Origin of the sequence: Micromonospora sp. WMMD1219, from assembly GCF_049315215.1 — a bacterium.
Lineage (GTDB): Bacteria > Actinomycetota > Actinomycetes > Mycobacteriales > Micromonosporaceae > Micromonospora > Micromonospora tulbaghiae.
This window is the reverse complement of the sequence record NZ_CP186057.1, coordinates 1,924,902-1,975,000: the sequence shown is the minus strand read 5'-3', so window position 1 is coordinate 1,975,000 and position 50,099 is coordinate 1,924,902. Positions and strand designations below refer to the sequence as shown.

General features: G+C 71.1%; 39 protein-coding genes, 2 tRNA genes and 1 pseudogene (2 of these 42 cut by a window edge). 26 read left to right on the top strand and 16 right to left on the bottom strand.

Annotation, left to right across the window (positions count from 1 at the left end):
- Positions 1-132: the 5' portion of an SCO4848 family membrane protein gene (locus tag ACN27C_RS09505; RefSeq protein ID WP_120572650.1), read on the bottom strand. It extends 120 nt beyond the left edge of the window; the window shows 132 of its 252 coding nt (coding positions 1-132); its start codon is at positions 130-132; its stop codon lies beyond the left edge, outside the window.
- Positions 133-254: 122 nt separating this feature from the next.
- Here ACN27C_RS09505 and ACN27C_RS09500 point away from each other — a divergent pair, with 122 nt between their 5' ends.
- From ACN27C_RS09500 to ACN27C_RS09485, 4 genes are all read left to right on the top strand, one after another.
- On the top strand, positions 255-698 hold the full coding sequence (locus tag ACN27C_RS09500; protein WP_357898665.1) for a PRC-barrel domain-containing protein: 444 nt from the start codon (positions 255-257) through the stop codon (positions 696-698).
- Positions 699-975: 277 nt separating this feature from the next.
- Complete coding sequence (gene trpS / locus ACN27C_RS09495; RefSeq protein WP_357898662.1) at positions 976-2,034, top strand: tryptophan--tRNA ligase; 1,059 nt, start codon at positions 976-978, stop codon at positions 2,032-2,034.
- A 271-nt stretch (positions 2,035-2,305) separates the two neighbouring features.
- A complete protein-coding gene (gene argS / locus ACN27C_RS09490; RefSeq protein ID WP_422750959.1) occupies positions 2,306-4,024 on the top strand; it encodes an arginine--tRNA ligase in 1,719 nt (572 codons plus the stop codon).
- Between the two features lie 70 nt (positions 4,025-4,094).
- On the top strand, positions 4,095-4,616 hold the full coding sequence (locus ACN27C_RS09485; protein ID WP_120574091.1) for an alpha/beta hydrolase: 522 nt from the start codon (positions 4,095-4,097) through the stop codon (positions 4,614-4,616).
- Positions 4,617-4,761: 145 nt separating this feature from the next.
- Here the strand turns inward: ACN27C_RS09485 and ACN27C_RS09480 are convergent, their stop codons facing one another.
- Complete coding sequence (locus ACN27C_RS09480) at positions 4,762-5,055, bottom strand: DUF4287 domain-containing protein (RefSeq protein WP_121684376.1); 294 nt, start codon at positions 5,053-5,055, stop codon at positions 4,762-4,764.
- 178 nt (positions 5,056-5,233) lie between these two features.
- Complete coding sequence (locus ACN27C_RS09475) at positions 5,234-6,772, bottom strand: non-reducing end alpha-L-arabinofuranosidase family hydrolase (protein ID WP_358191596.1); 1,539 nt, start codon at positions 6,770-6,772, stop codon at positions 5,234-5,236.
- 311 nt (positions 6,773-7,083) lie between these two features.
- Here ACN27C_RS09475 and ACN27C_RS09470 point away from each other — a divergent pair, with 311 nt between their 5' ends.
- From ACN27C_RS09470 to fxsT, 8 genes are all read left to right on the top strand, one after another.
- Positions 7,084-9,129 carry a hypothetical protein gene (locus ACN27C_RS09470; RefSeq protein WP_422750958.1) on the top strand — a complete coding sequence of 682 codons (2,046 nt, stop codon included), beginning with the start codon at positions 7,084-7,086 and terminating at the stop codon, positions 9,127-9,129.
- 10 nt (positions 9,130-9,139) lie between these two features.
- A complete protein-coding gene (locus tag ACN27C_RS09465) occupies positions 9,140-9,628 on the top strand; it encodes a hypothetical protein (RefSeq protein WP_422750957.1) in 489 nt (162 codons plus the stop codon).
- A 72-nt stretch (positions 9,629-9,700) separates the two neighbouring features.
- Positions 9,701-11,401, top strand: coding sequence for a hypothetical protein (locus ACN27C_RS09460; RefSeq protein ID WP_422750956.1), 1,701 nt, complete (start codon positions 9,701-9,703; stop codon positions 11,399-11,401).
- A gap of 274 nt (positions 11,402-11,675) precedes the next feature.
- Positions 11,676-11,849, top strand: coding sequence for a hypothetical protein (locus ACN27C_RS09455; RefSeq protein WP_013289092.1), 174 nt, complete (start codon positions 11,676-11,678; stop codon positions 11,847-11,849).
- Positions 11,850-11,855: 6 nt separating this feature from the next.
- Positions 11,856-14,162 (top strand): FxsB family cyclophane-forming radical SAM/SPASM peptide maturase, encoded by a 2,307-nt coding sequence (locus tag ACN27C_RS09450; RefSeq protein WP_422750955.1) that lies wholly within the window; start codon positions 11,856-11,858, stop codon positions 14,160-14,162.
- A complete protein-coding gene (locus ACN27C_RS09445) occupies positions 14,159-14,962 on the top strand; it encodes an aminoglycoside N(3)-acetyltransferase (protein ID WP_422750954.1) in 804 nt (267 codons plus the stop codon). The genes ACN27C_RS09450 and ACN27C_RS09445 overlap by 4 nt, the downstream gene beginning before the upstream one ends.
- A 129-nt stretch (positions 14,963-15,091) precedes the next feature.
- Positions 15,092-16,282, top strand: a complete 1,191-nt coding sequence (locus ACN27C_RS09440; protein ID WP_422750953.1) for a TIR-like protein FxsC — start codon at positions 15,092-15,094, stop codon at positions 16,280-16,282.
- Positions 16,279-20,214: an FxSxx-COOH system tetratricopeptide repeat protein gene (fxsT, locus tag ACN27C_RS09435; RefSeq protein WP_120572640.1), complete on the top strand. Its 3,936-nt coding sequence runs from the start codon at positions 16,279-16,281 to the stop codon at positions 20,212-20,214. Before ACN27C_RS09440 ends, fxsT begins: the two co-directional genes overlap by 4 nt.
- Here fxsT and ACN27C_RS09430 read toward each other — a convergent pair.
- Both ACN27C_RS09430 and ACN27C_RS09425 read right to left on the bottom strand, forming a co-directional pair.
- Positions 20,192-21,112 (bottom strand): alpha/beta fold hydrolase, encoded by a 921-nt coding sequence (locus tag ACN27C_RS09430; protein WP_121684372.1) that lies wholly within the window; start codon positions 21,110-21,112, stop codon positions 20,192-20,194. The genes fxsT and ACN27C_RS09430 overlap by 23 nt on opposite strands.
- Positions 21,113-21,153: 41 nt before the next feature.
- Positions 21,154-24,657, bottom strand: coding sequence for an NACHT domain-containing protein (locus ACN27C_RS09425; RefSeq protein ID WP_422750952.1), 3,504 nt, complete (start codon positions 24,655-24,657; stop codon positions 21,154-21,156).
- 131 nt (positions 24,658-24,788) lie between these two features.
- On the opposite strand from ACN27C_RS09425, the gene ACN27C_RS09420 reads away from it, so the two are divergent.
- The 4 genes from ACN27C_RS09420 (at position 24,789) to ACN27C_RS09405 (ending at position 27,792) form a co-directional block, all read left to right on the top strand.
- Positions 24,789-25,430, top strand: a complete 642-nt coding sequence (locus ACN27C_RS09420) for a class I SAM-dependent DNA methyltransferase (protein WP_422750951.1) — start codon at positions 24,789-24,791, stop codon at positions 25,428-25,430.
- Positions 25,431-25,512: 82 nt separating this feature from the next.
- On the top strand, positions 25,513-25,860 hold the full coding sequence (locus ACN27C_RS09415) for a DUF1330 domain-containing protein (protein ID WP_422750950.1): 348 nt from the start codon (positions 25,513-25,515) through the stop codon (positions 25,858-25,860).
- A complete protein-coding gene (locus ACN27C_RS09410; protein WP_422750949.1) occupies positions 25,857-26,900 on the top strand; it encodes a P1 family peptidase in 1,044 nt (347 codons plus the stop codon). Before ACN27C_RS09415 ends, ACN27C_RS09410 begins: the two co-directional genes overlap by 4 nt.
- Before the next feature lie 175 nt (positions 26,901-27,075).
- The gene (locus ACN27C_RS09405) at positions 27,076-27,792 is read left to right on the top strand and encodes an excalibur calcium-binding domain-containing protein (protein WP_422750948.1); all 717 of its coding nucleotides are present in this window, start codon (positions 27,076-27,078) and stop codon (positions 27,790-27,792) included.
- Positions 27,793-27,833: 41 nt separating this feature from the next.
- Here ACN27C_RS09405 and ACN27C_RS09400 read toward each other — a convergent pair whose 3' ends face one another.
- Complete coding sequence (locus ACN27C_RS09400; RefSeq protein WP_120572635.1) at positions 27,834-28,211, bottom strand: winged helix-turn-helix transcriptional regulator; 378 nt, start codon at positions 28,209-28,211, stop codon at positions 27,834-27,836.
- A gap of 78 nt (positions 28,212-28,289) precedes the next feature.
- Here ACN27C_RS09400 and ACN27C_RS09395 point away from each other — a divergent pair, with 78 nt between their 5' ends.
- A complete protein-coding gene (locus ACN27C_RS09395) occupies positions 28,290-28,700 on the top strand; it encodes a RidA family protein (protein ID WP_120572634.1) in 411 nt (136 codons plus the stop codon).
- Positions 28,701-28,847: 147 nt separating this feature from the next.
- Here the strand turns inward: ACN27C_RS09395 and ACN27C_RS09390 are convergent, their stop codons facing one another.
- The 5 genes from ACN27C_RS09390 to ACN27C_RS09370 are packed head-to-tail and all read right to left on the bottom strand — an operon-like array spanning position 28,848 to position 33,639.
- Complete coding sequence (locus tag ACN27C_RS09390) at positions 28,848-29,876, bottom strand: aldo/keto reductase family protein (protein WP_120572633.1); 1,029 nt, start codon at positions 29,874-29,876, stop codon at positions 28,848-28,850.
- A 24-nt stretch (positions 29,877-29,900) separates the two neighbouring features.
- On the bottom strand, positions 29,901-30,407 hold the full coding sequence (locus tag ACN27C_RS09385) for a flavin reductase family protein (RefSeq protein WP_350816480.1): 507 nt from the start codon (positions 30,405-30,407) through the stop codon (positions 29,901-29,903).
- Between the two features lie 10 nt (positions 30,408-30,417).
- Positions 30,418-31,125 carry an SRPBCC domain-containing protein gene (locus ACN27C_RS09380; protein WP_422750947.1) on the bottom strand — a complete coding sequence of 236 codons (708 nt, stop codon included), beginning with the start codon at positions 31,123-31,125 and terminating at the stop codon, positions 30,418-30,420.
- 22 nt (positions 31,126-31,147) lie between these two features.
- A complete protein-coding gene (locus tag ACN27C_RS09375) occupies positions 31,148-32,422 on the bottom strand; it encodes an MFS transporter (protein WP_252454752.1) in 1,275 nt (424 codons plus the stop codon).
- Positions 32,419-33,639, bottom strand: a complete 1,221-nt coding sequence (locus tag ACN27C_RS09370) for a hypothetical protein (RefSeq protein WP_422750946.1) — start codon at positions 33,637-33,639, stop codon at positions 32,419-32,421. Before ACN27C_RS09370 ends, ACN27C_RS09375 begins: the two co-directional genes overlap by 4 nt.
- Before the next feature lie 918 nt (positions 33,640-34,557).
- On the opposite strand from ACN27C_RS09370, the gene ACN27C_RS09365 reads away from it, so the two are divergent.
- Positions 34,558-36,279, top strand: a complete 1,722-nt coding sequence (locus tag ACN27C_RS09365; RefSeq protein WP_422750945.1) for a BTAD domain-containing putative transcriptional regulator — start codon at positions 34,558-34,560, stop codon at positions 36,277-36,279.
- A gap of 307 nt (positions 36,280-36,586) precedes the next feature.
- Here the strand turns inward: ACN27C_RS09365 and ACN27C_RS09360 are convergent, their stop codons facing one another.
- The gene (locus ACN27C_RS09360) at positions 36,587-37,651 is read right to left on the bottom strand and encodes a polysaccharide deacetylase family protein (protein WP_422750944.1); all 1,065 of its coding nucleotides are present in this window, start codon (positions 37,649-37,651) and stop codon (positions 36,587-36,589) included.
- 444 nt (positions 37,652-38,095) lie between these two features.
- Here ACN27C_RS09360 and ACN27C_RS09355 point away from each other — a divergent pair.
- From ACN27C_RS09355 to ACN27C_RS09335, 5 genes and pseudogenes are all read left to right on the top strand, one after another.
- A pseudogene (locus ACN27C_RS09355) lies at positions 38,096-39,709 on the top strand (ABC-F family ATP-binding cassette domain-containing protein); the annotation flags it as partial.
- Between the two features lie 285 nt (positions 39,710-39,994).
- Positions 39,995-40,927 carry an ABC transporter ATP-binding protein gene (locus ACN27C_RS09350; protein WP_422750943.1) on the top strand — a complete coding sequence of 311 codons (933 nt, stop codon included), beginning with the start codon at positions 39,995-39,997 and terminating at the stop codon, positions 40,925-40,927.
- A gap of 3 nt (positions 40,928-40,930) precedes the next feature.
- Positions 40,931-41,695, top strand: coding sequence for an ABC transporter permease (locus ACN27C_RS09345; RefSeq protein ID WP_422750942.1), 765 nt, complete (start codon positions 40,931-40,933; stop codon positions 41,693-41,695).
- A gap of 6 nt (positions 41,696-41,701) precedes the next feature.
- Positions 41,702-43,036: a sensor histidine kinase gene (locus ACN27C_RS09340; RefSeq protein ID WP_422751600.1), complete on the top strand. Its 1,335-nt coding sequence runs from the start codon at positions 41,702-41,704 to the stop codon at positions 43,034-43,036.
- Positions 43,033-43,653, top strand: coding sequence for a response regulator (locus ACN27C_RS09335; RefSeq protein ID WP_422750941.1), 621 nt, complete (start codon positions 43,033-43,035; stop codon positions 43,651-43,653). The genes ACN27C_RS09340 and ACN27C_RS09335 overlap by 4 nt, the downstream gene beginning before the upstream one ends.
- A gap of 239 nt (positions 43,654-43,892) precedes the next feature.
- On the opposite strand, the gene ACN27C_RS09330 is transcribed toward ACN27C_RS09335, so the two are convergent.
- Together ACN27C_RS09330 and ACN27C_RS09325 are read right to left on the bottom strand one after the other, a co-directional pair.
- A tRNA-Arg gene (locus ACN27C_RS09330) sits at positions 43,893-43,968 on the bottom strand.
- A gap of 36 nt (positions 43,969-44,004) precedes the next feature.
- Positions 44,005-44,095, bottom strand: a tRNA-Ser gene (locus ACN27C_RS09325).
- 710 nt (positions 44,096-44,805) lie between these two features.
- Between ACN27C_RS09325 and ACN27C_RS09320 the strand changes: the two genes are divergently transcribed.
- The gene (locus tag ACN27C_RS09320; protein WP_422750940.1) at positions 44,806-45,996 is read left to right on the top strand and encodes a hypothetical protein; all 1,191 of its coding nucleotides are present in this window, start codon (positions 44,806-44,808) and stop codon (positions 45,994-45,996) included.
- Between the two features lie 127 nt (positions 45,997-46,123).
- Here ACN27C_RS09320 and ACN27C_RS09315 read toward each other — a convergent pair whose 3' ends face one another.
- Positions 46,124-46,897, bottom strand: a complete 774-nt coding sequence (locus tag ACN27C_RS09315) for a CPBP family intramembrane glutamic endopeptidase (protein WP_252451648.1) — start codon at positions 46,895-46,897, stop codon at positions 46,124-46,126.
- A gap of 122 nt (positions 46,898-47,019) precedes the next feature.
- On the opposite strand from ACN27C_RS09315, the gene ACN27C_RS09310 reads away from it, so the two are divergent.
- Positions 47,020-48,141 carry a globin domain-containing protein gene (locus tag ACN27C_RS09310; RefSeq protein ID WP_120572625.1) on the top strand — a complete coding sequence of 374 codons (1,122 nt, stop codon included), beginning with the start codon at positions 47,020-47,022 and terminating at the stop codon, positions 48,139-48,141.
- A 68-nt stretch (positions 48,142-48,209) separates the two neighbouring features.
- On the opposite strand, the gene ACN27C_RS09305 is transcribed toward ACN27C_RS09310, so the two are convergent.
- A complete protein-coding gene (locus ACN27C_RS09305) occupies positions 48,210-49,742 on the bottom strand; it encodes a peptide deformylase (protein ID WP_120572624.1) in 1,533 nt (510 codons plus the stop codon).
- Between the two features lie 321 nt (positions 49,743-50,063).
- Between ACN27C_RS09305 and ACN27C_RS09300 the strand changes: the two genes are divergently transcribed.
- Positions 50,064-50,099, top strand: partial view of a hypothetical protein gene (locus ACN27C_RS09300; RefSeq protein WP_422751599.1) — the beginning only. The gene runs 747 nt beyond the window's last position; only the first 36 of its 783 coding nucleotides appear in the window; the start codon lies at positions 50,064-50,066; the stop codon falls past the right edge of the window.

Genomic DNA, 50,099 nt, shown 5'->3' with positions numbered 1-50,099 from the left:
GCCCTCGCCGACGGCACCGGCCGACCAGGCGCGCTCGTCGTTCCAGATGGCGACCGCGAACCTCGGCCAGATCGCCCACGTCCAGACGCCGACGGCGACCAGGAACAGCGACCAACCACGTGACAGGACCATGGTCGGCCAGTATGCCAGCGGGGCCGTCCGCCCAGGTCAGGCCCGCGGCCGGCGCAGCGTGCGTTTCCGTTCCCGCCCCCGGGGCACTGTTCTGTCGAGCCGATTCGACGGAGGTGCCACCGATGCAGCCGTTCAACCCGTGGACCTGGCGGGATCCGTCCGCCCTGGCCGGTGGGTACGACCAGACCCGGCCGGGCGACGTGCCGGAACAGCGCACCGGCGAGGCGGACGACGGCCCGGACGCCCCCGGCCCGGGTACGCCGATCGACCTCACCGGCTACCGGGTGGAGGCGACGGACGGCCGGATCGGCTCCATCGACGAGGCGAGCGACGACGCCGACGCGCGGTACCTGGTGGTGGACACCGGCCCGTGGATCTTCGGCAAGAAGGTGCTGCTGCCGGCCGGGACGGTGGCCCAGGTCGACCACCTGGACCGCGTCGTGCACGTGGACCGCACCCGGGAGCAGGTGAAGGAGTCCCCCGCGTTCGACAGCGACCACTTCGCGCACCCCGACTACCGGGAGCGGGTCGGCAGCTACTACACCGAGAGCTATCGACAGCAGTAAGCCCGGCAGGAGCACTGCGGGAGGCAGCGGCGCAGGCCGGTGAGCGGATACCGTGTCAGTCATGGTCCGGCCGCGCAGCTGCCTCCCGGAGACCCGCAGCGGTCTCCCGGGCCACGCTGTCGACGGCCGGGAGCAGATCCTCGACGTACTCCGTGCCGGCGGACTCCGTTTCCGCGCCGGCGGGCGATGGCGGCGCTCGTTCTGACGAGCCCGCTCCACCGACCCGGTCGACCCGGGTCGTTTCCCCGCCAGCGAACGGCACGAAAGGCGTACGACCATGTCCTCTGCACGCATGCTCACCGGCGACCGCCCGACCGGGCGACTGCACCTCGGCCACTACGTGGGCAGCATCGCCAACCGGGTGCGGCTGCACCAGCGCTACGAGAGCTTCTTCATCATCGCCGACCTGCACATGCTCACCACGCGCAACAGCCGCGCGGACATCGAGCAGGTCGCCCACAACGCCCGCGAGATGGTCACCGACATCCTGGCCGCCGGGGTGGAGCCGGAACGGGCGACGTTCTACCTCCAGTCCGCGATCCCCGAGGTCGGCGACCTGAACACGCTGTTCCAGAACCTCATCACGGTGCCCCGGCTGGAACGGGTGCCGTCGCTGAAGGAGATGACCCGGGACGCCGGCAAGGACGAGATGCCGTACGGCCTGCTCGGTTATCCGGTCCTCCAGGCCGCCGACATCCTCTGCGTGAAGGGACAGGTCGTGCCGGTCGGGAAGGACAACGCCGCGCACGTCGAGGTGACCCGGGAGATCGCCCGGCGGTTCAACCACCTCTACGGCGAGGTCTTCCCGGTCCCCGACATGATCATGTCGGACACGCCCACGCTCGTCGGCACCGACGGCGCCGGGAAGATGAGCAAGAGCAAGGGGAACGCGATCGCGCTCTCCGACGACGCGACGACGGTGCGCCGCAAGGTGATGGGGATGTACACCGACCCGAACCGGGTCCGCGCCGACGTGCCCGGCACGGTCGAGGGGAACCCGGTCTTCGAGTACCACGACATCTTCAACCCGGACCGGGCTCAGGTGGCGGACCTCAAGGCCCGCTACCGGGCCGGCCGGGTCGGTGACGTGGAGGTCAAGGAGGCGCTGGCGACGGCGCTCAACCGGTTCCTGGACCCCATCCGGGAGCGCCGGACCCGCTTCGAGGCGCAGCCCGGCCTGGTCGACGAGCTGATCGTCACCGGCACCGAGCGGACCCGTGAACAGGTGCGTCGCACGCTCGTCGAGGTCCGCCGGGCGATGGGCCTGAGCAGCGCGTACACCCAGGTGCGGCGCCGGGCCGAGCGCTACCGCAAGGCCGTCGCGACCTCGGCCTGACCACGAGCCGGTCCGGGGTACGCGGTTGCGCCGACCCCGGACCGGCCGGTTACGCTGCCGACATGGCCAGCTCGCACGCGTACCCGATGACGTCCTCCGACGTCCGGCTCGGCGCGCTGCGACGCCGGCGGTCCCGCGACCGCCTGCGCTGAGCCTTCCCCTCCTGCGACCGGCGGATCGAGCCGCCGGTCGTCATCGATCGTCCTCGCTCCGCCGTCGCGTTCCCGTCAGGTGATCCGCGCGGCGGATCCACAGCGAGATCGGCGTACTCATGGATCTTGAAAGATTGCTCACCGACCGGCTGGCGCCTGCGTTCGCGGCGGTGGCCGGCGGGCCGGTGGACCCGGCCGTGCGGCGTTCGCAGCACGCGGACTTCCAGTCCGACGCGGCGCTGGGGCTGGCCCGGCGGCTCGGCCGGCCGCCGCGGGAGATCGCCGCGGAGGTACGGGAGCGCGCGGCGCTGGCCGACGTATGCGCGGCGGTCGAGGTGTCCGGTCCGGGTTTCCTGAACCTGACGGTGGCCGGGCACGCGCTCGGCGGGCTGGTGTCCGTGATGGCCGCCGACTCGCGGCTCGGCGTGCCGCCCGTGGCCGAGCCGGAGACGGTGGTGGTCGACTACTCGGGGCCGAACGTGGCGAAGGAGATGCACGTCGGGCACCTGCGGTCGACGGTGATCGGGGACGCGGCGGCGCGGACGCTGGAGTGGCTCGGGCACCGGGTGCTGCGCGCCAACCACCTCGGCGACTGGGGCACACCGTTCGGCATGCTGATCGAGCACCTGCTCGACCTGGGCGAGGCCGGGGCGGCGCAGGAGCTGTCCATGGGTGACCTGGACGGGTTCTACAAGGCGGCGCGGGCGAAGTTCGACGACGACGAGGCGTTCCGGGAGCGGTCGCGGCAGCGGGTGGTGGCGTTGCAGGGCGGCGACCCGGCGACGTTGCGGCTGTGGCGGCTGCTGGTGACGCAGTCGGAGAGCTACTTCCTGACGGTGTACGACCTGCTCGACGTGACGCTGACCGGCGACGACTTCCGGGGCGAGAGCAGCTACCACGACCAGCTCGCCCCGACTGTCGGGGAGCTGGACCGGCTCGGGCTGCTGCGGCGCAGCGACGGCGCGGACTGCGTGTTCCCGCCCGGCTCGGTGGGCCGTGACGGCGAGCCGCTGCCGCTGATCGTGCGCAAGTCCGACGGCGGGTACGGCTACCCGGCCACCGATCTGGCCGCGCTGCGGCACCGGACCGGCGCGCTCGGCGCGACCCGGCTGCTCTACGTGGTCGGGCTGCCGCAGCGGCGGCACTTCGAGATGGTGTTCGCGGTCGCCGCGCAGGCCGGATGGCTGGCCGCGCCGGTGCGGGCCGAGCACGTCGGGTTCGGCTCGATCCTCGGCTCTGACGGACGGATGCTGCGCAGCCGGGCCGGCGGGTCGGTGAAGCTGGCCGGGCTGCTCACCGAGGCGGTCCAGCGGGCCACCACGCTGGCCCGGGAGCGCAATCCGGAGCTGGGCGAGGCGGAGGCCGCCGAGGTGGGGCGCGCGGTCGGCGTCGGCGCGATCAAGTACGCCGACCTGTCCGGCGACCGGCAGAAGGACTACGTGCTGGACTGGGAACGGATGCTGTCGCTGGACGGGAACACCGCGCCGTATCTGCAGTACGCGTACTCCCGGGTCCGGTCGATCCTCCGGCGGGCCGGCGCGGCGGCGCGCCCGGACGCGGAGGTCTCGCTGGCCGAGCCGGCCGAGCGGGCGCTCGCCATGGAACTGGTCGGCTTCGCCGCGGTGGTCGACGAGGTGGCGGGCAGCCTGGAGTTCCACCGGCTGACCGCGTACCTGCACCGGCTGGCGGTCGCGTTCAGCGCGTTCTACGAGCGCTGCCCGGTGCTGCGGGCCGAGGGGCCGATCCGGGAGAGCCGGCTGATGTTGTGCGAGCTGACCGGGCGGGTGCTGCGGCAGGGCCTGGACCTGCTCGGCATCCGTACCCCGGAACGGTTGTGAGGCCGAGGGGTCACGGGAAGCCCGCGCGGCGGCTAGCGTGACGCATCGATCGAACGAGAGGGTGGCGACCATGGCGGATCGACGCGCGGTACTCGCTCCGGGACGGGGCTACGACACCCGGGGTCCGCTCTTCGTCTACATCGGTGAGGCGTTGCGCCGGCTCGGCTTCGACGTGCACGAGGTGACGTGGCGGTCGATCGGGGATCTGCGCCTCGACAGCGCGCCGGAGTGGGTCGCCGAGCAGCTGGATCCGGTCCTCGACGCCGGGGTGGACCTGCTCGTGGGCAAGTCGCTCGGCAGTTTCGCCGCCCCGCTCGCCGCCGATCGGGGCATCCCGGCGGTCTGGCTGACGCCGCTGCTGACCGACCCCGCGGTACGGGAGCCGCTGGGCCGGGCCACCGCGCCGTTCCTGCTGGCCGGCGGCACCGCCGACCGGGTCTGGGACGGTGCGGTGGCGCGCCGGCTCACCCCGTACGTGGTGGAGGTCGCCGACGCCGACCACTCGATGATGGTGCCCGGACCGTTGGCGGCCTCGGCCGAGGCGCTCGGGCGGGTCTGCACCGCGGTGGAGGAGTTCGTCGCCGGCCGCTGACGGTCAGCGGCGACTCCGCCGCGTCCACATCACCGCCACCACTGCCGCGATGAGCGGCAGCAGGCAGCAGAGCGCCAGGACGGACATGTGCCACGGCTTGATCGCTCCCATGGGGCGAACGATAGGCGTCGCTGTCCACGCCCCGCTACGCGGAGGCTCGGGCAGCCTTGCCGTCCAACCACAGCGTGTCGCTGTCGTCGCGGTGGGAGCCGGTGGAGCCGACGTGCTTGGCGCTGATCTTCGGCCCGTTCTTGATCACGTGGACCAGGGCCATCGCGTGTCCCCGGCCGAGGCCGTACTCGTCCTTGAGCCAGCCCACGATCACGCCGGCCTTGACGTCGGCGGTGTCGTAGCCGCGCTCCTTGGCCTCGTCGACCAGGACGCGCGGGGTCTTGCCGGTCTTGTCCTCGATCGCGTCGAGGTACGCCTGGAAGGACATCTGCTCAACCCTTCGTCCGGGAGGTGGTGACAACTCCACCCTCCCGGGCGGCGCGGCTCCGATCAACGACGGACCGGGCCACCGTCGTTGCCTCCGGGTCAACGATCGCCGGGCGAGACGCCGGAGAGCCCGGCCCGCGATCACGCGGGCGGGGCTCTCCAGATCTCGGGGTACGCGCTCAGCGCTGGAGCGTGAGCAGCCCGGGCCGGTAGGGCAGGAGGCCGTAGTCGCCGCCGGAGTTGGGCGAGCGGCCCTGGTAGAGCAGTTGGAGGTTGCAGGGATCGACGGTGAAGGTCTGGTCAGCGGTGGTGCGGATCAGTTCGCCGTGGCTGATGTCGTTGGTCCAGGTCGCGCCGCTGTTGACCTTGCCCGCGAACGGGTTGGACTCGGTGGCGGCCTGCGGGGTCCACGAGCCGCCCAGGCTGGTGGCGGTGAAGGACCGGAAGTAGCGGCCCTGCGAGCCGATGGCCTCGACGATCATCAGGTAGCGGGTCTGGCCCTGCAGCTTGTAGACCTGCACGGCTTCGAACAGGTTGTTCGTCGAATCCGACATGATGGTCGTGTAGTTGGAGCCGAAGCTGCCGGGGAAGTTCCCGATCGGCATGCTGGAGCGGTAGATCTTGCCGTTGTCACCGGCGAAGAACAGGTACATGTTCTGGTCGTCGGCGATCAGCGTCTGATCGATCGGGCCGGTACCGGAACCGGAGATGCTGCCGGTGAACAGCGGCTGCGCCGACGACCACCCGTTCGGATTCGTCGGATTCGTCGAGGTCCGGTACGAGAACGCGGTCGGCCCCCACTGGTAGGCCAGCACCCAGATGTTGCGCGGCGCGAAGTAGAACAACGTCGGCGCCACAGTCCCCGACGACATCGCGTTCTGCGACGCCGAAGCCATCTGCGACCAGTTCGAGAACAACCCGAAGTTCATCGACCCCCACGACGACCCGGTGTCGTGCGTGGTCGCGTACACCAGGTGCTGCCCGTTGTAGGGCACCACTGTGAAGTCCTTCAGCGACACCCAGCCCGAGCGCGGCTGCGCCAACGCCCCAGTCGACGACCACCGGTACGTCGACGGCAGGTTGCACGTGCCACCCGGAGGCGGCGTGGTCGGCGCCGGCGTGGTGGGGTTGCCGCCGCCGTCCACCCGGACGAGCTGCCACTGCTGGTTGGCGCCGTTCCAGTCGTCGTACTGGACGATGTTTCCGCCGTCGGCGGTCGAGGCGCCCTGGACCTCCACCACCTTGTTGCTGTTGCGGTTGATCAGGCGGACGTAGCCGCTGTCGGAGTCGGCCAGCCGGAACTGCTGGTTGGTCCCGTTGGTGTCGGACCACTGCACGATGCTTCCACCGTTGGCGGTCGACCAGTTGTAGACGTCGAGCACCTTGCCGGACAGCCGTGACTTCAGCCGGTAGTAGCCGCCGCCGGAGTCGACGAACTGCCACTGCTGCTGGTTGCCGTTGTTGCGCGTCCACTGGGTGATCCGCGCGCCGTCGTTGGTGGCCAGGTTGTAGACGTCGAGCGCCTTGCCGCTGTTGCGGTTGACCAGGACGTACCAGGCGCTCGTGTCGACGCTCGCGGCGGCGGCGGGCGCGGACACGACCGCCACGGCGCCGGCGCCGACGAGTAGCGCTGCCGCGCCGGTGGCGACGACGCGCGGCAGCCATCCGCGCCGTCGTGGCGGCGACACAGTCGATGGGGACCTACCGAAAGCAAACATGTTCCTCCCTCAGATCAGACATGTTGTGAGCGCTAACAATCCGTCGAAGCGCACTGATCCCACACCCGGCCTGCCACGCGCCCAGCGGCGCCCGCCCGGTGAGCCGCCCAAGCCGCCGCCCTGTGCCATCGACTGTGAGCGATAACACGTCGTTCGTCAAGTCGTAACAGTCGATGGCTGGTGGGCGCGTGACGTCACCGGGCCATGTCAGCTTCTCGACCCAGCACTACCGCCGCCCGCACCACGGCCCGACAGTGCACACGGCTGGAGGGGTGGTGGGGGAGTTGGGGCAGCCGACGGACGAATCCGTCATGATCCGGGACTGGTTCGGCGTGCCGCGGGTGTCCGCCGAGGACCGGGCCGCGGTCTTCGGCGTACGCACCCAGGATCCGCGCGTGGAGTTCGTCGCGCTGACCGTCAAGTACTGGCTGGACGCCCACGCCACCAGGTCGATGACCCGCGAGCGGGTGCTGGCCGCGATGACCGGCCGCATCACCCCGGACAACGTCTGGGACCTGGTCTCGATGCTCGCGCGACTACGGCTGGCCGAGGCGTTCTTCGACCTGGCCGCCTCCGACGTCGACACCGACGGCGCGTTCCGCCGCTACCTGCTCGGTCTCGATCCCGCACTGCTCGACGCGATGCGGCACTACGCGGCCTGGAACGGCATCAACCCGAAGCTGTTCCTGGACGGATTCGCCGTCGGCGTCGGGGAGTCAGTCGCGACGGTGGTGGTCGACCTCGGCAAGCTCGTGCAGCTGATCGGCCGGCTCCAGCAGGAGCAGTTCACCACGCTCATCGTGCTCACGGTCGACCCGCGCGCCGGTGTCCAGCGCCTCGCCGACCAGGCCACAGTCGTACGCCAGGCGCTGGCCGGGATCGTGGCCGCGCTGGACCCCACCACAGTGCCGGATCGGTTGCTGGCGCTGTGGCGCGGGTGGGCGGCCGAGTTCGCCCGCCACCTGGACGACCTCGACCCGTTCGCCGCCGGCCGGCTGCTCGGGCGCGTCGCCGGCGACCTGTACCAGGTGCTCACCGGCCTGGTGCAGCTCGCCCGGCTGCTCGGCGGCGTCGCGGTGCGCGCCGCCGTCCGGTACGTGCCGCTGCTGCTCGCCGGCGCCCGGGAGGCGCGCCTGCTGACCGCCCAGACGGCCGCGCTGCTGGTGGCGATCGGCCGGGCGGCGATCGTCGCCACGCCCCAGGTGGGCCTGGCGGTGCTGCGGACACTCTTTCCGCCGAAGGTGCTCGACGCGCTGTTCCGGCAGGGCCGGGCGCTGCTCGTCGACGCCGAACTGACCCTGACTGTGTTCAACCAGGCGGCGCACGCCGAGGCGTTCGCGGGCGCCGGTGCGGGCACCCGGCTCGGCGCGCTGGTCAGCCTCGACGGCCGGCCCGTGCTGATGGCGAGCATGTCGGAGACGGTGTCGTCGGCCGGCCGGGCGGCGACCCGGGCCGAGCTGAACGAGGCGCTCGACGAGATCATCAAGCGGGTCGAGAACCTGCGCGAGCTGAAGCCGCCGAAGACACCCCGGGACATCCAGGCAGCCGTCGTGCGCGCAGCCGTCGCCCGGCAACTCGAGCAGCGACTGACCACCGCGTTCAACCGGTCGCTCCAGACCGTCGCGTACGAGGAGTTCCGCGCGTTGCGCAAGGCCGGGCAGGCGCAACCGTGGCGGCTCGGTCAGCAGGTGCACCGGCGGATGGCGGCCGAGGTCGCACAGCTCGTCGGCCGGTCGCCGGGCCTGGAGGCGTTCGCGGAGAAGTCGCTGGCGACAGTGGTCGAGGCGGTCCGCGCGGCCCACCCGGAGCTGGCGCCCGCGCTGCGCGGCTCCGAGGCGGTGCTACGGCAGACCGTCGCCCAGATGCTGCTGGGCCACCCGGACCGGGATCTGCTGCTGCGGCTCGTCGGGTTCACCGGCAACCCGGCCGCGACCGGAGCGGAGAAGGCGCTCGCCGGCCACCTCGCCGAACGGTTCCGGTGGAAGGCGTCGACCACTGTCGGGGACCTCCGCTCCGACCTGCTGCTCGTCGACCCCGAGGCGGCCCGCGTCACGAACGTCGACTGGACGTCCTCGACCAAGCTGGAGCGCTTCGAGAAGACCTGGGGAACCGTCGCCGACGACCTCGGGGAGACGTTCGACGGTCGCTGGGAGGCGATCGCGGAGGCGTACCAGCGAGCCGTGAAGGGCGGTGTGCCGGCCGAGGTCGTCGCCGGTCTCGAAGAACTGACCGCGCACGCCGTACGCGAGACGGTCGTCCGCCAGGCCGCCCTCAGCCAGTTGTTCCCCGGATTCTTCGTCACCTCGCACGAGATGACGTACCGGGGGCTGCACGCCCTGTTCGAACTGCCGCTGTAGAGGAGCACCGATGGGCAGAGTCGTCGTCGCCGACGCCGATCCGGCGACGCTTGGTTTCAGCACCGCGCATTCCGACCGGTACGTCTACTCCAACTACTTCGTACCGGTCCGGCTCACCTTCGGCGGTGGCGAGACGCCCATCCTGCCGTTCTACGTCAAGCAGGCGCTGATCGAGGCGATCCGCTACGGCGGGCTCGACGGCGACCGGCTGCCGCACCTGCTCAAGGAACTCGGCCTGGCCGACCTGTGGAAGGCCAACGAGATGGACGCCGCCACCGAGGCGCTGCCCGGCGCCGACTCGGGCATGTCGTACCGGGAGCCGCCGGCGCGACGCCAGACGCTGCTCGGCGACCAGCAGGCGGAGTTCCTCGCCGGGCTGCTCCAGTCCGACGTGGGCATCGCGTTCCTCGACCGCACCCGGATCCGGCCGGTGGGTTTCGCGCTCGGCGAGCACGTCTACGCGCTGGCGCTCGCCCCCGGTGAGGAGGCGGTGCTGTAGCAGCGCACCTACACCAAGCGCGAGCTGACCCTGGAGGAGCAGAACGAGTCGGAACAGCAGACCGACGTCGAGTTGACCAGCGCGCTCACCACCGAACTCCAGGAGGGCTTCGAGCGGCAGAAGTCGCTCACCGACACCTGGGGGCTCAACGCGAGCCACACCGGCCAGTACACCAGCCCGACCGGCATCTGGGGCACCTTCAACGCCAGCCACACCATCGGCTTCGCCACCAGCGTCACCGCGGCGAGCCAGGAGACGAGCCGCCGCGCGGTCAAGGACAGCCGGACCGCCACCTCGAAGGTCGCGGCGCGCTACCGCACCCAGCACAAGACCGACTTCAAGCTGGTCAGCGAGACCGGTACGGAGTCCTCCTCGAAGCGCACCGTCCGCAACCCGAACCGGGCCACGCCGATCACACTGCACTACTTCAAGGTGCTGCAACGGCTGGAGCTGGCCCACGAGCGGTACGGGGCACGGGTCTGCTGGGCCCCCACGATCAAGGATCCGGCGTTCGCCTTCGCCCAGAAGATCGTCGACGGGCGGAAGCGGATCCGCGACAACGCGGTCGCCGCGCTGCCCCCGATGCCGGTGAAGCCGGAGCGCCCGCCGCGTGGCGCGCCCGCAGCGGTGGAGACGCGCGTCGTGTACTCCCCCGTGGTCACGCTCGACAAGTGGGGACTCACCGGTGACATGAGCGCCGACTACGACGTCGACGTCGCGTTCGACGCCGGCTGGGAGTGGGACGGCGACATCGACACGATCCGGCAGAACCTCACGCTGATCACCCGCCGCCCGCCCGAGGCGATCGCCGCCCGGGTGGTGGGCGTGCCGGTGGTCACCGAGGCGGACGGCCGGCCGGTGCTGCGCGTACGCGTGCACGTCGGCGCCCGGAGCTGGCTGGCCGGTCCGGGCGCGGACGTGCAGCTCGCCGCCGGGTTCCGGCGTACCCCGACGGTGGTGGACCAGACCGCCGACGACGCGGCGTACAACGCGCTCGTCGCGGGCTACCTGACCGATCTCCAGGAGTGGCAGGACCGGCGCGACGAGGCACTGGCGGCTGCGGAGACGGCCGGGGACGAGTTCGAGGCGCGGTTGCGGGCCGGCTTCTCCCCGGTGAACGAGATGGTCTCGCAGATCGTGGAGGCACACTTCCCGGCCAGCGTGCGGGACGAGGCGTGGGAGATCGACTTCTGGCACCGCGTCTTCGACTGGGAGCGCGCGTCGTTCGTGGCGTACCCCGGCTGGTGGTCCGGCGGCGACGCCCGCGCCCCGGAGCGCGACCCCGGCGACTTCGTCAACGCGAGCTGGGCGAAGCTCTACCTGCCGGTGCGGGCCGGTATGGAGCTGACCGCGCTGCGGTGGATCTTCGGCAAGGTGGTGGCGACCAGCCTGGCGCCGCAGGTGGAGCGCGAGCTGACGGCGTTCGTGGACGAGCTGACGACGTACCGGACCGGCCACCTCGGCAGCGGCGACGAGATGCCCGAGCTGACCACCGAGTGCCAGGACGTGCCGGAGCGGGTGTACTGCCTGGCGAAGTGGACCGAGTTGATGCCCACCGACGGCACCCATCTGGAGGTGGTGCAGGGGGCCACGACAGCAGCCGACGCGGTGACCGCCAAGGAGATCAGCGACGCGGAGGCGTTGCGGGCGGCGCTGCTCGACGGCGAGGTGCAGACCAACCGGCTCCGGACCAGGGCGTACGACCAGATGACCGAGCCGGCCGACGTCGGCATCCACCTCGGCGCACCATCCGGGAGCGGCCCGGCCGTCTGAGCCGCTCGTCCACCCCGATCCCTCGCCTGACCAGGGGATCGGGGTGGACGATTTCTGGCAAAGTCTGAACTTTCGATTCGTGGTCCAGATGGGCAAAAAGGCGCATAATTGATCCCTTACGGTCGCTCCCCCTGGCGACGACGGCGCCGGCCGGCGAACCGTCCAAAAAGAACCGTCTCCCCACCGGTGGGTCGATGGTGCTGGATCCCCCAGAGGCACTAGGTTGGCCGTCGCCGCTGTGCTCGGCCGGCGTACACGAACCTAAGGAAGACTCATGACAACCGCACCCTTGCGCCAGGATGAGCCCCCGGTCTCGCTGGGCAGGGTCCGCGCGGAGCCGCTCGACCGGCTCTCCGCCGCGGACATCTCCCCCATCGTGCGCCGGGTGATGGCGGCTCACCTCGATCAGACCCGGATCCCGGCGGCGAAGTTCTCGTCGTTCATCTGATCCCCGATGGCCCCGGGGCCCGCCCGCGCGGCGCTCACCGAGTTCGTCCTCAAGGTGCACGCCAGGTGTGACCTGGCGTGCGACCACTGCTACGTCTACGAACACGCCGACCAGAGCTGGCGCCGCCGACCGGTACGGATGACGCCGGAGGTGCTCCGGGCCGCGGCCGGGCGGATCGCCGAACACGCCGCGGCCCACGCCCTGCCGGACGTCACTGTCATCCTGCACGGCGGGGAGCCGCTGCTGCTCGGCGCCGAGCGGCTGGGCGAGGTGCTCGCGGACCTCCGGCGAGTCGTCGGCCCGGTCACCCGGCTCCGGCTCGGCATGCAGACCAACGGCGTCCTGCTCTCCGAGCGGCTCTGCGACGTGCTCGCCGAACACGACGTGGCGGTCGGCGTATCGCTCGACGGCGACCGGGCCGCCAACGACAGGCACCGGCGCTTCCGGTCCGGTGCCGGCAGCTACGACCAGGTGCTCCGCGCGCTCGCCCTGCTGCGCCGCCCGGCGTACCGGCGGATCTACTCCGGCCTGCTGTGCACCGTGGACGTGCGCAACGACCCGATCGCGGTGTACGAGTCACTGCTCGCCCAGGAGCCTCCGCGGATCGACTTCCTGCTCCCGCACGCCACCTGGGACGACCCGCCGTGGCGGCCGGCGGGCGACGGCACCGCGTACGCGGACTGGCTGCGTGCCGTCTACGACCGCTGGCGGGCCGACGGCCGGCCGGTCTCCGTCCGCCTCTTCGACTCGCTGCTGTCCACCGCCGCGGGCGGGCCCAGCGGCACCGAGTGGCTCGGTCTCGACCCGGTCGACCTGGCGGTGATCGAGACGGACGGCGAGTGGGAACAGGCGGACTCGCTCAAGACCGCGTACGACGGCGCGCCGTCCACCGGCATGACCGTCTTCTCGCACGCGGCCGACGACGTGGCGGCCGACCCGCTCCTGGCCCGCCGCCGCTCCGGCCGGGCCGGGCTCAGCGACGAGTGCCGGCGGTGCCCGGTGGTCGACCAGTGCGGCGGCGGACTCTTCGCCCACCGGTACGGCGCCGGGCACTTCGACCATCCGAGTGTCTACTGCGCCGATCTGAAAGAGCTGATCGTGCACGTGAACGAGAACCCACCAGCACCCGTCCGGCTCGACGCCGGCCTGCCCGACGACTTCATCGACCGCCTCGCGGCGCTGACCGGCGACCGGGTCGCCATCGGCCGGCTCGTCGAGGCGCAGATCGCCATCGTCCGCGCGCTGCTCGCCGAGGTGGCCGACCGGCTGCCGGCCGGCGGGGCCGGAGCCGACGGCTGGGAGGCGCTGACCGCCCTCGACCGCAGCGCACCGGAATCCGTCGCCCGGATCGCGGCCCATCCCTACGTGCGGGCGTGGGCTGTCGACTGCCTCGCCGGCACCGGCACCGGCGCCCGGCAGGGACCGGACTACCTGACCGCGCTCGCCGTCGCCGCCGCGCTCGACGCCGGCACGCCGGTACGCCTCGACGTACCGGTGCGATCCGGCCGTCTGCACCTGCCGACGGTGGGCACGGTCCTGTTGCCCGAGGTGGGCGACGGCGCCGCACGGGTCGAGACCGGCGCGAATTCGCTGCGGGTGAGCGCCGGGGACGTGACGGTCACGGTCCGGCCCGGGACGCCCGGGGACGCGCCGAGGTGGTGGCCGGCCCGCGTGCTCACCGCGCCGGACGTGAGCGTCCTGCTGGAGGACGGCGACCCGCACCGCGACTGCCACCGGCTGCCCGCCGGTGACCGGCTCGACGACGCCGGCGCCGCGCGCTGGGCCGAGACGTTCGCGGCTGCGTGGCGGGTGATCCGGGACGAGGTGCCGGGCCACGCCGAGGAGCTGCGCGCCGGGCTGCGGGCCGTGGTGCCGCTGCGGCGCAGCGGCACCGGCGTCAGCGAGGCGTCGACCGCGCGGCAGGCGTTCGGCGGTGTCGCGGCCACGGAGACCGACGCCGGATCGCTCGCGGTGCTGCTCGTGCACGAGTTCCAGCACAGCAAGATGAACGCCCTGCTGGACATCTGCGACCTGGTCGACGGCACCCGGCCGATCGACATCACAGTGGGCTGGCGGCCCGACCCCCGGCCCGCGGAGGCCGTCCTGCACGGCATCTACGCGCACGCGGCGGTGGCCGACATCTGGCGGATCCGGGCCGGCCGCCAGGTCGACGGCGCGCAGGCGGTCTACCGCCGGTACCGCGACTGGACGGCCGAGGCGATCGGCGCGCTGCAACGGGCGGACGCGCTCACCCCGGCGGGATCGCGGCTGGTCCGGCAGGTCGCCCGCTCGATGTCCGGGTGGCCGTCGTGACCGCCGCCCGGACCGCGTACCGGGCCGGCACCCTCGCCGCCGACCTGCGCGCGCTCGGGCTCGGCCCCGGCGCCGTGGTGCTCGTGCACTGTTCCCTGCGCGCGCTCGGACCGGTCGACGGTGGCGCGGACGCCCTGGCCGCGGCGCTGCGCACGGCCGTGGGCCCGGCCGGCACCGTCGTGGTCCCGGCGCAGACCCCGGACAACTCGGTGAGCAGCGCCGCGTACCGCGCCGCGACCGCCGGGCTCACCGAAGAGGAACGCCTGGCGTACGAGGACCGGATGCCCGGCTTCGACCCGGCCGTCACACCGTCGTTCGGGGTCGGCGCGTTCGCCGAGCACGTACGCCGGCTGCCCGGCGCGGTCCGCAGCCGGCACCCGCAGACGTCGTTCAGCGCGTGGGGGCCCCGGGCGGAGGATCTGATGCGCGTCCACGACCTGGACTCCCACCTCGGGGAGCGGTCCCCGCTGGCCGCCCTGGAGGCGGCCGGCGCGTGGACGCTGCTGCTCGGTGTCGGTTATGCGACATGCACCGCGCTGCACCTCGCCGAGTACCGGTTGCGCCGCCCGCCGCAGCGGCGTCCGTACCGCTGCTACGTGGTGCGCGACGGCCGCCGGGAACGGCTCGACTTCGAGGCGCCGCACCTCGACGCGGCCCTGTTCAGCGAGATCGGCGCGGAACTGGACCGGGCGGCGTTCACCCGGCACGGGACGGTCGGCGACGCGCCGGCCCGGCTGCTGCCGATATCCGGCGCGGTGGGCGCCGCCGTGGCGTGGATGGACGCCCACATCGGACGGTGAGGGCCTGGTAACCCGAGCGCAACCTCTCTACCCTGATCGATAGACGCCGTATCGTGTCGACCGGGGAGCAGCGCGTGATCATTGGCGGTTGGGGGTCAGGCGCACTTCCCGTGGAACGGTCGTGTCGCCGTGACCTCTGAGCGGCCCGCGCTGCCGGGCCCGCCCTACTTCTTCCTCAGCTACGTCCCCCCGCCGACGCACAACGACCGCACCCCGGGCGACCACTGGGTCCGCCGCTTCTACCACGATCTCAACCTGGCGATCGACGGCCGGCCCGGCGACCGGTTACGCCGGCAGGGTTTCGCCGACTTCATGGTGCGGCCGCCGGACGACCGGACGGAACGAAAACGCACCGCACTGGCCGAGGCCGAGGTGTTCGTGCCGCTGTACTCACCGGACTACCTCAACCGGGACGACTCACGCCGGGAGCGGGAGTGGTTCCGGCAACGGCTGATCCGGGCCGGCCGCCCGCCCGACGGCGACAACATCCTGCCGGTCCTGTGGATCCCGTCGCCCGCCGCCGTGCACGCGCCGGACCAGGCCCGGGCGGTGGCGATGGCCGCCGACGTGGACGCGTACGCCGCGAACGGGATGAGCGCGCTCTGCCGGCTCCAGAAGTTCCAGCACGCCTACAAGGAGGTGCTGGGCCGGCTCGCCCAGCACATCGTCGACACCGCCGAGCAGACCCCGCTGCAACCGGCCGAGCCGCCGACCGGCCCGACCGACCTGCCGTCGTCGCCGACCAGCGAGGTGCCGTTCCGGGCGGTGGTGATCGCGCCCGAGGAACCGGCGGAGGCGGGCCGGCTCAACGGACGGTCCGACACGCACGCCGGCCGGTGGCGCCCGTTCCGTGACCGGCCGCCGGTGGTCGACGACGTGACCGACGCGGTGCAGCGGCTACGGATGCCGATCGACGTCCGCGACTTCGTACCCGATGCCGGGCTGTTCCGGGGCTGCCCGGGCGTACTCATGATCGATCCTCGGGTGGTCGAGACGCCGGACGGTGCGGAGGCCGTCCGCGCGGCCGCGGCCTGGCTGCACCGCTGGGTGGGCGTCGTGGTGATCATCGAGGACTCGGCACCCGGCCGCCGCTCCCACGCGGCGGTGCTGCTCGACCGGGCCATCGCGATCTTCCCGGCCGCGGCACGCCCGCTGGCGATCACCACGTACGACGACTGGCGGGCCGGGATCCACGGCCTGGTCGACCGGATGCGCCGCCGCTACCTGGAGGCGAGACCGGCCTACCCGCCGCCGGGACGGCCGATCAGCAAACCCCGGCTCTGGGAGAACCCGCCGCCCGACGAGGGAGTGGACACATGACCCGACGCGAGGGACAGGTCGTCACCTTCTACTCCTACAAGGGCGGCACCGGCCGGACGATGGCGCTGGCGAACGTCGCCTGGATCCTCGCCGCCAACGGCAAGCGGGTGCTCGCCGTCGACTGGGACCTGGAATCCCCCGGCCTGTCGCGCTTCTTCGCGCCGTTCATCGACCGGGACGCGCTGGAGAGCACCGGCGGGGTGATCGACCTGATCCGGGAGTACGAGTGGGCGACCACCACCAAGCAGGACAAGGGCGACGACCGCTGGCACGAGCAGTACGCCCGCGTGCACAAGTACTCGTTCTCGCTGAACTGGTCCAACTTCCCCGGTGACGGGACGCTCGACTTCCTCGGCGCCGGCCAGCAGAACAACGACTACGCCGGCGCGCTCGCCGGGATGAACTGGGACGAGTTCTACGAGCGGCAGGGCGGCGGCTACTTCTTCGACGCGCTGCGCGCCGACATGAAGCGCAACTACGACTACGTGCTGATCGACAGCCGCACCGGGTTCTCCGACGTCGCCGACATCTGCACCATCCAGCTGCCGGACGTGCTGGTCACCTGCTTCACCCTCAGCGAGCAGGGCATCACCGGCGCGGCCAAGGTGGCTCGGCTGGTCGAGCACCGCTACGGGTCGCGGCGGATCCGGGTGCTGCCCGTGCCGATGCGCATCGACCCGGCGGAGAAGGTCAAGGCGGACACCGGTCGGGCGGTGGCCCGGCAACGCTTCAGCGGCCTGCCGAGCGGGATGAGCGAGGCCGACCGGGACCGGTACTGGGCCCGGATGCAGGTGCCCTACCAGGCGTTCTACGCGTACGAGGAACTGCTCGCCACGTTCGCCGACCAGCCCGGCGTCAACGGGTCGCTGCTGTCCGCGTACGAGGTGCTGGCCCGGGAGATCACCCGGGGCGAGGTGGAGTCGCTGCCGCCGATGAGCAGCGCGGTACGCGAGCGGGTCAACGCCCGGTTCACCCGTACCTCCAACTCGGTGGAGAACGAGATCCTGCTCCGGCACGCCCCGTACGACCGGGTGTGGGCGGAGTGGATCGGTCACCTGCTGGTCTCGGCCGACGTCCGGGTGACCGACCCGTGGTTCACCGACGACGAGGCGCCCCGGACGGCCCGGGAGCTGATCATCGTCTCCGAGTCCAACGCCAACGAGGAGGCGGTGCTCGCGGCGCCGGACCGCTCGCCCGACCAGGTGCCGCTCGTCGTCTACGTCGCGGACGTGCGGCGCCTGGCGAACGTGCCCGCCGCGCACACCGTCTCGGTGGCCGGCCTGGAGGCGCGGACCGCCGCCGCGCGGATCCTGCGCCTGGTCGGCCGCGAGGGCGTGCCCGCCGATCTGGAACTGCCGACCGGCCCCCGGTTCCCCGGCCGCGACAACACGGTGTTCGAGGTGCCGGGCCGCAACAAGCGCTTCACCGGCCGGGAGGCGGACCTGCGCGAGCTGCGGACGCTGCTGCGCAGCAGCCCGAAGGTGGTGCTCTCCGGCACCGGGCCGGTGGCGTTGCAGGGCATGGGCGGCATCGGCAAGAGCCAGCTCGCGCTGGAGTACGCGCACCGCTACCGCGCCGCGTACGACATGGTGTGGTGGATCGACGCCGACCAGGTGCCGTTCATCGAGTCGGCGATCGGTGACCTCGCGCCCTACCTGGGCGTTCCGTCGTCAGAGTCGAACCGGGAGAACGCCCGGCTGGTGCTCCAGGCGCTGCGCCGCACCGACCTCCGCTGGCTGCTGATCATGGACAACGCGGACGAGATCGAGGGCGTGCTGCCGTACGTGCCGGACGGCAAGGGCCACGTCCTGATCACGTCCCGGAACCTCCAGTGGGTCGAGCGGGCCACCACCGTCCAGGTCGACGTGTTCAAGCGCGCGGAGAGCATCCAGCACCTCACCGAGCGCGTGCCGAACATGCGCGTCGACCAGGCCGACCGGATCGCCGCCCTGCTCGGCGACCTGCCGATCGCCGTCACCGCCGCCGCGGCCTGGCTCGCCGACACCGGCCACTCCGTCGACAGCTACCTCACCGAGATCGCCAAGTTCGGTCCGGGTGCGGTGATGGAGCCGAACAGCAACGTCTCGGTGGAGGCGACCTGGGAGCTGTCGCTCAACCACCTGCGGACCCGCAATCCGGCGGCGTACCGGGTGCTGCAACTCTGCTCGGTGTTCGCGCCGGAGATCTCCGCCGACCTGGTCTACAGCGACGAGTTCGCCGAGGCGCTGGTGCCGTTCCACCCACAGGCCAAGGAGCGGCTGGTCCGCCAGCAACTGGTGCAGCAGGCCAACCGGCTCGCCCTGGTGCGGGTCGACCTGCGGGCCGAGAACCCGGCCGGCGGCGAGCGGGGCCGGGGCGGCCTGGTGCTCATGCACCGCCTGCTCCAGCACGCCGTCCGGTCCCGGATGACGGAGGCGGAACTCGACGAGGCACGCCAGCAGGTCCACCTGGTGCTCGCCGCCGCCCGGCCCGAGGGCGAGGTCGACGACCCCGACGGCTGGCCACGGTTCCGCGTCATCTGGCCGCACCTGGAGGCGTCCAAGGCGCCGCTGAGCCGCAAGGTGGAGGTGCGGGCGCTGATGATCGACCGGGTCCGCTACCTCCAGTTGCGCGGCGACCTGGAGACCGGCCGGCGGCTCGGGCAGGAGGTCGCGCAGACCTGGGAGCAGATGCTGGCGGAGGAGACCGACCCGCGGGCGCGCGACGACCTGCGCCGGCAGTTGCTGCACCTCCAGTTCAACCTCGCCAACATCCTCGCCTTCCTCGGGCAGTTCACCGAGTCCCGGGCGCTGGACGAGGAGGTGCTGGCGGCCCAGCGGGACCTGCTCGGCGAGGACCACCCGCACACGCTGATGACCGCCGGCGGGCTCGCCCGCGACCTGCGCGGCATGGGCATGTACAGCGAGGCGCTGCGCCTGGACGAGATCACGTTCAACGCGTGGAAGCGGAACTTCACCGAGGAGCACCCGCGTACCCTCGCCGCGCTCAACAACCTCGCCAGCACGCAGCGCCTGATGGGCGACTTCCGGGAGGCCCGCAAGAACGACGAGATGGTGCTGGCCGGGCGCCGCGCGATCCTCGGGGAGAACCACCCGGACACGCTCGCCTCCTCCGCGTACGTCGGCATCGACATGCGCGACGCGGGCGACTTCGAGCAGTCGGTCACCCGGCTGCGCAGCGTCCACCGGGACCTGCTGCACACGGCCGGGGCCGAACACCTGATCACCCTGCGGACGCAGACGAACCTGGCGGTGTCGTTGCGCGCGGCCGGGCACGCGGTCGAGGCGGGCAAGCTCCTCGAAGCCGCCTACGAGCTGCTGAACGAGCGGTTCGGGCCGGACAACCCGGAGACGCTCACCTGCCGGCTGAGCCTGTCGATCAACCTGCTCACCGTCGACCTGTTCCAGCGCGCCAGCCGGGAACTCACCGAGGTGCACCGCATCTACCAGCGCAACCTCGGCCCGGCGCACCCGCTGACGCTGGTCTGCATGGTCAACCTCGCCATGGTGGCCCGCCGCGCCGGGGACTTCGCCGAGGCCCGGCAGCTCGCCGGCCGGTCCGCCGACTCGCTCGCTGGCGTGCTGGGCAGCGGGCACCCGTACCCGCTCTCCGGCTGGATGAACCAGGGCATCTGCATCGCCGAACAGCCCGACCCGCCGGAGGGCCGGGAGGCCGCGGACGTGGAGGCGCTGAGCCTGCTGCGGCGTGCGCACGACGGGCTGGTCCGGATCCTCGGTCGCGACCACACGAACACGCTGCGCTGCCGGGCGAACCTGGTGGTGATGCAGGAGCGGGTGGAGAGCGGCCGGCGCGCGGAGCTGGAGGCGGTCACCCGTGAGCTGACCTACCGGCTGGGCGAGAACCACCCGGCCGTGGAGGCCGCCCGGGAGAGCCGGTTGCAGCGGCGCATCATCGACCCGCATCCGATCTGACAGCGGTCCGTTCCAGCGGGTCGGCCAGCCAGGCGAGGATCTCCGGCAGCACCTCCACCGCGCCGAAGTGCGCGCTGCGCGGCTGGACGTGCAGTTGCGCGCCGGGGATCTGCTCGGCCAGCCAGCGGGTGTGGCTGGCCGGGGCGAAGTTGTCGTCGGCGCCGTGCCACAGCCGGACCGGCATCCGGATGTCCGTGAGCGTGATGCCCCAGTCGGCGCGCAGCGCGAGCACGTCGTCGATCCAGCCGTGCGGCCCCTGGCGCAGCGCCTCGGCGTAGGCGTCGGTGAGCTGCCGGCGGATCGGCACGCCGGCCACCACCCGGCGGTCGGCCTCGGTCATCTGCTCGACCAGCAGCGCGAGCAGCGAGCCCGGGTCGTCCATGGTCCGCTCGGCCCGCAGCCGCAACTGCTCGGCGAGCACCGGCACGTCGCGCTCGGCGGCGCCGTAGTCCCGCACGTTGGCGTCGGTCATGCCGCCGAACCAGTCCAGCCCGGCGGCACCGGCCGGGGCGAGACCGACCAGGACGGCGGTCCGCCGGACCCGATCCGGCAGCAGCGCGGCGCAGGCCAGGGCGTGCGGGCCACCGCCGGAGCGCCCGACCACAGAGAACCCGTCCAGGCCCAGGTCGTCAGCGATGGCCGCGACGTCCGCGGCGGCGTCCGCGACCCGGCGGCCGGGCAGCCGGCTGGAACCGCCGTAACCCGGCCGGTCGTACGAGATCAGCCGTACGCCCAGCCGGTGCAGCACGATGGACCGTGGCCGTGGACCGTTGCGGCTGCCGGGTGTGCCGTGCATCAGGAAGACCGGCCAGCCGCGTTCCGCCCCGGCGATGTCGACCGCCAGGTTCCTCCTTCCCGTTCGGACGATGTGCTCTCGGTGCCGGGGCGAGTGTGCCAATCGGGGCCTCCGAACGGGTGGTGGCGGTACGGGTGGCGTGGTCAGACCGCCTCGGCGGCCGGGATCTGGCCGGTGTGATCGGACGGGCCGGCCTGACCGGTTCGGTTGGACCGGCCGGCGGACGGGTCGGACGCGGCGAGGACGCGCAGCGTGTCGAGGGCGGACGCCAGCGAGACCTCGGCCGGCACCCGGTCGTAGGCCCGCAGGTAGTCCAGGAGCAGCCGGCACAGGCTCGCCTCGTCGAGGAACTCGTCCGGCAGCCGGTGCGCGAGCAGGGCGTGCATCGTCCTCGGCGGGATCTTCGGCCAGGCCAGTTCGGCGTACTCGCTCAACGCCATCAGCAGCCACAGCGCGGTGCGGTTGTCGACCCGGGCGGCGGCGAACTGCTCGGCCATCTCGGCCGACACCACGCCGTCCTCCAGCGGCAGCTCCGCGAGCCGGTCCTCGATGTCGGCGAGCACCCGGCGGACCCGGGGCACGTACCGCTGCGGCAGCCGGTGGAGCCCGTGCCGCAGGATCAGCGCGTGCAGCACCGCGTGGTCGTCGGTCGTACCGAGCGAGTCGACCAGTTCCGGGAACTCGTCGATCAGGTACGGGCACGAGATGATCAGCTCGGGCGGCGCGGTCGGCGAGTCGGGCAGGCGGCTCAGCGCCACCCGGGTCAGCCCGCACACCACCTCGCGGGGCAACTGCGCGCCGTCCTCGGCGAGGCACTCCAGCAGGACCGTGGCGCTCGTGCTGGACACCGCCTCCGGTGACTCGACGGCACGCGCCCACAGTCGCCGGTAGCTGCGCTCGTCGTACAGGATGAGCTGGTGCAGGGACGGCACCGGCCAGCGGCGGGTGGCGAGCGACACGAGGTCGGCGTGGAACCGGCCGGCCTCGAAGCTGTCCGGCTGCTGGCCGCGCCACGTCCGCGCGCCCGCCTGCAACTGGCCGTAGGTGGTGATGTCGCCGAGCAGCCGCGCCTCCTCGGCGGCCACGTTCACCGTCTCGCCCCGGCCTTCGCGCCGCCGCTCGGCGATGATCCGGCCGTCGGCGTCCCGGCCGAGCCAGCTGATCATCGCGAGCTGGCCCTTCTCGTCCAGTCCCGCCCGCCACAGACGGACCGTCGACACCCAGGTCGCCTCGTCCATCAGGTCGGTGTGGCGTACGCCGTCCGGCGACACCAGCGCGGCGAGCGCGACCAGGTTCGCGGTGTACGCGGCGAGCAGCCGCACCGGGTCGTACGGCGCGGGCCGGTAGCCGTCCACGCCGGCCAGGTTGGTCCGCTGCCGGGCCTCGGCCAGCAGGCCGGCGATGGTCTCCACGATCCCGTCCCGCTCCTCGGGGTGGCGGGAACTGAGCTCACGGGCGAAGCCGACCACCGCCTCCCGCTTCACCAGCGGCTGGTGGGAGAGCAGCGCGCGGAACTGGCCGGTGTCCAGCTGGTAGCCGAAGCCGGCCGGGCTGCGGGTGTGCCGCCGCAGCTCGGCCAGGCTCCGCAGCGCTCCGATGACGTACTCGGCGATCAGGAAGTCGCCGATCGTGGTGTGCAGGAACTCGTACGTGCGCCGTGCGTCCTCGCCCTGCACGTCGTCCGGGCCGTACACCACGAAGAACGCGGCGGTGACCAGTTGTTCCGGGCCGAGCACGTCGCCGAGTTCGAACCGTGAGCCGTCTCCGGGCCCGGAGCCGAAGCAGTCCAGGTCGAGGCGGAGCGCGGCCCGGTTCACCAGTTCCCGGTTGCGGTTGAACATGGCGAACGCGGTGATCGCGAGGTCGCGCCGGAGCTGGTGCTCGCGGGCCTCCCGCTCGTGGGGCGGAAGGGCGGTCGGCGCCTTCTCGCTCACCTGCCGCCTGATGAACGCGGTGAGCAGGCCGGTGAACAGGTCGGACCGGGAGATGGTGACGCCGGGACGGCGGTCGGCCCAGTGCTCGTTGTAGTAGATCGCCAGCAGCGTGAGCAGCAGCGGCTGGCGGGCCAGCTCGCCGTGCGACAGCAGTTCCCGGGCGGACAGCCGGCGGTAGCCGGGGCGGTCCTCGTTCGCCGCGTTGACGGCGGCCAGCCAGGCCGTCACCTGGGCGTCGGTCAGGTCCTCCAGCCGGACCAGCACGGTGCCCTGCGGCACGCTGGCGCGGTCCATCACCAGGATCCGGGACGTGATGATCGGGATGACCGAGTAGCCCAGATCCCACTGGGCCTCCTGGAACTCGGCCACCCGGTCGATGTACTGCGAGTGGGCCGTGCCGGTGACCTGCACGAGTTCGTCGAACCCGTCGAAGATCACCACGACCGTGGTGTGCTGGGTGGCCCGGCGCAGGTCCGCCCAGCGGATGCGCTCGTCCATCACCTGCTCGATCGCCGCCTCGATCTGCTCGGTCGGCGACGAGTCCCCGGACATCCGCCGCAGCGGCACCACTATCGCGGTGAACCGGCTCGCCGGCAGCCGGGCCGCGATCACCCGGGTCAGCAACGTCTTGCCGGCGCCCGGCTGGCCGAGCAGCAGCAGCGGACGGTGCAGGCTCGCCGGATCGGTCAGGTACTCGGAGAGGAACCCGACGAGGTCACCCCGGCGCGGCTGGTCATCCCACCAGCGCTCCCGCTCCGGTGACGTGTGCTTGCCGTACTCGGCGGCCCGGAAGTCGGGGCTGATGAAGCCGCTGTCCACATTCGGCAGCCGCAGGTGGAAGTCGACGTCCTTGATCCGCAGCAGCGGCTGCCGGAACACCGCCGCGAGCGAGCCGGTGAGCCGGTCCAGTGATTCGCGGAGCAGGTCGGGCCGGTCGGCGGCCACCGGGCCGGACAGCTCGGCGAGGTTGCGGTAGAGCTGCGCCAGCGCGTCCAGCCGGGCCGAGACCTCGGTGGTCAGCGTCCGGTTGTCGATCAGGTTGTGCTCGATCGCCTGCCGGATCATCCGGAACCCGAACTCGGGGAGGTCAGCGGCGAGCCGGTCGAAGCGGTCCTCGTAGTGCCACATGGCCCGGCCCACCACGCGGGAGCGCATCGACGTGAGGTCGAGCCCGCGTCGCACCGACGGCCAGGCGGCCAGGCCCTCGCAGAACGCGATCGTCGCGTCGTACAGCTTGACGTAGGCGGCCTCGACGTCCCGGCGGGTGTCGTCCATGCCGTGCACGGACGAGGGCAGCGGGAAGTAGCCGCCGTCGATCTCCTGCGGAAGCGTGTGGTGGCGCCGCTCGGCCGGCACCATGCCGACCTTCTCCTCGTCGGTCAGTTCCAGCCGGTCGAAACCCGGCCCGACCTCGTCGCGGAAACCGTCGAAGAACGCGGACAGCGCCAGCACGGTGTGGCTGGCCTCCAGCAGTTCGTAATACGACTTCCCGCCGGTTGTCCGGATGCGGCCGGCCTGGTTTCCGGTGGCGTCCCGGACGAGCTGCATGAGCGCGTTCTTCGGGCCGAGCAGCGCGAGGGCCGTGCCCTTGGAGAGGGCGCCGGCGCCCAGGATCCCCGCGCTGACGACCTTGTCGGTCTCGGTGATGCGCGCGCTGCCCGGGGCCAGCAGTCGTAACGCATCTCGATAGCTGAGGCTCGAACGGCGCGGCATGCCGCCCCTTCCGCTGCTGGCGATCGGGATTCTTCAAGGATAGAAACTTCAGTGACGGAAAGCTATCGATTCCTCACCGGGCGGAAGCTTTGCGACGACTTTTCCATTCATTCATCTCATTCACCCGGTAAATGCGGCCAAGGCGCCCCGGCCGCTATGGTCGACGGGTGGACAACGCACGGGTACGGCAGGCGTACGGCGCGGTCGCGCCGCTCTACATCGAACTGTTCGGCACCACCGGCCACGTCCACGCGGACGACCTCGCCCTCATCGACCGCCACCTGACCGTCCGGACCGGCCCGGTGCTCGACCTCGGATGCGGACCGGGCCACCTCACCGACCACCTCCGTTCGCTGGGCGTCGACGCCACCGGGATCGACATGGTTCCCGAGTTCGTCGCGCACGCGCGGACGACGCATCCGGGCGGCGTCTACCGGCTCGGGTCGCTGGACGACCTCGCCGTCCCCGACCACTCCGTCGCCGGCATCCTCGCCTGGTACTCGCTGATCCACCTCCCGCCGCCGGATCTCGACGCGGTGCTGGCCGGGTTCCGCCGCGCGATCGTCCCGGGTGGACGGCTCGTGGCCGGCATCTTCGTCGGTGACGAGGTGGGCGCCTTCGACCACAAGGTCGCCACCGCGTACCGCTGGCCGGTGGACGAGTTCTCCGCGCGGCTGCGGCAGGCCGGGTTCGCCGAGGTCGAGCGCCTGACGCGCCTCGACGACGCCCACCGCCCGCACGCCGCCGTCGCGGCCGTCGCGGCCGGCGGTTGACCCGCCGGCCGTTCCGGGCGAGCGCGGACGGTCACCGCCGTGCGAAGATCAACCTTCGGAGCCCGACGGCCGGAAGGACACAATGCCTGCGTACGTCATCGCCCACCTCCAGGACGCCGCCCCGCACCGGGACATCGCCGAGTACGTCGAGCGGCTTCCGGCCACCTTCGCTCCGTACGGCGGCCGCTTCCTCGTGCACGCCACGCCGCACGAGGTGAAGGAGGGCAGATGGCCCGGCGCCGTCGTGATGCTCGGCTTCCCGGGGACCGCCGAGGCGCGGGCCTGGTGGGACTCGCCCGCCTACCAGGAGATCGCGCCGCTGCGCTCGCGGCACATCGAGGGCGACATCATCCTGGTCGAGGGCGTCCCCGACAACTACTCCCCGACCGGCCTCGTGCAGGCGATCCGGGCGTCGCTGCCAGACGCGTGACCCAGGCCGGCCGCCGCTCCCGCGACCTCGGGATCGTCGTCGGGTCGCTGCCCACCGGGCCGCACAACGCGATGACCGACGTCCCCGGCGTCCTGGTGGGCCACACCACCATCGACGACGGCGCCGACCTGCACACCGGCGTCACCGCGATCGTGCCGGAACAGCTCGGCCCCGGACGGTGGACGCTGCCCGCCGCGGTGTACGCCGGCAACGGCCACGGGAAGCTCGTCGGCTCGACCCAGGTGGACGAGCTCGGCGTACTCGAATCCCCGGTCGTGCTGACCGCCACACTGTCGGTGTTCCGGGCGGCGGACGCGCTGCTCGGGCACCTGATGGAGCGCCGGCCGGACGGGCTGTCGTTCAACCCCCTGGTCGGCGAGACGAACGACGGGCACCTGTCGGACATCCGCCGCCGCCCGATCACCGAGGCCCACGTGCTGGCCGCCGTCGCGGGAGCGACCGGCGGACTCCCCGCCGAGGGCTGCGTCGGGGCCGGCGCCGGCACCACAGCTCTGGGCTACAAGGCGGGCATCGGCACCTCGTCCCGCACGGTCCGGACCGCCGGCCGCACCCACACTGTTGGCGCGCTGGTCCAGTCCAACTTCGGCGGCGTCCTCACCGCGCTCGGCGTACCGCTACCGGTGGACGAGCTGGTCCCGGCCGCCGACCGGACCGAGCCGCCGGGCAACTCGTGCATGATCGTGGTGGCGACCGACGTACCGCTGGACGCGCGACAGCTCCGGCGGCTCGCCCGCCGGGCGGTGTTCGCCATGGCCCGGGTGGGTGCGTCCTTCAGCAACACCAGCGGAGACTACGCGATCGCGTTCACCACGTCGGCTCAGCCGCCGATCCCGGACGCCGCGATCGATCCGGTGTTCGCCGCCGTGCTGGACGCGGTGGAGGAGGCGCTGCTCAACTCGCTGTTCACCGCCGTCACCACGACCGGCGTGGGCGGTCGTACCAGTCACGCGGTTCCCCATCGGGCGGCGGTCGAGCGGCTGGCGGCGGCCGGACGGCTCACGGCCCGGCCGTACGCCTGATCCGTTGCGCCTCTCGCCTTAGGCCGTTCGGCGAGGCTCCGGATCCGATCATCCGCGGCATCGATGCCGATGCTCCGGCCGCTGCCAGCCGTTTCGTCGCTCATCGCACCGGTAACGGCTGGTCTGTCGGCTGAGCGACACTCCGGGCCGGGCACGTCGCCCCAGACTGCCCGCTGTGACCGAACTCCCTCCCCAGAACCAGTGGCACGGCCAGGCTCCGCCGCCGTACCAGCCCGGCATGCCGTTCGCGTCACCGCGACCGTCGTGGTGGCGCCGACAGCCGGCCGCGATCAAGGTGCTCGTCGTCAGCGCCGTCGCGGTCCTCACCTGCTGCGGCGGGCTGCTCGGCATCGGCATCGCCGCCGGCCCGGCCACCGAACCGGACAAGGCATCGGAGAAGGCGGTGGCCCAGGAGGTGCCGACCGTGGCGGCGCCCACCACCGCGGCCCCCACGCCCGATGTCAGCACCGCCTCGCCGGAGCCGTCGCCGTCACCGGCCACGGCGGCGCCGACCACCGCGAAGCCCGCGGCGAAGCCGAGCCCGCGCAAGACCACTGCGCCCGCCGTCTACTACAAGAACTGCGACGCCGTACGCGCAGCCGGCAAGGCGCCGCTGCGGCGCGGCGAGCCGGGGTACCGGACCGGGCTGGATCGCGACCTCGACGGCGAGGCATGTGAGCCGGGCGGCGGCAACGGCGACTCCGGCGGCGGCAGCACGGGCGGTGGCGGCAGCACGGGCGGTGGTGGCAGTTCGGGCGGCGGCGGCAACGACCCGCGCTTCGGCACCTGCAAGGAGGCGAACGCCAACGGCTACGGCCCGTACCGGCAGGGCAAGGATCCCGAGTACTACTGGTACATCGACCGGGACAACGACGGCACGGTCTGCGAGTGACACCCGGCGCCGGGGCGGACCGTACGGTGCCGCCCCGGTCGTCACTCCAGCTCGTCGTCGAACGCTCTGCGGGCGCGCTCGATCTGCCCCATGTGCGCGTCGGCCCATTCGAGCAGGACGTCGACCGGCGCACGCAGGGTCTTGCCCAGCGGGGTGATCCGGTACTCGACCGCGACCGGGCGCGTCGCCACGACGTGCCGTTCGACGATGCCGTTGCGTTCGAGTCGCCGCAGGGTCGCCGTCAGGGACTTCTGCGTCACCGCCGGGATCGCGCGGCGCAGCTCGTTGAAGCGGCAAGGGCGTTCGCACAGCTCGTTGAGGACGCTCAGCGACCACTTGTCCAGCACCTGATCGAGCAGCTCGCGGTGCGGCGCGTCGATGCGCAGCTCGGCGGCACCTCGGCTCGCGGTATCGCTCATGAAACCAGGTCTCCTTGAAGTGTCCTTCGTCAACTAGGTATCAATGTTAAACCTAAGTTGCCCTGCGAAGGAGAAACGATGCCCGTCACCCGCTTCAGCCCCGACGGTCTTCAGCCGAACACGCCGTACCACCACGTGGCGGTCGCCACCGGAGCGCGCCACATCCACGTCAGCGGCCAGGTCGCGCGACTGGGCGACGGCTCACCCGTCGCGCCCGGTGACCTGGCCGGGCAGGTCGCGCAGGTGCTGCGCAACACCGGCCGGGCGCTCGCCGGCGCGGACGCCTCGTTCGAGGACGTGGTCCGGCTGACCTTCTACGTCACCGACTGGACGCCCGAGAAGATCGGGCCGTTCATGGCCGGCATCGAGTCGGTCGCCGAGGAACTCGGCCTGCCGTGGCCGCTTCCGCCGGCCTCGCTGATCGGGGTCGACCACCTCTTCGAGCCCGACGTGCTGGTGGAACTGGAGACGACCGCGATCGCGCACTGAGCGCGCCCTCCCGATCCAGATGGTCGCGGCGATGGCACCGAGCCGTGTTGCCGTCGACTCATCGGGTGCACTGCCGGTGGTTGGCCGGCCCTTTGCGGCCGGCCAACCACCGGTGGACTGCATGAGCCATACCCGCTCGCGCCGGGGTCAGGCAGCTGATCCGGCCCAGTCCGGCTTCACCGCCATCATCTGGGCCGTCTTCGTCGGATCACGATCGACCAGACCGCCGAGCACCTCGTCGATCCGACTCAGCGCGCCCTCATCGAGCGGCTTCCCCGCGGCCGTCACGTTCTCCCTGATCTGCTCCGGCCTGGTGGCCCCCATGACGACGGAGGCGACTCCGGGCCTACTCAGCACCCAGGCGATGGCGAGCTGTGCGAGGGACAGCCCGGACGCCTCGGCGACCGGACGCAACTCCTCGACGGCGAGGAGCACCTTCTCGCCCAGGACCCGGTTGATGAACCGGGGAGCTCGACCGCCCGACGCCGCCCGCGAACCCTCGGGCCAGGCCTGACCGGGCCGGTACTTTCCGGTGAGCACACCCTGAGCCAGCGGCTGAAAAGCGAGTTGGCCGACACCCTGGCGCACGCAGAGCGGAAGAACCTCCGGCTCGATGACCCGCCAGAGCATGTTGTATTGCGGCTGGTTGGACACGATCCGGCTCCGCAGCCCGAGTTCCCCCGCCATGGTGAAAGCAGCCTCGATCTGCGGCGCGGTCCACTCGGAGACACCCAGGTACAGCACCTTGCCCTGGCGTACCAGGTCGTCGAAGGCGATCAGGGTCTCGTCGAGCGGGGTGCCCTCGTCGAAGCGGTGGGCCTGGTAGACGTCGAGGTAGTCGGTGTCGAGCCGCCGCAGGGACGCCTCGCAGGACTCCATGACGTGCTTGCGGGACAACCCCTTGTCGTTCGGCCCGTCGCCGGTGGGCAGGCAGACCTTGCTCGTGATCACCAGGGAGCTCCTCCTCGCCCCGCGCAGACCCTCCGCGAGCACCTCCTCAGCGGCCCCCTGGGCGTACACGTCGGCGGTGTCGAAGGTCGTGATCCCCGCGTCGAGCGCCGCCCGGATGCAGGCCAGCGCCTCCTCACGACCGGCCAGTTCGCCGTGAGTCAGCCAGTTGCCATAGGTGATCTCGCTGACCATCAAGCCGCTACGACCGAGCCGACGATGCTCCATGGATCTGTCCAGCCTCTCGTGGGTTCAGGGACGCACCGCCACCGGCTCTGCCGACATCGGTTCACCGAGGTGGCGCATTGCTCTGTTGTGGAACACTATGGCCTCTTCATCACCGATGGCGACCGCCTCGACCGCCCCGATGATCACCTCATGGTCACCGGCCGTGAACGTACTGTGGACGAGGCACTCCATCGCGAACACGGCGTCCGGCAGGACGGGACAGCCGTCCGGCACCAGCGTTGTCCAGGCACCCTGAAACTTGTCGGTGGCTGTCGAGGCGAACAGATGCGCCAGACCGCGATGTCGCGCACCGAGGAGGCTCACCCCGAAACGCCCTGCCCGGAGCAGAACGGGCAAGGTCCGTGCCGACCGCGCCACACAGGCGAGGACGAGAGAGGGCTCCAGGGACACGGAGCAGAAGGCGCTCACGGTGAGCCCGCGAGCGCCTTCACGGCCTCCTCGCGTCGTGATCAGCGTTACGCCGCTGGGAAACCGCGCGAGCGCGGTCCGGAACTCCGCCGCCGAGACCATCTCGGCTCTGTCAGGAGGTGAACGGCCGGAGGACCAACTCGACCGTCCGGTCCTTGAGGGTGAAGGTCGCGGTCTGCCCTGCCTCGGCGTCGTCCAGCCAGCGGTGGAAGTCCTCCATCTCCTTCAGCTCGATGCCGTCGATGGCCCGGATCTCGTCGCCGGGCCCGATGCCGACGAACTCGGCTGCCGAATTGATGGCCACGTCCGCGACGACCATCCCGGTCTCCGGAGCCACCCCGAGGGGGATGATCCCGGTCTTCGGCGGCGTGATCGTCTTGTGGAACTGGAACGGCCGGTGCTCAAGGTATGCGGCGAGCCGCTCCAGGTAGTGCCACCAGTGGTGGTCGTACGCGTCGAACTCCAGCCGGGATCGCAGTGACTCGTTGAAGCCCGAGTGAGTGAGCCGTACCTTGGTGCGGTCCTCGTCCACCCGCACGAACGTGACCACCACCCGGGTCGGTTCGTCGTTGCCCGGCACGTCCCAGTCGTAGACGCAGGATTCCTGAGGCACCACCTCGCGCAGGGTGGCCGTGAACACGAGGTCGACCCGGCCTCCTCGGTTGAACTGCCATCGCAGGGCCTCACCCGGCCGGCTCGGGATCTCGCCGTCAATGAGATTGAGCCAAGCCCTGACCTCCTTCGGGTCGTTCCACGCAGCCCAGACCCGGTCCCGACCCACCTTGATCTCACGTTCCGTCGAGGTGTTCAGCATTGCCATCTCCGCATCTGTCATCCGAGGGCTAGTTGCCGTCGGTGGCCGTTCTCACGGCCTCTTCCACTTGTGCGTTCGAGATCTTGAACAGAGCAATCAGGGAGACACCTGCGGCGAAGATTCCGCCTGCTCGGTAGACCGTGTCGAGGTCGAAGTGCGACGCGATCTGACCGGCCAGGAAGATGCCGACCGGCATCAGACCGAATGCGACGAGCCGGTTGACGCTGCTCACCCGGCCCGTCAACTCCTGGGGCACGATGGCCTGCCGGATGGAGACCGTGGTCACGTTCCAGGTCATCGCCGTATAGCCGGTGATGGCCAGCCCCAGCGCGACGAGCGGGATCTCGCTGGTGAATCCCAGGATGGTGAACCCGAGGGCACCCATCAACGTCCCGCCGAAGGCCGAGCGCGCGGGGCCCAGCCGGCTGGTGAACATCCGGCAGGTGAAGCCGGCGGTCACGCTGCCGACGGCCACGGACGCAAGGAGCAGGCCGTAGGCCGCGTCGTCGAGATGCATGACCTGCCGCGCATAGAGCACCAGCATGGCCAGCTGACCGACCGTGCACATGTTCGTCAATCCGGCGACGAGCGTGTACGTGCGCAGGACTCGGTGCCTGGCCAGCCAGCGGACCCCCTGCGCGATCTCGGCCCGCATCGCTCCCCGCCGCGGACCTCTGGTCGTCTGGTTGTCACCCGCGCGGAAGTCACCACGCATCAGGAAGCTGAAGATCGCACTGAGCGCGAAGCTGATCGCGTCGATGACGATCGGGAAGGCTCGAGCCAGGGAATACAGCCACCCGCCCAGCGCCGGCCCGACGAACTTCAGCGCGGTCGTGTTGGCCGTCATCAGCCTGCCGTTGGCAAGCTCCAGTGTGGCCCGGTCCCGCGACACAGCCATCGGCAGGATCGCCGCCCGCGAGCTGTCGTAGACCGTCTCGATGGCCGTGACGGTGAAGGCCACCACCATGAGCAGTGGAATGGAGACCCAGTCTCCGAGCACGGCAACGACCAGCAGGCTCAGCAGCAGGCACCGCAGCGCATCCGACAGCCACATGGCCCTACGGCGGTCCCAACGGTCGGCGAAGACGCCGCCGAGCAGCGCGAGCAGCAGCCAGGGCAGCTTGTCCGCGATGCCGACCAGAGACAGCGTGGAGGGATCACTCGTCAGGTCGGCGGCCAGCAGGGGGAGTGCCGTTACAGTCAGGCCGTTACCCACACTCGAGATCGACCACCCGCTCCACAGGAGCCAGAAATTGCGCCCCAGCCGGACGTTCGTCGGCTGCGCCTTCTGTGCCGTCGTCATCGGGCCGCCCTCTTCGGCACCTCTGCCGCCGGGTCGAGCTCCAGCAGCAACCGGGTGGCGCGGTCGGCGGCCTCCTCGTCACCGAGTTCCTGGTGGCACTGCACCGCACGGTAGGCGCAGCCCGGACCCCGCAACGCGCCGAGTTGGGCGCCCCGCTCGAACTCCGCAGCGGCGCCTTGGAGATCACCCTGGCGCTGTCTCCAGGCCGCGACGAAGAAACGGGCCGACGGTTCGTTACCGTCCAGGTCGAGCAACCGACGGGCAGCCGCGCCCAATCGGCCGGTGGTGAAGACCGCCGGACCCGCCTTCACCGTCACGTCCATGAGCAACCGGGTGTTCTCGACGGCGGCGTGCCACTGTTGCGACGTGGCGGCCAGGCTCTCCGCCTCGTCGCCCGCCGTGACGGCAGCTTCCATCGCCGCCCGGGCAGCTTCGACGTCCTTGCCGGCGATCTGGTGGAACGCCGCGGCACGCCAGTATCGGCTGAGGGTCAGCGCCCGCACCCACGGCTCCTCCTCGGACAGGAGGGGCAGCAGTGCCTCGCCGTACGAGGTCCAGTAGCCACTGCCACGCTCGCCGTCACGATCCCGCAGCAGGATCGAGATGAGCTGGGTGCTCGCCAGCACTCGCAGGGACGGAACTCGTCCGCCGGTAGCCACCCGGGCAAAGGTGTCGGCCGGCGTCTCGCTGCCACGCAGGTGTTGCCGGAGAGCCCGGGCGATCTCGTAGTCCAGGTGGTCACGGGCGGGATCCGCCAGCCCTGGCTCCTTCTCGGCGAGCTCGCACGCCAGGTTGTAGAAGCCGAGCTGGGTGAGCAGCCGGAGAAGCACGGCACGCCGCGGTACGGACTGGTCCGCCCAGGCCGCGACCTGGTCGCTCAGGAACCGCCATGCCTCCAGCCCGGTCTGCTCGGCCACCTGCGCAGGAGACTGGCCGAGGAACGCGTCGTTCCTCGCCTGCCGGACCAGCCACGAGCGCGCATCGCCTTGGAGGATCAGTGAGCAGTACGGCAGGACCTCACGCGTCTGGTCGCGCAGCAGGGCCAGCAGCAGGGGCGTGCTCTCCGCGCACAGCGGCCCTCCGACCGTCGGCGTCAGAGTGAACCAGGCGCTCCAGACCCGCTGCAGTCGTACGGTGTCCAGCTCGACCGGGGGCGGGAAGTCCAGGTCAGTCCACGCGATGTCGTCGTGGCGGGGGTAGGTGTGCAGGTTCGACATCGGTCGTCCTCTGAGAGCGGGCGTGAGAAGAGGGGCGAAGCGGGAGAAGCCCTTCCGAAGGGCTTCTCCCGCCTCAACCTGAGTCAGGTCTTGCGGCGACTCAGTAGACCTCGCTGAAGTAGACCTCGCTCATGTCAGAACACCTCCCCACCTGCTAGATTGGACAGTCCCAGAGAGCTGCAGGCGGCCTGCCGCATCACTGACGAGCCATCGCAACTCTCGGACATGAGCCTAGGTAGGCGAGCTTTGTGGCCGCTTCGCGGCGCTTTTTCAAGCGAAGAAGCGGCTGCCCGGGCCATGCCACGTGAGGTGGGAATCCCGGCGGTCGCCGAACCAGGCCGTCCCCGCCGCCCGGCTGCTCACACACCATTCGGCGTGAGCCAATGCCTGTTCGCGCCGGCCCGAACCGGGTCGCACGGCCGGCGAGCCGATGTTAAAGTCGTTGAAACGGGGGAGGGATTTCTGGTGACCATTTCCAGACGAATAAGCGTTCCATCTGACATCCGATGCTCCAAAGCACGGGTGTGTCTCAGCGTGTCGCACCGCAGTCGGCGCCGACGGCAGTACACAGACGCCGCTCGGCAGTGGTGACGATCTTCCCTGCCTCCTGAGTGCCCTGCCGGCAACGGCACACTTCAGCCTGGGCAGGTTCTGACCGCTCCGCTCTCCTCTCCCTGGTAGCCCGCGCTAACTCGCACGTCCAGTACGGCGAATCGGCCGCAAGCCTTGCCCACCGGAGGGAACGCGACATTGCGTGCTGACATTGACATCCGACAAACAGCCTCCATGCGCTTCGGTATTCTCGGCCCGCTGCTCGTAAGCCACGAAGATGGACCTGTCGCGATCACGGGCAGGCGACCCCGGGCAGTTCTTGCCTGCCTACTACTGAGGCGCGGACACACGATTCCCGACGACGCGTTGATCGACGCGGTGTACGGCGACCACTCCCCCCGCAGCGCGCGCAACCAGATCCAGCAGGCGATTCACCACCTCCGCAAGATCGGCGTCCCGGTCACGCGGGACGAGAGCGGCGGCTACTCCCTCGCTGTCACCGAGAACGACGTCGACTCGGACTCCTTTCAACTCCACGTGCAGCAGGCGCGGACCGCCGTGCGGGAAGACCTTCTGGAGGAAGCGGCGACACACTTCACGTCCGGCTTCGCACTGTGGCGGGGAGAGGCGTTGGCCGGTTTCGACACCCCGTACTTCCGGGAGGCTGCGGCGGAACTGGAGGAGCTACGTCTGGCGGCGCTCGCCGAGCACGTCGAGGTCCAGCTGGAACTGGGCCGGTCCCACGTGGTCATCCCGGACCTGAGCAAGGCGATCGTGGACAACCCGTTGCGTGAGCGCTATCACGGCCAGATCATGCTGGCGCTCTACCGGGAAGGACGACAGAGCGAGGCCCTGGAGGTCTTCCGGAGTCTGCGTCACCGGCTCGGTGAGGAGCTCGGAGTCGAGCCGGCCAAAGACCTCGAGAGGCTTCACCGGCGGATCCTCGCCCAGGATCCGACACTCCATCACAGCCGCACGGCGGGACTGCAGGACGCGGTCGTGCCCCGGCAGCTGCCGCCACGGACGACCGTGCTGAACGGCCGAGAGGCCGAACTCCGCAGGATTCGTCGTGCCCTTACCGAGGACCGTTCCCCGGTCGCGGTGCTCGCAGGCTTCGGCGGCATCGGCAAGACCGCGCTCGCCGTTCACGCCGCACACGGCATAGCGGACTCCTACCCCGACGGTCAGCTGTTCGCGAAGCTGACGGGCGAGCACGGCCACCCGGCCCACCCGGAGGACGTGCTCGGCATGTTCCTGCGTGCGCTCGGGCTACGCGACATGGACCTGCCGCCCGGCTTGGAGGAGCGGGCCGGCCGCTTCCGCACCCTGACCGCAGGCAAGCGGATCCTGGTCGTCCTGGACGATGCCGGCTCCCTTCGGCAGGTCCAGCCGCTGGTGCCGGCCGGCGACGGATGCGCGCTCATCATCACCACTTCGTCCTGGGATGTCAGCCAGCCCGGCTGGGAGTCGATCAAGCTCACGCCGCTGGCCCCCGCAGATGCGCGCAGCCTGCTGGAACGAGGTGTGGGCAGGGACCTTCTCGAAGCCCAGCCCTGGGCCACCCGCGAGGTGCTCGACCGCTGCGGCGGTCTCCCGCTCGCGCTGGAGATCGTGGCCGCCCGGATCATCAACGGGCAGGGCTCGATCAGGCGAGTCGCCGAACGGCTCGCCGACCGCGACCGGTTGCTCCACGAACTCACCATCGGCGACCGTACGGTGCGGGCGGTTCTTGAGCGTGGCTACCGTGCGCTGGGTGCCGGGCCGCGAGGACTCCTGCGCAAGATCGGCCTACTCGGCTGCGCGGAACTCACCGCCGAAACGGCCGCCGCGCTGGAGGGAACTTCCACCACGGACGCCGGTTACCTGCTGGACGACTTGGCGGACGCACACTTCCTGATCCCGGCCGCCGTTGCCACATCGGGTGAGACGACCTACCGGTGCCTCGACATGGTCCTGGCCTTCGGGCGTGAACGCTCCTTCAGCGAGGACGACGCGGAGGCCAGGGCGACCGTCCTGGAGAGGACGTGCGACCGACTGGAGTTCGTCAGAGGCCAGGTTCGTCGACGACGTCCTGGCGTATCGGTCTGATCCGACCGGCGGTCGGCGCTGTCCCAGGCCGCAGAAAAGATCAAGGCCTCTGACCAGTGGATACGCTGGTCAGAGGCCTTGATCATGTGAGTGCGCCGAAGGCGCTTCGAACCCTTGTCTCTACGCTGTTCAATCATCCCTTCGCACGTGTCGCTGAGTGCTTCCGCGTGCCTGACAAGCGGCTGAGTACCTACTGGTCGGGGCGCCGATCGGCCACACAGGACGTGCTGTGCCGTTCACCGTAGGGCCACCTGGTCGACCACACCCACCTGAGCCCGTTCTTGGTGACCTGGGCGGGCCACCGGGATCAGCCCGCGGTGCAGGATCGGATCTGGGCTCTGGCGCTGCTGTTGCCGTTCATCATCGTGGTGAAGCCGAAGGTGTTGCCGCTGCCGTTGGACCGCATCGTCATCACGTAACCGGTGCTGTCCCAACTGGGGGAGCCGTTCCAGGTGGTGGAGACCCGCTGCGGCGGGGTCAGAGCCACGACCACGGTCCAGTTGCTGGCTCCCTGAACCGTCACCGAGGTGTTGTACCGGTCACCCCAGACGTTGGGGGTCGTCGCCGTCGCCGTGCACCCGCCGGTGGGAGGCGGAGTGGTCGGCGGCGGAGTGGTCGGCGTGCCGGTCGGCGGCGGAGTGGTCGGCGGCGCAGTGCCGTCCGGGGCCACCGCTCGGCCGGTGCTCGGTGAGATCATGCCCGGACAGAGGTTGCGGCTGCTCAGGTTGGCCATGATCTGGGGAATCGCGTCGCGGGTGTTCTGAATGCCGTCGTGCATCAGGATCACCTGGCCGGCCTGGAGGCGGCTGGCGTTGGAGACGATCTGGCTGACGCTGGCGCCGTTCCAGTCCTGGGAGTCGACGTCCCAGATCACCTGGCGCAGGCCGAGCGACGTGGCGACCGACTGGAGGGTCGAGTTGGTCTCCCCGTAGGGCGGGCGGAACAACTGCGGCCGGACGCCGGTCGCCGCCTGGATCGCCGAGTTGGTCTGGGAGAGGTCCGACTGCATCTGGCTCTGGCTCATCGAGGTCATGTGCGCGTGGTTCCAACTGTGGTTGGCCACCCACATGCCCGCGTCGACCTGGGCCCGCGCGGCGGACTGGTTGCTCTGCACGTTCTGCCCGACGTTGAACATGGTCGCCCGTACGCCGTTGGCACGCAGCACGGACAGCAGTGCGCTGGTGCTGCCGGTCGGCCCGTCGTCGAAGGTGAGGCCGACGTACCCGTTGCAGGTGGCGGCGCTGGACGGAGTGGCGGCGACCGCGAGACCGGCGGCACTCAGCGCCACGGTGGAGGCGAGCACGGCCAACCGGGTGAGACGCGATGTTCGGGGGGCGGACGGGCGGCGGGAGCCGCCGGTGCTGGCGTACATGCGCAGGTCCTCCTTGGGACGGGTGACACCTGACGACGCATGGGTTCAATCGACCAGGATTGATGTCGACGCGTTCGGAGTATTGCAGCGGCGTTTCGAACACGTCAACGATTTTCCGGAAGTTTTCCGGAAGACCGGCTGGTCGGGTGGTCGCTGGTCGACGGTTCCTGCGACGCCGAACCGAGGGCGGTCAACGCGTACTCGACGTGCTGCGGCGGTGTCTCCCTCAGCACCCGTTCTGCTACGGTGTTGATCGTGGGCACGCTGATTCGCTAGTACGGGACGCCGCGTCGAGTTTTTCTCCGCGGTGGGTCCTACGCGCGCTGCTCGGCTGATTCGCTGGTCGCGCGAGGTTCCCGTACATCCATGCGCTTGACAAGCGCGTCTTCCGCGACGGCAGGCTTCCTCGGCTGCGTGTCGCGGGAAGGAGCTCTCGTGACCCACATTCAACCTCCACCGTCCCGGCCGCATCGGGTTTGTGCGATTCGCGGCGCAACCGTCCGGTTCGCCGAGCGGGTGGTCCTGGCCGACGTGGATCTTGTGGTCGGCCCGGCCGAACGGATCGCGGTGATCGGCGACAACGGCGCCGGCAAGTCGACGCTGCTGGGCGCACTTGCCGGCACGCTGCGGCTGACCGCCGGTGAACGGATGGTCGAACTTCCCGGCGGCGTTGCGTTCGCCGAACAGCAACCCCGGTTCCGGCCCGGCGCGACCGTTGCGGACGCACTCGACGACCTGCTTGCCGACATCCGTGAGCTCGAGGCCGAGGTCCTGCGGGCCGCGGAGCAGTTGGCGCAGGCGGGCTCCGACGAGCGAGACGCACTGTCCGCCGAGCTCGGCGCGGCCATGGACCGATTCGAGGCCCGCGACGGATATCAGCTCGACCAGAAGCTGGCCTCCGACCTCGACCGGCTCGGACTGGGCAATCTCGATCGGTCCCGGCCCGTACTCACTCTCTCGGGCGGCGAGCGGGCGCGGCTGGCGCTCGCCGCGGCCCTGGCGTCCGAGGCGGAGTTGCTGCTGCTCGACGAGCCAACCAACGATCTCGACGACACCGGCATCGCCTGGCTGGAGGACCGCCTGGCCACGCACCGCGGCGCGCTGGTGGTGGTGACCCACGATCGCGTGCTCCTGGACCGTCTCGCCACGGACATCGTGCACATCGAACGCGGCGCTTTGCGCCGATACGGAGACGGTTACGCCGGATACCTGACCGCGCGCGCGAGCGAGCAGCGCCGGCTGCTGCACGAGTACGAGGCGTGGCGACACGACCTCGCCCGTCAGGAAGCCCTCGTCACCGCCAACGCCTTCCGGCTCGATGCGATACCGCGGAAGATGGGGCGTGCGTTGTTCGGCCATGCCGCGTTCCGGGCTCGTGGCCGCGACCACGGTTCGATGGGCCGTATCCGGATGGCGAAGAGTCGGATCGACCGGCTGCGCGCGGACCCTGCACCGCGACCCGCCGATCCGCTCCGGTTCGCACCCTCCTTCGCCGAGCCGGCGGCCGCCGACGAGAAGGCCGTCCTGATCCGTGCGGAGGGTGTCCGGCTGAACGGTGACGGGCCGAGTCTGCGGCTCGATGCCTTGGACGTGTCGGCCGGCGACCGGCTGCTGATCTCCGGACCCAACGGCGCCGGGAAGACGACCCTGCTGCAGGTGCTGGCGGGCGAACTCGCACTGTCGCAGGGAACCGTCCGGCACCGATCCGGCCTACGCATCGCCTGGCTGCGGCAGGCCATCACCCACGGTTCGCGAGCGACGCTCCTCGACGCCTTCGCCGCCGGCACGGGCACATACCGGGACCACGCCGCCGACGAACTGCTGCGGATCGGCCTGTTTCACCCCGACGACCTGCATCGGCAAGTGGCACACCTCTCGGTCGGGCAACGCCGGCGCCTTGAACTCGCGTTGGCCGTCACCCGTCCCAGCGACGTTCTCCTGCTCGACGAACCCACCAACCACCTGGCTCCGGAACTCCTCGAACAATTGGAGAACGCGTTGCCCGACTACACCGGCGCTGTCCTTACCGTCACCCACGATCGACGGTGGCGCGAGCGGGCGGGGGCCTCCGCATCGGTACGGCGAATCCATGTGGCACCGGGCGGGCTCGTGCGTCTGCCCGATCCGCCGGGAGATGAGCGCCACGGACGGAGAGGCGGGAACGCAGAGACACGCCAACCGCCACCTGGGCTGTCGCCGGAAATGTGACCGCCGTTGAGCATTCATCCTCGTGATCACCCGACGAAGGTGCGGTAGATCCACCAATCGGTGGAGGCGGGAATCAACCCGAGCTTCGACGCGACGGTCGACGTGGCGGGTGCCGTGCGGCCGTAACTTCGCGGCATGACCGCGCTAGAGGTACGACACCTGCACAAACGCTACGGCCAGCAGGTTGCCGTCAACGACGTCTCCTTCGCCGTTGAAGAGGGGGAGATCTTCGGCATCATCGGATCCAACGGCGCCGGCAAGACGACAACCGTCGAGTGCATCGCCGGTTTGCGAACACCCGACTCGGGAACGATCTCTGTGCTGGGTCTCGACCCGATCGAGGACCGGGCGCAGGTACGTGAACGACTCGGCGTGCAGCTGCAGGAGAGCAGCTTCCCCGACGCGATCAAGGTCGCCGAAGCGCTGGAACTCTACAGCTCCTTCTACCGCAAACCCGCCGACTGGCGCGAGCTCATGGAGCTCCTAGGTCTCACCGAGAAGCGCCACACGCGGTACAAGGCGCTCTCGGGCGGGCAGAAGCAGCGGCTTTCGATCGCGCTTGCGCTGGTCGGCAACCCGAAGGTCGCGATTCTCGACGAGCTCACGACGGGACTGGACCCGCAGGCCAGGCGCGACACCTGGAGCCTCATCGAGCGGGTTCGAGACACGGGCGTCACGATCCTTCTCGTCACGCACTTCATGGACGAGGCGGAGCGCCTCAGCGACCGGATCGCCGTCATTCACGGTGGCCGGGTTGCCGCGGTGGATACGCCGGCCGGACTGATAGCGCAGGCGAGCACGGTGCAGCAGGTGCGGTTCCGGGTGCGGCAGCCGCTCGACAAGAGGGTCCTGACCGAGCTTCGCGACGTGACCGATGTCGCGATCACCGATGACCGTTGGCTGGTCACCGGCAGTGGACAGCTGCTGAGCAGCGTCGCAGGGGCTCTGGCCCGGGCGCAGGTCGTGGCGGAGGACCTGCGCCTCGACCGGCGCAACCTCGACGACGCGTTCGTGGCCTTCACCGGTCGCGCCCCGCAATCTCCAGAACCGTTCCGGAAGGAGGGCTGACTCATGCCTGCTCTCACGAACATGATCAAAATTGAGGCGAAACTCCTGCTGCGTGACTCCGCCACCGTCCTCTTCGGGGTGCTGTTCCCGACCGGGTTGCTGCTCGGGCTGGGTGCCATCCCGGCGCTGCGGGAGTCGTCCCCGGAGACCGGCGGGCTCCGGCCCATCGACATCTGGGCGCCGACCGCACTGGTGTTCGCGATGGTGATGATCGCCGTGCAGCACGTCCCGGCGGTGATCACGACGTATCGGGAGCGCGGCATCCTGCGCCGGGTGTCGACCACTCCCGCGCATCCACGCACCATCCTGCTCGCGCAGATGATCGTCGCGTTCGCCTCCGTGGTCGTCTCCGCGGCACTCATGATCTTCGCCGGGTGGGCGGTGCTGGATATCGCGCCGCCCGCGCGGCCCGTGGAGCTCGCGGTCGCCGTCCTCGTCGGGTATGCGGCTCTGCTCGGGCTCGGCATGATCTCCGCGGCGGTGGTCCGCACGAGCAGTGCCGCAAACCAGATCGGCACCCTGCTGTTCGTGGCGCTGATGTTCTTCGGCGGGGCCTTCCTGCCCCGGACCCTCATGCCCGACCTGCTGCGCGAGGCCGGCGAGTTCGTCCCGCCCGGTCTGCAGGCTCTCACCACGGCGTGGTCCGCCGAAGCGGGCGAGATCACCGCCACCGCCGGTGGGCAGCCCTTCTGGCTGCAGATTGCCATAATGGCGGGCATCGCAGTGATCCTGAGCTCGGTCGCCGCGAAGCTCTTCCGCTGGGAATAGGTGACGATGACCCGAGTTGCCGGGGCCGGCTCCCCTACGCATCCCTCCGCCGTCGCGGAAGAGGCAGAGATCGCGAATCGCTCCCGGTTGGCCTGGAAAGAGGAGCAGCTGCGGGTCTGGGACCTGCTGCATCTGTTCACACCGTGGCTGCTGTTGACGATCTCGACGGCGATCTACTTCGCGTGGGTGCTGCCGACCTCCGGTGAACGTTTCTGGCCGGCGGGGGCGTCCGTGCTCGCACTGGTCATGGTCGCGGTGCCGTGGGTGCTGTTCGGGCACACACTGCCCATCAGGAGGAGAACGCTGCGGCGGATGCCGATGGCCGTCTACGTCGTCGGACTGCTCGCTCTGTGCGTCACCCTCATGACGTACTCCGACATCTTCCTCGTCTTCACCATCGCGGGCTTCTTCCACGCCTACCTGCTCAAGCCGTGGCCGGTGGGGGTGCTCGGAGTCCTGGCCACCTCCGTTGCCCTCAACGGCTCGGCGATGGGAGTGTGGGCGGACCCCGCCCCGGAGGCTCTCGCGCAGTTCATCCTGATCGTCGCCGTGCAGACCGCGGCGATCGGGGCGGGCATCCTGCTCACCGCGCGCAGCGAGCCGGAGGAACGCAAGCGGGAGAGACTCGTCGAGCGACTCGAGGCGGCGCTGCACGAGAACGCCGGGCTCCACGCGCAACTGGTCGCCCAGGCCCGGGAGTCCGGCGCCCAGGACGAACGGCAGCGACTGGCCGGTGAGATCCACGACACGCTGGCGCAGGGCCTCGCCGGCATCATCACTCAACTGCAGGCCGCCCAGCGGTCCGCGAGTGTGCGGGGCGAGACGCAGGAGCACGTCACCCGCGCGCTCCAGCTCGCGCGCAGCAGCCTCACCGAGGCCCGGCGGTCCGTGCGGGCGCTCGCTCCACAGGATCTCGCCCGGGCTCACCTGCCCGACGCGCTCCGCACACTCACCGAGCGCTGGTCACGGGACGAGGGGATGCGAGCACATCTGGAGGTCACCGGCGACAGCGAGCCGCTGAGCCCCGCCATCGAGGTGTCACTCTTCCGCGTCGCGCAGGAATCCCTGACCAACGTGGCGAAGCACGCCGCGGCCTCCCGCGTCGGCGTCACGCTGTCCTACACGGGCACCGAGGTGCTGCTCGACGTGCGTGACGACGGACGCGGGTTCACGACAGCGACCGGCACCGGATTCGGCCTGACCAGCATGCGGCAGCGCATCAGGGGCGTCGGCGGCCACGTGGAGGTACAGAGCGCACCGGGTGAAGGGACATCCGTCAGTGCGCGCGTTCCGGCGATCACCCCCGGGGGTGCCGCATCGAAGGAGGAGACCGACCGATGATCCGGCTGTTGATCGTCGACGACCATCCGATCGTGCGGGGCGGCCTGCGCGACACCTTCGCGTACGCCGAGGACATCGTCGTGGTAGGCGAGGCCGGCGACGGCGCCGAGGGTATCGAGCGGGCGACGGCGCTGGTGCCCGATGTCGTGCTCATGGACCTGCGGATGCCCGTGCTGGACGGCGTCGCCGCGACCGCTACCCTGCGCGAGCGGACCCCGGACGTCCGGGTGTTGGTCCTGACGACTTTCGACAGCGAAAGCGACGTCCTGCCGGCGATCGAGGCGGGCGCGATCGGCTATCTCCTGAAGGACGCTCTGCCGGACGAGCTGATGCGGGCGGTCCGGGCGGCCGCGCGCGGCGAGTCGGTGCTCGCGCCGTCGGTGACGCAGCACCTCATGGGGCAGATACGGCGGCCCAGCGCCAGCACACTGACCGATCGGGAGAAGCAGGTGCTGCAACTGGTCGCGAACGGCAACTCGAATCGCGACGCCGCCAAGGCGTTGTTCATCGGCGAAGCAAGCATCAAGACCCATCTCCAACACATCTACGACAAGCTCGGGGTACGTGATCGAGCGTCGGCGGTCGCCGAGGGCTACCGTCGCCGCCTACTCACCTGAGGTCCGCAGCCGGCCGCCCGCACGGCAGGTTCGTCGCGAGCGGCATCCAGATCGGGATGGACGACGCCAGGTTGCGGTAGTGCGGCTCTTCGCAGACGGGGTGCAGAGGTCGTCGGTCAGGGTGCCGATCGAGGTTCCGGCGGGCACGGTCGTAGCGCGTAGTGGTCCGTACGCGGAGGCGAAAAGGGGAAAAGAAGAAGGCCGTGACCCTTGTTTCCGCAGGTCACGGCCTTGATCTTTGGTGCGCCCGAAGGGACTCGAACCCCTAACCTTCTGATCCGTAGTCAGATGCTCTATCCGTTGAGCTACGGGCGCCTGGTGCTCGGCCAGTCTACACAACCGGCTTTCGCGCGGAGACTCCGGGATTCGAACCCGGGAGGGGCTTTAAGACCCCAACCGCATTAGCAGTGCGGCGCCATAGACCAGACTAGGCGAAGTCTCCCTGGTGACCCTGAGGTCACCGCGCCCGAGGATACAGGCCCGCACCCTCCCGGGGCAAAGCGGATACCGGGACCGGCCCTCGCCACCGCGTTTCCGTCGTGTGCCAGATCACGTCCACGGCTACGCTCCATCGATATGCAGGAGCAGCCGCCGAGCGATCCGCCCCGTCGCGAGCCCGCAGCCAAGGCCCGGCGGAGCCGCTCCCCACGACCGACGTTCAACCCACCGACGCCGGATCCCGCCGCGGAGAACGCGACGAGCAACACGCCGGCGCCCCGGCGTCCGCGCCGGTCGGCGCCCACAGTCGTCTTCCAGCCGCCGACGCCGGCCGACGCCGCAGCGCCGGCCCCGCGCCCGCGTCCGGCCGCCGATCCCTCGGCAACCGGTCCCGGTACGCCGCCCGCAGCGCAAGTCACCCCCACCTCTTCCACAACCGATCCGGGTACGTCTGCCGCAGAGCAGAAGGCGGCGGGACCTGCCACGCCCGGCACCCGATCGGGTGACCCGGGCACGACTGAGCCGCCGCCGGTACCAGGGGAGCCCGCTCCGAGGGCCGGAGAACGCGACCCCGCAGCGGCGACACGTCGGGCAGGAGGCGGGGAGGCCGCATCGACGGCGGATGAGGTGTCCGCCACAGCGGAGCGGCGTCCAGTTGGAGGGCCGTCGGTCACCGAGCCGCCGACCGGTTCAGACGCACCATCGGCCGGGGAGGTGACGCCGAAGCGGACGCGCCGCGCACCTGCGGCCAAGAAGGCCGCCCCGGGCGCGAAGGAGGCAGCTCCGGCCGCCAAGAAGACCGCTCGGAAGGCGTCGTCCCCCAAGCCGGAGGCACCGTCTCCCGAGCCGGAGGCGCCGGTCGAACCCACGTTCACCGCACCGGGGCCGCGAGCCGGCGAGCGGGAGCCCGACGGCACCGAGCCGATCGCGGCGGAGAAACCGGCCACCGCGCCTCGACCCGGCCGGACCCGCCGGCCCGTCAAGGCCGCGCCCGCGGCGGAGAAGGCGAGCCCGGCGAAGCGTGCGAAGCGCGCAGCACCGGCCGCCGCCGCGCCGGCCTCCGAGACCACCACCGTCTCGGCGACCGCGCCCGCCGCCCCGGAGCCTGCCGCTTCCGCATCCGAGCCCCCGGCCGCCGACCAAGCGCCCGAGACAGAGCCGGCCGTCATCGAGCGGACCCCCGAGACAGAGCCAGCCACCGTCGATCGGACACCCCAGGCAGAGCCGGCCGTCCTCGAGCAGAAGCCCGGACAGCCCGGCTTCGCGCGTACCCCGATGGAGGGCTGGCGGGCGGTGGGGCCGCAGCTGCGCGACCACCCCGGGTTCGCGCCGGAGCTGCTGGCCCTGGCGGCGGTCGACGTGCTCGGGCCGCGCGCCCGGGACTGGGTGGATCAGGTCCGGCGGGCCTACCCGGAGGCGGACGCCGACGGGGTGGCCCGGCTGGCGACCCGGCGGTTCGTCCGGACGGCCGGTGCGGGTGGGGCGCTGGCGGCGGGTGCCGGGCTGTTCGCGCCGGTCGCGGAGCTGGCGGCGGTGCTGTGGACGCAGGCGAATCTGGTGCTGCATCTGGCGGCGGCGTACGGGCGGGATCCGGCGCATCCGGATCGGGCGGCCGAGCTGCTGGTGCTCACGTTGGTGCACCCGGACGACGGCACCGCGCGGGCGGCGCTGGCGGCGGCTCGGGCGGCCGACTCTCCGGCGGAGGGTCCGTGGGGTCGGGTGGCGGAGGCGGCCTGGCGGCTGGCCACGCCGGTGGCAGCGCAGGCGGGCGGCTGGCTCGGGCTGCGGTTGGCCGCGCGGTTGCTGCCGGGGGCGGCGGCGCTGGCGGCCGCGACGGGCGGTACGGCGACTGCGGAGCGGGTGGCCGCGCGGGCGGTCGCCCGGTACCGGCCACGCCGCGCCTGATCGACACACGTTCGGCGAGGTGGCGGGGTTCCTCAGGCCGCGATACCGCCACCTCGCCGATCCGGCGCAAGCCGACGATCGTGCCGGGCCCACGAGGCCACCAGGCCGGGCATGCCGGCAGCCGCGGTCAGAGCCAGTCGAACCAGGACTTCGGCAGCATCGCGTAGCCGACGAACGCGAAGATGTCGAGCAGCGTGTGCGCGACGATCAGCGGGGCCACCCGGCGGGTGCGCAGGTAGAACAGCCCGAAGATCACGCCCATGACGGCGTTGCCGACGAACGCGCCGAAGCCCTGGTAGAGGTGGTACGAGCCGCGCAGCAGGGCGCTCGTGGCGAGCACGGCGCCGATCCGCCAGTTGAGCTGCCGCAGCCGGGTGATCAGGTAGCCGACCACGATCACCTCCTCCAGCACGGCGTTCTGCACGGCGGCGAGGATCAGCACCGGCACCGTCCACCAGAGGTCCGGCAGCGCGGCCGGGACCAGCGTGGCGTTGAGGCCGAGCTGCGCCGCCACCCAGAACAGCGCCAGCCCGGGCAGGCCGATGAGCGCGGTCAGGCCCGCGCCGCGGGCCAGGTCGGAGGCGGGCCGGCGGAAGTCGACGCCGAGCGTCCGTGCCGGGTCGCCGGGGTCACGCGCCAGCAGGTGTACGGCGAGCAGCACCGGCAGCAGCGCGAAGACGATGCCGAGCAGCTGGTACGTGAGGTCGAGGTACGGGCGGGCCGACGCGGAGGTGTTCAGGGCGGCGGTCTGCTTGGACAGTCCACCGGTCGCGGTCAGCTTCGCGATCAGCGAGACGAGTGCGTACACGGCCGACTGGCCGAGGGACAGACCGAGCACGAGCAGCGTCTCGGTGCCCAGCATCCGGCGGGAGACCGGGCGGGCCAGCTCGTCAACCGTCACCGGACCATGAAAGCACTTCGGCGACCGGGCCGGACGGTCGCACAGTCTGTGCGACCGGCGTACACGCTCCGTGGACATTCTATGGGGGCCGATCCGCCCGTACGGAGAAGGAGCGTGCCCCTGTGGAGAACTTCGCGCGGCTGCTGAAGGAGAGCTGGACCCTGGTCGAGGAGCACCGGGAGCGGCTCAGCGGTCACTTCTACGCCCGGTTGTTCCTCCTCGACCCGGAGCTGCGCAAGCTCTTCCCGGTGCAGATGAACGGCCAGGGCGACCGCATCCTGGAGGCGATCGTCACCGCCACCCAGACGGTGGGCGACCCGGAGAGCTTCGACGAGTACCTGCGGGCGCTGGGCCGGGACCACCGCAAGTACCACGTGGCGGCCGAGCACTACGCGACGATGGGCGTCGCGCTGCTCGACGCGCTGCGCAGCACCGCCGGGGACGGCTGGAACCTGGAGTACGACCAGGCGTGGCGGGAGGCGTACGCGAGCATCAGCGCGCGGATGCTGGCCGGTGCGGAATCCGACGGGAACCCGCCGTTCTGGCACGCCGAGGTGCTGACGCACGAGCGGCACGGCCCGGACACGGCGGTGCTGACCGTACGCGCGCTCCAGGATCCGCTGCCCTGGCGGGCCGGGCAGTACGTGAGCGTGGAGGTGCCCCGCTACCACCCGCGGGTGTGGCGGACGTACTCGGTGGCGAACGCTCCGAACGAGGAGAACGTGCTGGAGTTCCACGTCCGGACGCCGCCGGGCGCGGCCGGTTGGGTGTCCGGCGCGCTGGTGCGCCGCACCAAGCCGGGTGACCTGCTGCGGGTGGCAGCGCCGATGGGCTCGATGACGTTGGACCCGGAGTCCACCCGGGACGTGCTCTGCGTGGCCGGCGGCGTCGGCCTGGCGCCGATCAAGGCGCTGGTGGAGGAGCTGACCCGGGTCAACCGGACCCGCTGGGTGCACGTCTTCTACGGCGCCCGCCGCCCGGACGAGCTGTACGGGCTGCCCGGACTGGAGGAACTGGTGGCCGCCCACCCGTGGTTGTCGGTGACGTCGGCGTGCAGCGAGGACCCGGACTTCGGCGGCGAACTCGGTGACGTCTCCGAGGTGGTCACCCGGTACGGACCGTGGACCACGCACGACTGCTACGTCTCCGGCTCGGCCGCGATGGTCCGGGCCACCCTGCGGGCGCTCGCCGCCGACGACGTCCCGCCGGACCACATCCGGTACGACACGTTCGGCAACCTCTGAACCTTGCTCCCCCCGAGCCGGGTCGCGTGCCCCCGCCCCCTGGGGCACGCGACCCGGCCCCCCGTTTCTCAGTAACGCCAGGGGGTTCCGGTCTCGCGGTATTCCTCCACCGGCACCAGTGGGACGCCGGGTGCCATCCGGTCGACGTAGAGCCGCCCCTCCAGGTGGTCGATCTCGTGCGCGACCAGCCGCGCCATCGCGTACTCGTAGGACGTGATCACCCGGCTGCCGTCCCACAGGGCGTGTTCCACGTCGATCCGCAGCGGCCGGGGCACCAGGCCGCGGTGGTCGAAGAAGGAGAGGCACCCCTCGTACTGCTCGTCGGTCTCGGTCGCGGCGTCCACCACCCGGGGGTTGAGCAGCACCACCGGGTCGGCGGCCCGGTCGGCCGGGCGCACGAGCGCCGCGGACCAGCCGATGCCGAGCTGGGGCGCGGCGAGGCCGACGCCCTTGCTGAACGGGTGCAGCTCGTCCAGGCGGACCAGCATCCCGGCGAGCCGGTCGATCACCTCCCGGGCGTGCTGTTCGTCGGCCGGCAGGTCGAACTGGCGGGCCCGCTGCCGCAGCAGGTCGTCGCCGCGCTGCACGATGCCCACGGCCCGCATCCGGTCGCTGGCCCGCACCCGGCCGCCGCCGTTGGGCGCGCTGTCCGGTTCGGCGTCCGGCTCGGGGCTGCGGAACCGCCACTGCATCCGGTAGCGGGCGTTCAGCGGCGGGTCGTCGGTCCCCCAGTCGAAGACCACCCGGCCGCCGTCCACCGAACGCTGGATCGGGGTACGCAGCGGCCCCTCCTCCGCCGACAGCGAGGTCTCCGCGCCCCACACCTTGGGGTCGAGGTCCGCGGGCAGGTCGAGCCGCACCGCCAGGTGCCGGGTGGGCAGGCGCACGGCCCGCTGGAACCAGGGGCCCCACTTGTCCCGGCCAACGCGGTACGCGTACTCGATGGTGACCCGGTCGCCGGGGTAGAGCGGGAAGCGTCCCTCGTCGTTCTCGAACAGCAGCCAGATCTCCTTGAACGCGTCCCGGTCGTGCTTGGCCCGCCAGTGCATCGGCTCGCGTCCGCTGCCGTCGTCCCGGTAGGCGTTGAGTTGCAGCTCGGCGAAGGTGAGCGGGTGTTCCCGGTGGTGCCGGTTGGAGCGGCCCGGGTCGTTGGGGTAGCGGTCGACGGCGACCCGGACCAGGTAGCGGGTGACCGGTTCGGTGCCGGCGTTGTACAGCTCCCGCCGGATCGCGCAGTGGTAGCCGTCACCGGTGTGGGTGAGCGTGGCCACCTCCCGTTCCACCACGAGGCCGGTGCCGGGGGGAAGCCACTGACCGGGGACGGGTGGATCGCGGTGCGCGGTGCCGGTCCGGCCGTGCCGCAGTTCGTCGTACTCCCGGAAGCGCTGCCAGATCGCGCCGCTGGCCTCCAGGACGGCCTCGGCCCGGCGGGCGAAGTCCTCGGTGGGCCGGTGCCGGCGCCCTTCGACGTGGCTGACGTAGGACGGGTCGAAGCCCATCATCGTGGCCAGTTGCTTCTTGGACAGCCCTCGGCCGGTCCGGTGCCGGGCGAGTTCGGCCGCGAACGAGTCGGCGGCACGCTCGATCGGTGAGGTCGTCATCAGCTTCCTCGTACGCGGGAAGACCATTTTCACGTTGGGTGGCCGAACGTGTACGGAAACTGCCTCGTATTCGACACTCACCTTGACTTTTCAGCGGCGTACGTCGATCCTTACGCCGTCCGCCGCCGGCTCTCCGGCGGCGTTTTCCGTCTCCGAGGCCGGGTAGTACGCCACGGCCGTGGAGTGACGGGGGCCTCCCCGCGACGCCGCGGTACCTCTTCCCCTCCCGCCGGGAGGGTGGTTAGGCTAGCCTTAGCTTGGGTCGACGGCAGGCGCCGACCGCAGGGCGACAGGACAGGGGACGGCCAGGTGACTGCGGTGATGCCGGGGCGCGACGCCGCCACCCCGCTCGCCCCG

Coding starts and splice junctions, on each gene's coding strand:
- ACN27C_RS09500 (WP_357898665.1), top strand. CDS start 255: ATGCAGCCGTTCAACCCGTGGACCTGGCGGGATCCGTCCGCCCTGGCC.
- trpS (WP_357898662.1), top strand. CDS start 976: ATGTCCTCTGCACGCATGCTCACCGGCGACCGCCCGACCGGGCGACTG.
- argS (WP_422750959.1), top strand. CDS start 2,306: ATGGATCTTGAAAGATTGCTCACCGACCGGCTGGCGCCTGCGTTCGCG.
- ACN27C_RS09485 (WP_120574091.1), top strand. CDS start 4,095: ATGGCGGATCGACGCGCGGTACTCGCTCCGGGACGGGGCTACGACACC.
- ACN27C_RS09480 (WP_121684376.1), bottom strand. CDS start 5,055: ATGTCCTTCCAGGCGTACCTCGACGCGATCGAGGACAAGACCGGCAAG.
- ACN27C_RS09475 (WP_358191596.1), bottom strand. CDS start 6,772: ATGTTTGCTTTCGGTAGGTCCCCATCGACTGTGTCGCCGCCACGACGG.
- ACN27C_RS09470 (WP_422750958.1), top strand. CDS start 7,084: ATGATCCGGGACTGGTTCGGCGTGCCGCGGGTGTCCGCCGAGGACCGG.
- ACN27C_RS09465 (WP_422750957.1), top strand. CDS start 9,140: ATGGGCAGAGTCGTCGTCGCCGACGCCGATCCGGCGACGCTTGGTTTC.
- ACN27C_RS09455 (WP_013289092.1), top strand. CDS start 11,676: ATGACAACCGCACCCTTGCGCCAGGATGAGCCCCCGGTCTCGCTGGGC.
- ACN27C_RS09450 (WP_422750955.1), top strand. CDS start 11,856: ATGGCCCCGGGGCCCGCCCGCGCGGCGCTCACCGAGTTCGTCCTCAAG.
- fxsT (WP_120572640.1), top strand. CDS start 16,279: ATGACCCGACGCGAGGGACAGGTCGTCACCTTCTACTCCTACAAGGGC.
- ACN27C_RS09425 (WP_422750952.1), bottom strand. CDS start 24,657: ATGCCGCGCCGTTCGAGCCTCAGCTATCGAGATGCGTTACGACTGCTG.
- ACN27C_RS09420 (WP_422750951.1), top strand. CDS start 24,789: ATGCGGCCAAGGCGCCCCGGCCGCTATGGTCGACGGGTGGACAACGCA.
- ACN27C_RS09415 (WP_422750950.1), top strand. CDS start 25,513: ATGCCTGCGTACGTCATCGCCCACCTCCAGGACGCCGCCCCGCACCGG.
- ACN27C_RS09400 (WP_120572635.1), bottom strand. CDS start 28,211: ATGAGCGATACCGCGAGCCGAGGTGCCGCCGAGCTGCGCATCGACGCG.
- ACN27C_RS09395 (WP_120572634.1), top strand. CDS start 28,290: ATGCCCGTCACCCGCTTCAGCCCCGACGGTCTTCAGCCGAACACGCCG.
- ACN27C_RS09390 (WP_120572633.1), bottom strand. CDS start 29,876: ATGGAGCATCGTCGGCTCGGTCGTAGCGGCTTGATGGTCAGCGAGATC.
- ACN27C_RS09385 (WP_350816480.1), bottom strand. CDS start 30,407: ATGGTCTCGGCGGCGGAGTTCCGGACCGCGCTCGCGCGGTTTCCCAGC.
- ACN27C_RS09380 (WP_422750947.1), bottom strand. CDS start 31,125: ATGGCAATGCTGAACACCTCGACGGAACGTGAGATCAAGGTGGGTCGG.
- ACN27C_RS09375 (WP_252454752.1), bottom strand. CDS start 32,422: ATGACGACGGCACAGAAGGCGCAGCCGACGAACGTCCGGCTGGGGCGC.
- ACN27C_RS09370 (WP_422750946.1), bottom strand. CDS start 33,639: ATGTCGAACCTGCACACCTACCCCCGCCACGACGACATCGCGTGGACT.
- ACN27C_RS09360 (WP_422750944.1), bottom strand. CDS start 37,651: ATGTACGCCAGCACCGGCGGCTCCCGCCGCCCGTCCGCCCCCCGAACA.
- ACN27C_RS09350 (WP_422750943.1), top strand. CDS start 39,995: ATGACCGCGCTAGAGGTACGACACCTGCACAAACGCTACGGCCAGCAG.
- ACN27C_RS09345 (WP_422750942.1), top strand. CDS start 40,931: ATGCCTGCTCTCACGAACATGATCAAAATTGAGGCGAAACTCCTGCTG.
- ACN27C_RS09340 (WP_422751600.1), top strand. CDS start 41,702: ATGACCCGAGTTGCCGGGGCCGGCTCCCCTACGCATCCCTCCGCCGTC.
- ACN27C_RS09335 (WP_422750941.1), top strand. CDS start 43,033: ATGATCCGGCTGTTGATCGTCGACGACCATCCGATCGTGCGGGGCGGC.
- ACN27C_RS09305 (WP_120572624.1), bottom strand. CDS start 49,742: ATGACGACCTCACCGATCGAGCGTGCCGCCGACTCGTTCGCGGCCGAA.